Origin of the sequence: Rhodococcus sp. NCIMB 12038, from assembly GCF_002165735.1 — a bacterium.
Taxonomy (GTDB): domain Bacteria; phylum Actinomycetota; class Actinomycetes; order Mycobacteriales; family Mycobacteriaceae; genus Rhodococcus_F.
In genome coordinates, this window is the sequence record NZ_NHML01000001.1 from 346,029 (window position 1) to 403,278 (window position 57,250).

52 protein-coding genes, 1 tRNA gene and 4 pseudogenes (2 of these 57 only partly in view) are annotated in these 57,250 nt (G+C 67.3%); 29 read left to right on the forward strand and 28 right to left on the reverse strand.

Features of this window, described 5'->3' with window-relative positions:
- Positions 1-262, forward strand: partial view of a YciI family protein gene (locus tag CA951_RS01505; RefSeq protein ID WP_087555332.1) — the 3' portion only. It extends 146 nt beyond the left edge of the window; only the last 262 of its 408 coding nucleotides appear in the window; the start codon falls outside the window, past its left edge; its stop codon occupies positions 260-262.
- A 71-nt stretch (positions 263-333) separates the two neighbouring features.
- Here CA951_RS01505 and hadA (CA951_RS01510) read toward each other — a convergent pair whose 3' ends face one another.
- Together hadA (CA951_RS01510) and CA951_RS01515 are read right to left on the reverse strand one after the other, a co-directional pair.
- A complete protein-coding gene (hadA, locus tag CA951_RS01510; RefSeq protein WP_087555146.1) occupies positions 334-810 on the reverse strand; it encodes a (3R)-hydroxyacyl-ACP dehydratase subunit HadA in 477 nt (158 codons plus the stop codon).
- A gap of 137 nt (positions 811-947) precedes the next feature.
- Positions 948-1,592 (reverse strand): PAS and ANTAR domain-containing protein, encoded by a 645-nt coding sequence (locus CA951_RS01515; protein WP_087555147.1) that lies wholly within the window; start codon positions 1,590-1,592, stop codon positions 948-950.
- A gap of 756 nt (positions 1,593-2,348) precedes the next feature.
- Between CA951_RS01515 and hadA (CA951_RS01525) the strand changes: the two genes are divergently transcribed.
- Positions 2,349-2,900, forward strand: coding sequence for a (3R)-hydroxyacyl-ACP dehydratase subunit HadA (hadA, locus tag CA951_RS01525; protein ID WP_087555148.1), 552 nt, complete (start codon positions 2,349-2,351; stop codon positions 2,898-2,900).
- Between the two features lie 258 nt (positions 2,901-3,158).
- Here the strand turns inward: hadA (CA951_RS01525) and CA951_RS01530 are convergent, their stop codons facing one another.
- From CA951_RS01530 to CA951_RS01575, 10 genes are read right to left on the reverse strand one after another with little or no spacing between them, the layout of a single operon-like run.
- Positions 3,159-3,599: a DUF1931 family protein gene (locus CA951_RS01530; protein WP_179220082.1), complete on the reverse strand. Its 441-nt coding sequence runs from the start codon at positions 3,597-3,599 to the stop codon at positions 3,159-3,161.
- Positions 3,600-3,612: 13 nt separating this feature from the next.
- Positions 3,613-5,343 carry an FAD-dependent oxidoreductase gene (locus tag CA951_RS01535; protein ID WP_087555150.1) on the reverse strand — a complete coding sequence of 577 codons (1,731 nt, stop codon included), beginning with the start codon at positions 5,341-5,343 and terminating at the stop codon, positions 3,613-3,615.
- Entirely contained in the window at positions 5,321-5,587 is a 267-nt protein-coding gene (locus tag CA951_RS01540; RefSeq protein WP_087555151.1) for a UBP-type zinc finger domain-containing protein, read from the reverse strand. Before CA951_RS01540 ends, CA951_RS01535 begins: the two co-directional genes overlap by 23 nt.
- The gene (gene trxA / locus CA951_RS01545; RefSeq protein WP_087555152.1) at positions 5,584-6,036 is read right to left on the reverse strand and encodes a thioredoxin; all 453 of its coding nucleotides are present in this window, start codon (positions 6,034-6,036) and stop codon (positions 5,584-5,586) included. Before trxA ends, CA951_RS01540 begins: the two co-directional genes overlap by 4 nt.
- 16 nt (positions 6,037-6,052) lie before the next feature.
- A complete protein-coding gene (gene clpB, locus CA951_RS01550) occupies positions 6,053-8,686 on the reverse strand; it encodes an ATP-dependent chaperone ClpB (protein ID WP_087555153.1) in 2,634 nt (877 codons plus the stop codon).
- A complete protein-coding gene (locus CA951_RS01555; protein WP_087555154.1) occupies positions 8,668-8,997 on the reverse strand; it encodes a chaperone modulator CbpM in 330 nt (109 codons plus the stop codon). The genes clpB and CA951_RS01555 overlap by 19 nt, the downstream gene beginning before the upstream one ends.
- Positions 8,994-9,923: a DnaJ C-terminal domain-containing protein gene (locus tag CA951_RS01560; protein ID WP_087555155.1), complete on the reverse strand. Its 930-nt coding sequence runs from the start codon at positions 9,921-9,923 to the stop codon at positions 8,994-8,996. Before CA951_RS01560 ends, CA951_RS01555 begins: the two co-directional genes overlap by 4 nt.
- Before the next feature lie 6 nt (positions 9,924-9,929).
- A complete protein-coding gene (locus tag CA951_RS01565; protein WP_087555156.1) occupies positions 9,930-10,454 on the reverse strand; it encodes a nucleotide exchange factor GrpE in 525 nt (174 codons plus the stop codon).
- Positions 10,455-10,462: 8 nt separating this feature from the next.
- The gene (gene dnaK / locus CA951_RS01570) at positions 10,463-12,343 is read right to left on the reverse strand and encodes a molecular chaperone DnaK (RefSeq protein ID WP_087555157.1); all 1,881 of its coding nucleotides are present in this window, start codon (positions 12,341-12,343) and stop codon (positions 10,463-10,465) included.
- 3 nt (positions 12,344-12,346) lie between these two features.
- Positions 12,347-12,850: a general stress protein gene (locus CA951_RS01575; protein WP_087555158.1), complete on the reverse strand. Its 504-nt coding sequence runs from the start codon at positions 12,848-12,850 to the stop codon at positions 12,347-12,349.
- A gap of 763 nt (positions 12,851-13,613) precedes the next feature.
- Between CA951_RS01575 and CA951_RS01580 the strand changes: the two genes are divergently transcribed.
- On the forward strand, positions 13,614-14,630 hold the full coding sequence (locus tag CA951_RS01580; RefSeq protein ID WP_087555159.1) for a S1C family serine protease: 1,017 nt from the start codon (positions 13,614-13,616) through the stop codon (positions 14,628-14,630).
- 216 nt (positions 14,631-14,846) lie between these two features.
- Positions 14,847-15,836, forward strand: coding sequence for a hypothetical protein (locus tag CA951_RS01585; RefSeq protein ID WP_087555160.1), 990 nt, complete (start codon positions 14,847-14,849; stop codon positions 15,834-15,836).
- A gap of 444 nt (positions 15,837-16,280) precedes the next feature.
- Here CA951_RS01585 and CA951_RS01590 read toward each other — a convergent pair whose 3' ends face one another.
- Entirely contained in the window at positions 16,281-16,577 is a 297-nt protein-coding gene (locus CA951_RS01590; RefSeq protein WP_087555161.1) for a putative quinol monooxygenase, read from the reverse strand.
- A gap of 473 nt (positions 16,578-17,050) precedes the next feature.
- Between CA951_RS01590 and CA951_RS01595 the strand changes: the two genes are divergently transcribed.
- The 6 genes and pseudogenes from CA951_RS01595 to CA951_RS43965 form a co-directional block, all read left to right on the forward strand.
- Positions 17,051-18,061, forward strand: a complete 1,011-nt coding sequence (locus CA951_RS01595) for a glutathione-independent formaldehyde dehydrogenase (protein WP_373413376.1) — start codon at positions 17,051-17,053, stop codon at positions 18,059-18,061.
- 28 nt (positions 18,062-18,089) lie between these two features.
- Positions 18,090-18,607: pseudogene (locus CA951_RS01600) on the forward strand (type 1 glutamine amidotransferase domain-containing protein).
- Positions 18,604-18,693 (forward strand): annotated as a pseudogene (locus tag CA951_RS43770) (heme-binding protein); the annotation flags it as partial. The pseudogenes CA951_RS01600 and CA951_RS43770, both read left to right, overlap by 4 nt.
- 162 nt (positions 18,694-18,855) lie before the next feature.
- Positions 18,856-19,284 carry a PPOX class F420-dependent oxidoreductase gene (locus tag CA951_RS43775; RefSeq protein ID WP_256973224.1) on the forward strand — a complete coding sequence of 143 codons (429 nt, stop codon included), beginning with the start codon at positions 18,856-18,858 and terminating at the stop codon, positions 19,282-19,284.
- Between the two features lie 32 nt (positions 19,285-19,316).
- Positions 19,317-20,516, forward strand: a complete 1,200-nt coding sequence (locus CA951_RS01610) for a low temperature requirement protein A (RefSeq protein WP_087555164.1) — start codon at positions 19,317-19,319, stop codon at positions 20,514-20,516.
- Between the two features lie 18 nt (positions 20,517-20,534).
- Positions 20,535-20,912: pseudogene (locus CA951_RS43965) on the forward strand (DUF309 domain-containing protein); the annotation flags it as partial.
- 319 nt (positions 20,913-21,231) lie between these two features.
- Here the strand turns inward: CA951_RS43965 and CA951_RS01620 are convergent.
- Positions 21,232-22,544 (reverse strand): annotated as a pseudogene (locus CA951_RS01620) (acetyl-CoA hydrolase/transferase C-terminal domain-containing protein).
- A gap of 99 nt (positions 22,545-22,643) precedes the next feature.
- Positions 22,644-23,825, reverse strand: coding sequence for a zinc-dependent alcohol dehydrogenase (locus CA951_RS01625; RefSeq protein WP_087555165.1), 1,182 nt, complete (start codon positions 23,823-23,825; stop codon positions 22,644-22,646).
- A gap of 267 nt (positions 23,826-24,092) precedes the next feature.
- Here CA951_RS01625 and CA951_RS01630 point away from each other — a divergent pair, with 267 nt between their 5' ends.
- A complete protein-coding gene (locus CA951_RS01630) occupies positions 24,093-25,184 on the forward strand; it encodes a hypothetical protein (RefSeq protein WP_087555166.1) in 1,092 nt (363 codons plus the stop codon).
- Positions 25,185-25,345: 161 nt separating this feature from the next.
- Here CA951_RS01630 and CA951_RS01635 read toward each other — a convergent pair.
- Together CA951_RS01635 and CA951_RS01640 are read right to left on the reverse strand one after the other, a co-directional pair.
- Positions 25,346-25,419: transfer RNA gene (locus CA951_RS01635), tRNA-Gly, on the reverse strand.
- A gap of 96 nt (positions 25,420-25,515) precedes the next feature.
- Positions 25,516-26,340, reverse strand: a complete 825-nt coding sequence (locus tag CA951_RS01640) for an oxygenase MpaB family protein (RefSeq protein WP_087555167.1) — start codon at positions 26,338-26,340, stop codon at positions 25,516-25,518.
- Positions 26,341-26,434: 94 nt separating this feature from the next.
- Between CA951_RS01640 and CA951_RS01645 the strand changes: the two genes are divergently transcribed.
- The 8 genes from CA951_RS01645 to CA951_RS01680 all read left to right on the forward strand — a co-directional run bounded on the left by CA951_RS01645 (position 26,435) and on the right by CA951_RS01680 (position 37,933).
- Entirely contained in the window at positions 26,435-27,058 is a 624-nt protein-coding gene (locus CA951_RS01645) for a TetR/AcrR family transcriptional regulator (RefSeq protein ID WP_087555168.1), read from the forward strand.
- 9 nt (positions 27,059-27,067) lie between these two features.
- Positions 27,068-27,637, forward strand: a complete 570-nt coding sequence (dcd, locus tag CA951_RS01650; RefSeq protein WP_087555169.1) for a dCTP deaminase — start codon at positions 27,068-27,070, stop codon at positions 27,635-27,637.
- A gap of 123 nt (positions 27,638-27,760) precedes the next feature.
- Entirely contained in the window at positions 27,761-29,161 is a 1,401-nt protein-coding gene (locus CA951_RS01655; protein ID WP_087555170.1) for a hypothetical protein, read from the forward strand.
- A gap of 12 nt (positions 29,162-29,173) precedes the next feature.
- A complete protein-coding gene (locus CA951_RS01660; RefSeq protein ID WP_087555171.1) occupies positions 29,174-32,131 on the forward strand; it encodes a CHAT domain-containing protein in 2,958 nt (985 codons plus the stop codon).
- An 83-nt stretch (positions 32,132-32,214) separates the two neighbouring features.
- On the forward strand, positions 32,215-34,110 hold the full coding sequence (locus CA951_RS01665) for a DNA/RNA non-specific endonuclease (RefSeq protein WP_087555172.1): 1,896 nt from the start codon (positions 32,215-32,217) through the stop codon (positions 34,108-34,110).
- 22 nt (positions 34,111-34,132) lie between these two features.
- Positions 34,133-35,401 (forward strand): zinc metalloprotease, encoded by a 1,269-nt coding sequence (locus tag CA951_RS01670; RefSeq protein WP_087555173.1) that lies wholly within the window; start codon positions 34,133-34,135, stop codon positions 35,399-35,401.
- A 265-nt stretch (positions 35,402-35,666) separates the two neighbouring features.
- Complete coding sequence (locus CA951_RS01675) at positions 35,667-36,800, forward strand: IS701 family transposase (protein ID WP_373413404.1); 1,134 nt, start codon at positions 35,667-35,669, stop codon at positions 36,798-36,800.
- 214 nt (positions 36,801-37,014) lie between these two features.
- Positions 37,015-37,933 (forward strand): IS5 family transposase gene (locus CA951_RS01680; RefSeq protein WP_256973187.1). Its coding sequence is split into 2 segments (ribosomal slippage): positions 37,015-37,374 and positions 37,376-37,933, totalling 918 coding nucleotides; the frame shifts between segments, so codons are not numbered across the junction.
- Positions 37,934-37,937: 4 nt separating this feature from the next.
- Here the strand turns inward: CA951_RS01680 and CA951_RS01685 are convergent.
- Positions 37,938-39,278: a TrkA family potassium uptake protein gene (locus CA951_RS01685; protein WP_087555174.1), complete on the reverse strand. Its 1,341-nt coding sequence runs from the start codon at positions 39,276-39,278 to the stop codon at positions 37,938-37,940.
- A 237-nt stretch (positions 39,279-39,515) separates the two neighbouring features.
- Here CA951_RS01685 and CA951_RS01690 point away from each other — a divergent pair, with 237 nt between their 5' ends.
- On the forward strand, positions 39,516-39,965 hold the full coding sequence (locus CA951_RS01690; RefSeq protein ID WP_087555175.1) for a PPOX class F420-dependent oxidoreductase: 450 nt from the start codon (positions 39,516-39,518) through the stop codon (positions 39,963-39,965).
- Between the two features lie 53 nt (positions 39,966-40,018).
- The gene (locus CA951_RS01695) at positions 40,019-40,501 is read left to right on the forward strand and encodes a hypothetical protein (RefSeq protein WP_087555176.1); all 483 of its coding nucleotides are present in this window, start codon (positions 40,019-40,021) and stop codon (positions 40,499-40,501) included.
- An 84-nt stretch (positions 40,502-40,585) separates the two neighbouring features.
- On the opposite strand, the gene CA951_RS01700 is transcribed toward CA951_RS01695, so the two are convergent.
- From CA951_RS01700 to CA951_RS01725, 6 genes are all read right to left on the reverse strand, one after another.
- Complete coding sequence (locus CA951_RS01700; protein WP_087555177.1) at positions 40,586-40,822, reverse strand: hypothetical protein; 237 nt, start codon at positions 40,820-40,822, stop codon at positions 40,586-40,588.
- 110 nt (positions 40,823-40,932) lie between these two features.
- Positions 40,933-41,688, reverse strand: coding sequence for an AIM24 family protein (locus CA951_RS01705; RefSeq protein WP_087555178.1), 756 nt, complete (start codon positions 41,686-41,688; stop codon positions 40,933-40,935).
- On the reverse strand, positions 41,685-42,380 hold the full coding sequence (locus CA951_RS01710; protein ID WP_087555179.1) for an AIM24 family protein: 696 nt from the start codon (positions 42,378-42,380) through the stop codon (positions 41,685-41,687). Before CA951_RS01710 ends, CA951_RS01705 begins: the two co-directional genes overlap by 4 nt.
- Positions 42,381-42,385: 5 nt before the next feature.
- Positions 42,386-43,009 carry an AIM24 family protein gene (locus CA951_RS01715; RefSeq protein WP_009475139.1) on the reverse strand — a complete coding sequence of 208 codons (624 nt, stop codon included), beginning with the start codon at positions 43,007-43,009 and terminating at the stop codon, positions 42,386-42,388.
- Positions 43,010-43,088: 79 nt separating this feature from the next.
- Complete coding sequence (locus CA951_RS01720) at positions 43,089-44,231, reverse strand: DUF475 domain-containing protein (protein WP_087555180.1); 1,143 nt, start codon at positions 44,229-44,231, stop codon at positions 43,089-43,091.
- A gap of 112 nt (positions 44,232-44,343) precedes the next feature.
- Positions 44,344-44,919, reverse strand: coding sequence for a TerD family protein (locus CA951_RS01725; protein WP_087555181.1), 576 nt, complete (start codon positions 44,917-44,919; stop codon positions 44,344-44,346).
- Between the two features lie 258 nt (positions 44,920-45,177).
- Here CA951_RS01725 and CA951_RS01730 point away from each other — a divergent pair, with 258 nt between their 5' ends.
- From CA951_RS01730 to CA951_RS01760, 7 genes are all read left to right on the forward strand, one after another.
- Positions 45,178-46,299 (forward strand): hypothetical protein, encoded by a 1,122-nt coding sequence (locus CA951_RS01730; protein ID WP_087555182.1) that lies wholly within the window; start codon positions 45,178-45,180, stop codon positions 46,297-46,299.
- A 12-nt stretch (positions 46,300-46,311) separates the two neighbouring features.
- The gene (locus CA951_RS01735; RefSeq protein WP_373413379.1) at positions 46,312-47,562 is read left to right on the forward strand and encodes an HpcH/HpaI aldolase/citrate lyase family protein; all 1,251 of its coding nucleotides are present in this window, start codon (positions 46,312-46,314) and stop codon (positions 47,560-47,562) included.
- On the forward strand, positions 47,559-48,842 hold the full coding sequence (locus tag CA951_RS01740) for a phosphoribosyltransferase family protein (RefSeq protein WP_087555183.1): 1,284 nt from the start codon (positions 47,559-47,561) through the stop codon (positions 48,840-48,842). The genes CA951_RS01735 and CA951_RS01740 overlap by 4 nt, the downstream gene beginning before the upstream one ends.
- Positions 48,839-49,948 (forward strand): cysteine protease StiP family protein, encoded by a 1,110-nt coding sequence (locus CA951_RS01745; protein ID WP_087555184.1) that lies wholly within the window; start codon positions 48,839-48,841, stop codon positions 49,946-49,948. The genes CA951_RS01740 and CA951_RS01745 overlap by 4 nt, the downstream gene beginning before the upstream one ends.
- A complete protein-coding gene (locus tag CA951_RS01750; RefSeq protein WP_087555185.1) occupies positions 49,945-50,823 on the forward strand; it encodes an HAD family hydrolase in 879 nt (292 codons plus the stop codon). Before CA951_RS01745 ends, CA951_RS01750 begins: the two co-directional genes overlap by 4 nt.
- A 62-nt stretch (positions 50,824-50,885) precedes the next feature.
- Positions 50,886-52,115 carry a TerD family protein gene (locus CA951_RS01755; protein ID WP_087555186.1) on the forward strand — a complete coding sequence of 410 codons (1,230 nt, stop codon included), beginning with the start codon at positions 50,886-50,888 and terminating at the stop codon, positions 52,113-52,115.
- Between the two features lie 9 nt (positions 52,116-52,124).
- A complete protein-coding gene (locus CA951_RS01760; RefSeq protein WP_087555335.1) occupies positions 52,125-53,693 on the forward strand; it encodes a TerD family protein in 1,569 nt (522 codons plus the stop codon).
- Between the two features lie 60 nt (positions 53,694-53,753).
- Here CA951_RS01760 and CA951_RS01765 read toward each other — a convergent pair whose 3' ends face one another.
- The 4 genes from CA951_RS01765 to CA951_RS01780 all read right to left on the reverse strand — a co-directional run bounded on the left by CA951_RS01765 (position 53,754) and on the right by CA951_RS01780 (position 57,019).
- Entirely contained in the window at positions 53,754-55,160 is a 1,407-nt protein-coding gene (locus CA951_RS01765; protein ID WP_087555187.1) for an AarF/ABC1/UbiB kinase family protein, read from the reverse strand.
- Positions 55,161-55,277: 117 nt separating this feature from the next.
- A complete protein-coding gene (locus CA951_RS01770) occupies positions 55,278-56,132 on the reverse strand; it encodes an LLM class F420-dependent oxidoreductase (RefSeq protein ID WP_087555188.1) in 855 nt (284 codons plus the stop codon).
- Positions 56,133-56,173: 41 nt separating this feature from the next.
- The gene (locus CA951_RS01775; RefSeq protein ID WP_179220074.1) at positions 56,174-56,653 is read right to left on the reverse strand and encodes a sensor domain-containing protein; all 480 of its coding nucleotides are present in this window, start codon (positions 56,651-56,653) and stop codon (positions 56,174-56,176) included.
- Between the two features lie 45 nt (positions 56,654-56,698).
- Positions 56,699-57,019, reverse strand: a complete 321-nt coding sequence (locus tag CA951_RS01780; protein WP_087555190.1) for a GYD domain-containing protein — start codon at positions 57,017-57,019, stop codon at positions 56,699-56,701.
- Between the two features lie 84 nt (positions 57,020-57,103).
- On the opposite strand from CA951_RS01780, the gene CA951_RS01785 reads away from it, so the two are divergent.
- Positions 57,104-57,250: the start of a DUF72 domain-containing protein gene (locus CA951_RS01785; RefSeq protein WP_087555191.1), read on the forward strand. 669 nt of this gene lie beyond the right edge of the window; the window shows 147 of its 816 coding nt (coding positions 1-147); the start codon lies at positions 57,104-57,106; its stop codon lies beyond the right edge, outside the window.

Genomic DNA, 57,250 nt, shown 5'->3' on the forward strand with positions numbered 1-57,250 from the left:
GTTCGTCGACGGTCAGGCGCTTGCTCCGGAGGGGACGTTCGTCCGTTATGACGGCGAGGGGCGGCCGCCGGTCACGGACGGTCCGTTCGCGGAGACCAAGGACCTGATCGCCGGCTGGATGGTGATCGACGTCGAGACCTACGAGCGGGCGCTCGAACTGGCCGGCGAGCTGTCCGCGGCGCCGGGTGCGGGTGGGAAGCCGATCCACGAATGGCTCGAGCTGCGCCCGTTCCTGACCAAGCCGCCCACGATCACTTACTGATGAACCCCGGAACAGGCCCCGCGCCGGACTCGCCCTGAATTGGGCCCGGGCCGGATCCAGGGGTGTTGGGTTCAGCGGGCGTAGGCGACTAGCGTCGTCCACATGGTCTGCACCGGGGCGTCGTTCTGGTCGAGCATGATCGTTTTCGTCACCAGGATGTCGTTGCCCGCGGCCTGCCGGTAGGAGTCGAGGTAGACATCGCAGATCAGCCGGTCGCCGACGGTGATGGGGCGGTGGAAGATTAGGCGCTGGTCGGTGTGCAGGATCTCGCGGGGGTCGTAGCCGGTGACGATCTCGTCGAACAGGTGCTGTTGGGCGATCATGGCGATGACGGAGCCGAAGGTCAGCGGGGCGATCAGGCCGTCGTAGCCGTGCCCCTTCGCGGCGTCTTCGCTCCAGTGCGCCGGATGCCGGTCCTGCAGCGATCTGGCGAACTCGCGGACCTTTTCGCGGCCGACCTCGTAGAAGTCGGTGACCCGGTAGTGGTGACCGACCAGGCTCGCTGTGCGCTCGGCTCTGCTGCTGGTCTGCTCGACGATGCGGGTCACGTCGGGTGAAGTTACCCGGTACCGAGGTGCATGGCACCGCACCGTCGTGTCGGGCCTGGGTGGGTGGCGTGTCGCTATGATGCCAGGCCGACAACGAATTACACCGCACTGAGGGACCAAACCCCCAGCGCGGCCGCCTACTGCGGGGACAGGGCGCCCTCGTGGGCGGTGAGCAACAGATGATCGAACTGGGTGCGCAGACTCGCGCCGGAGTCGCACTGCCCGAATCCGGCGACGAGCAGTTCCGCGAGGATGCGGAGCCGGGTGTTGGTCTCCTGGGAGCGCCAGATAAGGATGTCGAACGCCCGTTCGGCGGAGATGCCGTAGACCAGCATCAGTGCGCCCTTGGCCTGCTCGATCACCGCCCGCGACTCCGCGATTTCGGCGACAGCCTCGTCGACGGAGTCCTGCACATCGCTGGTGTGCGCATCGGTGATGTCGATGTAGAACCCGGTGGTGCCGATCACGGCGCCGGTGTCGTCGTGCAGACGGTCCCCGACGACCACCACGTGGTGGACTGTTCCGGCGGTGTCGATGATGCGGTGTTTGCTGCTGAACGGTTCGGCGTCGCTGATCATCCGGTCCAGGACCCGCGCGACACGCGGGTGGTCCTCGGGATGCTTGTGGGAGAGCAGCAAAGCGGTGGTCGGGGTGATCTCACCGGGTTGGTAGCCGTGGATCCGGGCGACCGCGTCCGACCATTCCCACCGCTGCCCGTCCAGGAAGAACCGGAAACTGCCCACCCGTTGCGCCTCGTCGCCAAACACCTGCTCTGGATCCACGCCCTATTTTCTAGCGCATAGATAGCCGGGGAGTTGCACCGGCCGTTCGGTCGTGACCGGGGCCACGTGACCGTGCACGTTGGAGCCGGCCCTGCGGGTCTCCCTCGCGGCCTTGTGCGATGGCGCCCGTTCGGGGGTGCGGCGACGCTCGCGGGCGGGCGCTCAGCGTATGGACAACGGGGGAGGGTTTGTACACGAACAGCTTCCTCAGTAATGTTCTGGCAACGCACCGGATCGTCCGGCGCACGCACACCTGCAGGGAGGGCGGGCACAGATGAAGTTCCGAGAGCACCTTGCCAGTGGTGTCGGTGTCCTACGGTTGGCTGTCGACGCGTGTATCGCTGTGACGTCGATGGTGATCGCAGTTCCGGTCGCCTTCATTGTCGGCAGGACCGGCCAGCATCGGGCGGAGGGTGCGTGGACGAGTCCGTCCACTGTGCCGCCGGGGTCGACGACGCACGATCTCGGGACGTCCGTCACATACCGGGAACGGACCGGAGGCGGCTGCTTGCGTTCGGCAGAGGCTCAGGGGGAGTTGGAAAGAGATGAGCGACGCCGACCTGACCACCCTCGATAGCCTGGTCCAGATCATCGCCGCGCAGGTCCGCGAGGATTGCTCACGGTGACCATGATCCGGGAGATGCGTCGAAGTCGTTTCCGCGGCGACTGTGTCGACGGGGCGTGCGGGCCTTTCCACCGCGAACGCTACGACCACCGCCCAGGCCGGTGGGCGATCCGCCGCTACCGCTACAAGAGATGCGAGACACCGTGACAGGGGCAACCGAAGTCGCGGCCCTGATGGCGGGTCTGGTCGGCCGCCGTCATCGGGTCACCGACTACGAGGTCGGGCGGGAGAACATCCGCGAGTATGCCCGGGCCGTACTGGATCCGCATCCGGCCCATCACCGCGACGGCGCCGCCCACGAGCTCGGATACGACGGACTGATCGCACCGATCACGTTCGTCAGCATCCTCGGAGCGTTCGCGATCGAGGAACTGTTCGTGCGGGTCCTGGTCGGCTACGACCTGAGCCAGATGATGCACACCGACCAGCAGCTGATTCTGCATCGGCCGGTGCAGGTCGGGGACCGATTGGACTGTGACGTTTGCCTGGAGTCGTTCCGGCAGATGGGCGGTACCGACATCATCGTCATCAAGAACCTGATGACCGACCAGCACGAGGATCCGGTGGCCACCACCCGCACCACACTGGTCGCCCCCACCGGCGGGGTGGCCGACCCGGAACTGGCTCGGGCGGTCGCAGCGGTGATGATGCACCAGGCGCCCCTGCCGGCCCCCGCTCGATAGGACCACAGCATGCGCTTGACGTGCAGGGGAAGACCACACCACCGGCGCAGTGTCCATCCCGCCGGATCGCCCGGTCGATCATTGTGCGAACTCCCCCTGCGGGGACGCGGCGATCACGGAGACAACTTGCTGCCGATTCGAATCCGATCGTCCGTCTACGACAGCATCAATCTGCGCAAATGACGGACCGCGTCACTCATGCTTGATGAGTTTTCGCGTCCCGGGGATCTACTGGCTTGCAGGGGACGCGGGTGGTGGTCAGAGCAGTAGGTGGAAGATGTCGAAGGCGACGTTCCATTCTGCGGTCCCGGGGTTCTTACGGTCCGGCTCGACCGTGACGAAGGTATGCGCCAGCGCCACGCTCAGGCCTCCGGCGATCAGCGGCAGTCGCTGCTCGGTCTGCTCGGAGAGGGCCATGTCCAACGGTGGCCGGGCCGTCAGTTGATCGAGCAGAGGTTGTAGTTCGATCTCCTCGTCCAGTTTCTCGAACCGGTGAATGCTCTCCTGCAGTCCTTTGGTGATCGGCAGGTCCCACGGTTCGATCACGTCCCGCAGGTTTGCCTTTGCCGAGGCCTTGCCGATGAGGATCAAGTCGTAGATCTTGTCGTCGATGAAATCGGTATAGCGCTTGAGATCGTTCCGGTCGACCTGCAGGCCGGCCGCTGCCCGGAAGAACCGCTGGAATTTCACGGTGCCCATCACTGGCATGTCGTCAGCTCCTATCGAAGTATTCATGGATTTGGCGGACCGCCATCGCTCCTTCACCGACAGCGGATGCGACCCGTTTCACCGAGCCGCTGCGGACGTCGCCCGCCGCGAACAGACCCGGCCGGCTGGTTTCGAGCGTCCTCGACACCTGGGCGCCGATCCGCCGCCGGTTGCCGTCCCCTCGGGCGTGGACCGCGTCCACGCCCGTGAGGACGAAGCCGTGGTCGTCGAGCGCGATCGCGTCGGCCAGCCACCCCGTGTGCGGCATCGCCCCGATGAAGACGAACAGGGCGTGCACCCGGATCGTGTCCTGCTCCCCCGTGTGATTGTCCTCGACCACAATCTCTTCGAGGTACTTCTCACCGTGAACTTCGCGGATCTCGGTATGCCGGTGCACGGTCACCCGGGGATGACGCTCGATCTGGTCGACGAGGTACCGGGACATGCTCTTTCCGAGGTCACCGCCGCGGATGAGCAGGTGAACGTGGGAAACGTGGTCCGCGAGAAAAACGGTGGCCTGTCCGGCGGAGTTTCCGCCACCGACGATTGCCACCGGGTCGGTGCCGCACATCCGCGCTTCCTGATGGGTCGCGGCGTAGTACACGCTCGTCCCCTCCAGTGCCTCGATCCCCGGAACCGTCAACTTGCGATACCGCGCCCCGGTGGCGAGCACGACGGCCCGGCCGTGGACCGCGCCGCCATCCGCCAGTCGGAGCACATGGTTCCCGTCCTCGGATCCCAGACCGGTCACCTCCGCCGACACCAGGATGCGGGCGCCGAACTTCCCGGCCTGGAGCACGGCCCGCTCGGCCAATTCGGAGCCGGAGATCCCGGCCGGAAAGCCCAGGTAGTTCTCGATCCGGGAGGAGGTACTCGCCTGGCCGCCGGAGGCGATCGACTCCAGCGTCACCGTGTTCAACCCGTCCGAGGCGCCGTACACGGACGCGGCCAGACCGGCCGGTCCCGCACCTACCACGACGAGATCGCATACGTCCTGGGCTGCGTCGGGGACCGAGTCCGGGACCGGAAGCCCGACGATGCGGGCGAGTTCGGCATTCGTCGGATTGCGCAGCACCTTCTCGCCGTGCCAGATCACGACGGGAGTGTCCTCGGGGGCGACGTCCAGGCTGCGCAGCAGCTGCTCCGCCCGTTCATCCTGCTCCAGATCGATCCATCTGTGGGGCAGTCGGTTTCGCATCGCGAACTCGCGAAGCCGCAACGTGTCCGGGGAATAGCAGGAGCCGATGATCCGGAACCCCGAACCGAGCCCGATCAGCAGGTGCCGGCGCACCAGGTAGGCGCGCAGGATCAGATCGCTGAGCACGGGATCGTGGGCAACGAGTTCGCGCACCCGCTCGGCTGGGACGACGAGCACCTCGCCGTCTTCGATCGCCTCGGCGGTGAAGAACGCGACCTGGCCTTCCAGCAGTCCGAGCTCGCCCAGGAAGCGGCCGGGACCGTGCAGGCGCAGTATCCGGCGTTCGCCGTCCCCGGTGCCCTCGTCGACGACCGCGACCTTGCCGGAAAGGATGACGAAGAAGTCGTGGCTGGGCGCGCCCTCACGGATCAGAACCTCGCCGGCGTGAACCGATCGACGCGTGCCACCGGTCTCGAGCGTTGCGACCTGGTCGTCCGTCAGCCGAGGGAATGCTCCGACCGCATCCGGAGTCTCGTCGTCGACCGACGGAACGTCGCCGACGGGTGTGGCGTCCTCAGACGAAGTTCTGGTCGACATAACACCAGCGCCAATCTTCACCGGGCTCCATCGACTGGACGATCGGATGGCCGATGGTGTGAGCGTGCGCGCTCGCGTGCTTGCCCGGCGAGGAGTCGCAGCAACCGACGTGTCCGCACGTCAGGCAGAGCCTCAGATGCACCCACGGGGTGCCGAGGCGAAGACATTCCTCGCAACCCTGCGGGGTCCGGGGCACCACGGCCCGGATCGCGGTCACGTGCGGATCCGCATGGACAAAGGTCATGACTTCGCCTCCTTGCCTGCATTTTCCGAGAGTGCCTGATCGAGCCACGTGCGCAGCTGGGGTACCGGAGCTGCGCCCGCCTGCCGAGCGAGGACCTCACCCCGGTCCATCACCAGCAGAGTCGGCACGGCGCGGACGGTGAACCGTTCGGCCGTCTGGGGAGCAACATCTACGTCGACCTTGACCAGCTTGATCTGACCTGCGCGTTCTGTGGCGAGCTGCTCGAGCGCCGGGCTGACCATGCGGCACGGGCCGCACCACGTCGCCCAGAGGTCGACGAGCACAGGCACCGAGGACTTCTCGGCGACCTCTGCGAAGTCGTCGTCCCCTGCCGAGGCGATCCACGGCAGCGGCTCGTGGCAGTTCCCGCAGCGCGGTCGTCCTTCCCCGGCCGCCGGCACCTTGTTGACCTTGCCGCAGTTCGGGCACTTCACCTTGTCGGATCCCATGACCAGACACCTCTTCTCAGGCCGCCGCGACGGCGGGTTCGGCGTACGCGACGGCGAGCTCGCCGCCGTCCACCGTGACAGCGATGGTGCCACCTGGTTCGATCTCGCCGCGCAACAGCGCGCGACCGATCTTCGTTTCGACCTCGTGGGCGATGTACCGCCGCAGCGGCCGCGCACCGTAGACCGGGTCGAAACCGTGTTCGGCGATGAGCCGGCGTGCTTCCGGCGTGATATCCAGGTGTATCTGGCGCTCCGACAACCTGTTCCGAAGATCGGTGAGCTGCAGCTCGACGATGTGCTCGATCTGGGGCAGCGTGAGCGGAGTGAACAACACGATGTCGTCGACCCGGTTGAGGAACTCGGGACGGAAGTGCCCGCGCAGCTCCGCCAGCACCCGCTCCCGGGCGTCCGGCTTGATCTCGCCGTCGGCTGTGACTCCGTCGAGGAGATGCTGGGATCCGATGTTGGAGGTCATGATGATCACCGTGTTCCGGAAATCGACCTGCCTGCCTTGAGAATCGGTGATCCGGCCGTCATCGAGCACCTGCAACAGGGTATTGAAGACGTCGGCGTGGGCCTTCTCGATCTCGTCGAAGAGCACCACGGAGTACGGCTTGCGGCGCACCGCCTCGGTGAGCTGGCCGCCCTCGTCGTACCCGACGTACCCGGGGGGCGCACCGATGAGCCTGCTCACCGTGTGCCGCTCCTGGTATTCGCTCATGTCCAGGCGCACCATGTTGTCTTCGCTGTCGAAGAGGGCACTGGCCAGCGTCTTTGCGAGCTCGGTCTTTCCCACGCCCGTCGGGCCCAGGAAGATGAACGAACCGATCGGCCGGCGCGGATCACGGATACCGGACCTCGCCCGGATCACCGCGTCTGCGACCAGTTGCACGGCCTCGTCCTGACCGACGACCCTCTCGTGCAGAATCTCGTCGAGCTTCAACAGCTTCTCCCGCTCGCCTTCCTGCAGCCGGGCGACCGGGATACCCGTCCATGCGGCCACGATCTCTGCGATCTCGTCCTCGGTGACCACTTCACGCAGCAACGGATTCTGTCCCTGCCTGGTGGACAGTTGCTCCTCCGCCGCCGCGAGCCTGCGTTCCAACTCGGTGATCTCGCCGTATCGCAACTCGGCGGCCCGATTGAGGTCGTAGTTACGCTCCGCCTCCTCGGCCTCGTGGCGCAATCGTTCCAGCTCTCCCCGCAGCTCCTGCACCCGCCGGATCGCCTGCCGCTCCGCCTCCCACTGAGCGTGCCGGGCGTCGGCCTCGGCCCGTAGATCGGCCAGCTCCTTACGCAGCTCGTCGAGGCGCGTCTTGCTGGCCGCGTCCGTTTCCTTGGACAGCGCGGCCTCTTCGATCTCCAGCCGGGTCACCTTCCGGGTGAGCTCGTCGAGTTCGGCGGGCATCGAATCGATTTCGGTGCGTAGCCGGGCACACGCCTCGTCCACCAGATCGATCGCCTTGTCCGGAAGGAAGCGGTCGGTGATGTACCGGTGCGAGAGGGTCACGGCGGCCACCAGTGCGCCGTCCTGAATCTTCACGCCGTGAAACACCTCGAGGCGTTCTCGAAGTCCGCGCAGAATCGAGATCGCATCCTCGGCGCTGGGCTCGTCGACGAGAACGGTCTGGAAGCGACGCTCCAGTGCGGCATCGGATTCGATGTGCTTGCGATACTCGTCGAGGGTGGTGGCACCGATCATGTGCAGTTCGCCGCGGGCGAGCATCGGCTTGAGCATGTTGCCGGCGTCGAGAGATCCCTCGCCGCCGACTGATCCCGCACCGACCACTGTGTGTAACTCGTCGACGAACAACAGGATGTGCCCCTCGGCCGCCTTTACCTCGGACAGCACCGCCTGCAGTCGCTCCTCGAACTCGCCGCGGTACTTCGCGCCGGCCACCAGAGAACCCATGTCGAGCGAGAAGATCGTCTTGTCGCGCAGGCCCTCGGGCACGTCGCCGCGGACGATCCGCTGGGCGAGACCCTCGACGATCGCGGTCTTGCCGACGCCGGGGTCGCCGATCAGCACCGGATTGTTCTTCGTCTTCCGGCTCAGGATCTGCGTCACCCTGCGGATCTCGGAATCTCGGCCGATGACCGGATCGAGTTTTCCTGCCCGGCCCTCGGAGACGAGATCGCGTCCGTACTTCTCGAGCGCCTCGTACGCGCCCTCCGGGGTCGCCGAGGTGACGCGCTGATTGCCGCGCACCTTTGTCAGCGCTGTGAGGAAGGCGTCTCGTGTGACCCCATGACTGGCGAGGACGCGTCCCGCCGCACTGGCCGACCCCTCCTCGGAGAGGGCCATCACGAGATGTTCCACCGACACGTAGGAATCCTTGAGTCGCTTCGCCTCCCGTTCCGCGGCGTCGAGCAGCTTGGCCAGGCGCTGGGTGATCATCACCTGACCGGGCGTCGCGCCGGGGCCGCTGACCTTCGGCCTACGCGAGAGTTCCCGTTCCAGATCGGACCGCAGGGCATCGACGTTCGCGCCGGCCTGCTCGAGCAGTCGGGGTACCAGCCCGTCCTGCTGATCGACCAACGCGAGCAGCAGATGCTCTCCGTCGACCTCGGTGTGACCCATTCTGGTCGCGACGTTCTGGGCTTCCTGCAGGGCTTCTCGAGACTTTTCAGTCAGGCTGCCGGTGTCCATGGGGGTGTCCTCCTTCTGCGGGAAGCTGCTTCGAGTTTCTCGATTCGATCCAGCAGATCGAGCACGAGCCCGATTGCCGAGTAGTTCAGGCCCAGACCGGTCCGCAGCCGTTGGATACGGGCGGCGTGGGCCACTTCGGATGGTTCGAACGACATCTCGCCGCCGGCGTCGCGGCGTGCGTCGAGCAGGCCGAGAGCCACAAGCTTTCGTGCCAGATCCGGGTGCAGACCGGTACGTTGTGCGAAGGCATCGGGCGACAACCCGGTACGGCGAACCAATACGTACTGGGTGACCGGGGTCGGGGTGCTCATTTCTCTTTCCTCGGATCGAAGTTCGATTCGGCGGCCAACTGCTCGAACAGCTCGCGTTCGCGTGCTGTCGGTTTCGACGGCACCATCACCTTGATCTCGGCGTAGAGGTTGCCGTTGGCGCCCCGCGGATTGGGCATTCCCTCCCCGCGCAGTCGCAGCTTCCTTCCCGTCGACGAGCCTGGTACCACTTTGACTTTCGCCTCGCCACCCGGGGTGGGAACGACGACGCTCGCCCCCAGTGCCGCCTCCCACGGCGATACGGGCAGATCGACGTAGATGTCCCGGCCTCGTACCCGGAACCGGGAATGCGGCTTGATCCGCACCACGAGGTACAGATCCCCGTGCGGCGCGTCGCCGTTGCTCCGGCCACCTTGCCCGGCCAGCCGGATTCTCTGGCCGTCCAGGACACCGGCCGGAATGTCGACGTCGTACTGGCGTCCGTCCAATCGGAGAGTGCGTTTGCCACCCCGATACGCCTCTTCCAGGGTCAACTCCAGTTCCGCTTCCTGATCGGCGCCGGGAATCGGCCCGTACCCGCCACCGCCGCCGAACATCTGCCCGAAGAGGTCCTCGAAGTCGACGGCGCCCTCGCCACCGAATCCTTGACCGAAGTGCACCCTTCTGCCCCCGCCACCGCCGCCGTACCCACCGCCGCCGCCGTACCCACCGGCGCTTGCCCGGACCCGTTCGTCGTAGTCCTCGGGCACACGCCGGAAGTCGTCACCGAATCGGTCGTAGCGTTTCCGGGTGTCCGGGTCGGACAACACCTGGTAGGCCTCGTTGGCCTCCTTGAACTTGTCCTCCGCAGTGGGGTCCTTGTTCACGTCGGGGTGGTACTTGCGGGCCAGCTTGCGGTAGGCCTGCTGGATTTCGTCGGTGCCGGCGCCCCGCGGGACCCCGAGCACTTCGTAGTAGTCACGCGCCATCGGTGCTCACCCCTCGGGGCGGCTGACTACCACCGCGGCGGGACGCAACTGCCGCCCGTCCTCTCCATAGCCCGGGCGCAAGACCTCGATCACGGTCCCGGAGGGAACGTCGGGTTGGGCCACCACACTGACCACTTCGTGGAGCTCCGGGGAGAACGGCACACCGACCTCGTCGTGGCGCTCGAAGCCGAACCGTGAGAGCACCTGCACCGCCTGATCCCGGATCGCCTTCACACCCTCGACGACGGTCTGAGGATCGCTGCCCGCGTGGGCCAGCGCAAGCTCCAAATTGTCCAGTACCGGCAGCCACGCCGCGGAAACCTTCGCCACCTCCGCGGCGCGTTCACGGTCCAGATCCTTGGCATACCGCTTGCGCAGGTTGTCCAGATCTGCGAGGGCCCTGCGCCAGCGGTCCTCGAGTTGAGCCAACTCGGCCCCCGTGTCGGTGCGATCGGGCGCCGTCTCGGTCTGATCCCTGTCGGTACCGTCGGTAGCCGGCTCGGTCGTCGAATGATCTGCAGACCTTTCCATCGTGTGCCTCAGCTTCGATCGAATTCGGCGTCGATCACATCGTCGTCATCCGACGACGCAGCCTCTGCGTCGCCGGCCTGGTGTCCGTCGCCGCCGTCCTGGACCGGCGCGAGCCCGTAGAGCAACTGCTGGAGCTCCGAGGTGAGCGGCTCGACCTCCGCGGGTGAAGCACCGTCTTTCACGGCCTTCCTGGCGTCGGCGATCAGCATCTCGGCCCGCGCCTTGTCGTGCGGTGGCGCACTGTCACCGAGTTCGGCGAGTCGCCGTTCCACTTGATATGCAACCGAATCGAGCGCGTTGCGTGCGTCGACCGCCTTGCGCAGCGCCTCGTCCTCACCCCGGTTCCGTTCGGCCTCGGCGAGCATGCGCTCGACCTCACTCTGGTCCAGGTTGCCCTGCTCACTGATCGTGATGCTCTGCTCCTTGCCGGTGTCCTTGTCGCGGGCGGTGACGTTGAGGATGCCGTTGGCGTCGATATCGAACGTGACTTCGACTTGGGCCTCACCGCGTGGCGCGGGACGGATGTCTTCCAGCCGGAACCGGCCGAGCACCCGGTTGTCGGCGGCCCGTTCGCGTTCGCCCTGCAGCACCACCACGTCCACGGCGGACTGATTGTCTTCCGCCGTGGAGAACACTTCGCTGCGCCGGGCCGGGATCGTCGTGTTGCGCTCGATAATCTTGGTCATCACCCCGCCCTGCGTCTCGACGCCGAGGGACAGCGGTGTGACATCGAGTAACAGCACATCGGAGACCTCGCCCTTGAGCACGCCCGCCTGGACCGCGGCACCGAGCGCCACGACCTCGTCCGGGTTGACGCCCATGTGCGGGTCCTTACCGCCGGTGAGCCGGCGAACCAGCGCCTGCACCGCCGGAATACGTGTCGAACCACCGACCAGGATCACCTCGTCGATGTCGTTGGCGGTGACCTTGGCGTCACTCATCGCCTGCTTCACGGGGTCGAGGCAGCGTTCCACCAGATCCGCCGTCAGATCCTCGAACTTCGATCGCATGATCGTGGTGGTGAGGTGCTTGGGACCGTTCGCGTCTGCGGTGACGAAGGGCAAGTTGACCTGAGCCTGGGTGACCGAGGACAACTCGACCTTGGCTTTCTCCGCGGCCTCGAAGAGGCGCTGCAATGCCTGCGCATCCTTGCGCAGATCGATATTCTCCGCACGCTGGAATTCGTCGGCGAGGTAGTCCACCAGGCGTCGGTCGAAGTCGTCGCCGCCGAGGTGGGAGTCGCCGGCCGTGGAACGAACCTCGACCACTCCCTCGCCGACGTCGAGCAGGCTCACATCGAAGGTGCCGCCGCCGAGGTCGAAGACCAGTACGGTTTCGTGGGTCTGCTTGTCCATGCCGTACGCCAGTGCCGCAGCGGTCGGCTCGTTGATGATCCGCAAAACCTCCAGGCCTGCGATCCGGCCGGCGTCTTTGGTGGCGTTGCGCTGCGCGTCGTTGAAGTAGGCGGGAACGGTGATGACCGCTTCCTTGACCTTCTCGCCGAGGAACTTACTCGCGTCGTCGACGAGCTTGCGCAGCACGAGGGCACTGATCTCCTCCGGCGCGTATTTCTTGCCCCGCACGTCGAATCGCGCCTCACCGTTGTCACCCGGTACGACGTCGAAGCTGACCGCTTTGGCCTCCTCGGAGATCTCGTCGTAATGACGTCCGATGAAGCGTTTCGCCGAGTAGATCGTGCCCTTCGGATTCAGGATCGCCTGCCGTCGGGCGAGCTGACCCACCAGACGCTCGCCGCTCTCGGTGAACGCCACCACCGACGGCGTCGTCCGCGCACCCTCGACGTTGGAGATCACCACCGGCTCGCCACCTTGCCAGCTTGCGATGACCGAGTTGGTGGTGCCCAGGTCGATGCCTACAGCGGTTGCCATGACTCATTCCTTTCGATCGGTCCGGCCGGTGAGCAGGCGGACGGCTTCGTCCGCGACCTCGACGTCGGCGAGGACTTCGTAGTGACGTGGTTGTAATGACTGGATTGAGGTGAAGTCGCGCCGGCCGCCCTGCAGCGCATACATGAGCAGGCCGAGCAGAGCGCCGACAACGGCACCGAACACCAACCCGTAGAAGGCGAGCGCGAGGCCCGTGAGCAGCGGCTGGACCCAATCGAGTAATCCGAAGATCCAGCCGAACAGTGCACCCGTCAACGCGCCCGCGGCGGCGCCCCGCAGCGCGGCCCAGCCGTAGTTCAGCCGGCCGACGACCTGCTCGACCAGCTCGAGATCGCGTCCGACGATGGTCAGTTTGTCCACCGTGAATTTCTGGTCGGAGAGGTAGTCGACGGCGCTTTCAGCGTCGGTGTAGTTGTCGAACGTTGCTATTACCTGGCGGGCAGGTTGGTTCGGACGTACCGCGGAGGTCCCGCCACTGGACTCGGACATCACGCCCCCTAGGCGTCGATGATGTGTGCTACGTCGAGCCCGCGCGTACCGGTTCGGCGTCCTGCCGGTCGGTCAATCGGTTGAGCTCCGGACGGCTCAACCGCGTGAGAGTTCTTCATTCGCCGGATGGGCGTCGACAGAATTGGGGAACGGTGGTGTTCACACCCCGCCCTCGGCAGAGATATCCGCCGGAACCCGCTCGAGGCGACCGGTACACGCACTCCGGGCATCAGCCACTATTCCGGTGCTTCCACGAGTAGAACTCCCGATGCAATCAATCTTCGCAGCCGAACCGGTCGGGTGGCAAGGGTCCGGTAAGTCGAAAGTAGGAAGCCGATTCCGCCATGGCAATACAGTCGCGGGAGCGCTGAGAAAGAAGCTCCTTCACCCTCACGTATAGGGTCAGGCCCTCGGTGGTGGGCCCTAATCCCCTGGTGCAGAATCGAACCAGTGACGAAATCCACTTTCCAGCTGTTGGATCAGCCCATCCTGTGGAGTCACTACAGTCTGATTTCGCTGTACGGCAACCGAATCGGGCGGAAGCCGGGCAGCTGGTCTGAAAGCAAAAGTAGTACAACAATATACGACTCGTCGCCGCAGCAGTTGAGCACGCGCACTGTAATCGTCGATGTAGGTTTTCCATGGGTATGTGACGTGGGTCGGGAGTCGCCGACCACGGGAGCAGGGCGGGGTATGTTGATCGGGTGGGCCCGCTCGCGGTAGGTGCAAGTAGGAGACCGATTTCTCACAAAGGCGGTCGCTGATGCGCGCGCCGTCGACCGTACGTTCCTCGATCTGGGTGCCGCTGGTCGCGATCGTGGTCCTCCTCCTCGCAGGATGCGGCGCCTCGGCTCCCACCACCTCGACGCCCTCAGCGGGGCCTGCCGTAGACCTGCCGGCACTGGTCCGGCAGGTGGAGGCCTCGGTCGTCACCGTGCTCACCGAGTCCGGCGTAGGCAGCGGCATCGTCTACAAGACCGACGGCACCATCGTCACCAACGCCCACGTGGTCGAGGGTGCCCGGCAGGTGAGTGTGGCCTTCGCGGACGGGCAACAAGTGTCCGCGAACGTGCGTGCCGTCGATCGTGTGACCGACGTCGCGGTCCTTCAAGCGGACCGCACGGATCTGACTGCGGCGACGTTCGAGACAGCGCTGCCAGAGGTCGGCGCGCTTGCCGTAGTCGTGGGCAGTCCGCTGGGGTTCGAGGCCACGGTCACCTCGGGCATCATCTCAGGACTGCACCGTCAGATCCCCGGGTCGGCTTCCACCGGGGCGCCGCTGGTCGACCTGATCCAGACCGACGCCGCGATCTCGCCGGGTAACTCCGGGGGTGCCCTGATCGACGGACAAGGGCGGGTCGTGGGGATGAGCCAGGCCTACATTCCCCCGTCGGCGGGTGCGGTCGCTCTGGGTTTCGCCATCCCCGCGGCGAATGTCGTCGACGTCGCGGACCAGCTGCTGGCCTCGGGAACCGCCCAGCATGCGTACGTCGGCATTCAGCCCGGCACGCTGACCCCGCAGATCGCCGAACAATTGGCAGTCGACCGCACCAGCGGTGTCGTCGTCCTCGAGGTCGTCCCGCTCGGTCCGGCTGCGACCGCGGGTATCCGGCCGGGTGATGTCATCACCGCGGTCAACGGCCACGACACCGAGTCGGCGGAGGACTTCATCGCGGCGATCCGTGCCGTCGACCCCGGCGATCGAGTCGAACTGACCGTGCTCCGCGGCGGCGAGACCCAGCAGATTTCGGTTACCGTGACAGACCGCCCCGCCAGCTGACGACGATTCCAAGAGCGACCAACACGGGCGTGGACAGGATCTGTGTTGCGGCCCGGCACGTTGCGTTGGCTAGCCGGTTGTAGTCGTGTCGACGGTGCGTCCTCGGCCGCTCGTGGTGTTTACGGGACAGAGGCGGCGGAGATCCGCGGCGGCGCCGTGATCGACTCGCAGCCACTGCCTGGAGTTTGGGGGCAGACCGGGCGGGTATGCGAAGGCGTGAACGAGCATCTGCAGGGAGGGCAATTCAGTGCGGCCGGTGAGCAGGTCTCGGTGCTGTTCATCGCGGATCCGGGCACGTCTGCGGCTCTCGCGGAACGTATCGCGGAGTACCTGCCGCAACGCTTGCGAAGCCGTGATCGCCCCGAGCGTCGGTGGACGACGTGCGTGCGCCGAAAACCGTACCTCCCCGACGAGCAAGCAGACTTCGCAGATGTGATCGACACAGTCGATCCGTCCTCCGAAGCGGAGGACATCGTCGTGTACCTCACCGATCTACCACGCCGCGAGGACACCCTGCCCGTGGTGGGCGAAGTCAGCGCCGACTACCTCTTCGCGCTCATCGCGGTCGCCGGGGTGGGCGGCGTCCACATCGAGCGCCGCGTCCGCACTGTCACCGAACTCGCGATCGCCCGCATCCTCCGGGAACCGGAACTGACGCCGCCGGGCGCGGCGCGACGGTTTCCGTGTGTGCAGATGGAGGACGGTATCCGGTATTTCGCGCCCTCGGGGCTGCGGCGGCTGCGGCTGCTGTCGGGGATGGTGCGAGCGAACCGGCCGTGGCGGCTGGTCACCGGACTGTCGAAGGTGCTCGTCGGCGCGTTCGCCACGGGGGCGATCGCACTGGCCACCGACACGATCTGGTTGTTCGCCGACACGATGGGTCCATGGCGTATGAGTGCGGCGACGGTCCTGTCGATCGTGGCCACCCTGGTTCTCGGCGTCGTCATCCTCCACGTGGCCCTGTTCTGTCTGCTGCTGTTCACCGCGTACCTCGCTCTTCCCCCGGAACTGCTGTCCCGTGTTCTCGGGCGAGGGGTGAACTTCTCCGACTACCTCACGCTCACCTGGCTGCTGGCGTCCATCGCCACCATCGGTGGGGCGCTCGGGTCGGGTCTCGAGGACGACGCCGCCGTCAAGGAGGCGGCGTACGGGGTCCGGCAGCGGCAGCGCATCGAGGAGACCCAGAGTCAGTCGAACGAGGCGTGATGATCGCGGCCTACGAACCCGCGACCCAACTCGCGAACGCTGACGAAGTTTGCGATATACCGTCGACCGATCCGTCACCGGAATCGATCGCCTTTTAAACTCAATCGGCGAGGGCGCCCGACGGCCGGCCTTGGCGCGTCCGGTGACCGATCGCCTTACGGGATAGCGACCGGGATGCGGATTCCGGCAAGTTCGTGAGAATCATGCACTTACACGACGTTGAGAACACCGAGCGTTCTTTGACCCAGGTGAGCATGGTGGTCGCGGAGGATGTCCCGAGTTCCGTGGAGTTTGGTGGGGCCCGGTGACGGATCAGGCTGCGCTCGCCTCGTCGTTGTGCACCAAGATTCGACAGGTTGGGCGGACTCGCGTGTCTCGGTTCGGGTCCGCGTGGGTGATGTCGGTTCTGTCGAGCTTGCGGGCGGGCTGTTTCCAGTCGGTGGTTCAGAGCTTGTCGGCGAGCACGTCGAGGTTGCTGATTTCGGGCGGCGCAGCGAAGAGTTCGTCGGCGCGTTCACCGAGGGCCTTGCCGACCTGCCCATTGAGATGTGTTTCACGGGCGGCCTCGTCGGGGAATGCGTCGATGATGCCGAACGTCGAGGGACCGAAACGTACCGCCAACCAAGGCTTCGTGCCGGGCTCCTGCTCGACGAGCGGCAGCGCGGATCGGAGGAATTCCTCGACCGCGTTTTCCTTGCCGGGTTTGGCTTCGAGTCGGACCAGCAGCGCCTTGGTGGCCATGTCGGGTCTCCTGTTCGAGGTGGTGGACATGGTCCAGCATCACACCATCGACCGGTAAAGGGAAGAAGCCCGCGAGCCCACACATCAAGGAAACCGATCTCACCCCTAGTAATCGTGGAGCCGGAAGAGGAGACTCCATGGTGGACGGAATGCGACGCCTGGAATGCACCCGCTGTTGTCGGATGTGACGCGAAACATGTTGGCGAGCAAAAGTTTTAGATTTGCTTTCAGTTCCGTTCGTTGTCGCGTCTGCCCCAGCAGCACGATTCATTCGGTCGCTCACACGTAACCGCCTGTGGCCGCCGGGCCGGCATCAACCCGAAACGCAGCATCAGGGAGTCGAGATGAAAGCGCTTGTGTACGACGGGCCACATGAGGTTCATGTGAAGGATGTGCCCGATGCAAGGATTGAGCAGCCGACCGATGTGCTGGTAAAGATCACCAGCACCAACATTTGCGGGTCGGATCTCCACATGTATGAGGGCCGCACCGATCTGGAGCCCGGGATGGTCCTCGGTCACGAAAACTTGGGGATCGTCGCCGAGGTGGGCAATGCGGTGGTCAAGGTCTCCCCGGGGGATCGGGTGTGCCTGCCGTTCAACATCGGCTGCGGTTTCTGCCGAAACTGCGAGGAAGGGTTGACCGCGTTCTGCCTGACGGTGCACCCGGATCCGAAGATGGCCGGCGCCGCATACGGGTTCGCCGGGATGGGCCCGTTCTGGGGCGGGCAGGCGGAATATCTGCGGGTGCCGTTCGGCGACTTCAACTGTCTGCGGCTGCCCGAGGATGCCCAGGACAAGGAAACCGACTACGTGATGCTCTCCGACATCTTTCCCACCGGCTGGCACTGCACCCGCCTGGCCGACATGCAGCCCGGCGATTCGATGGTGGTGTACGGGGCCGGGCCGGTCGGGTTGATGGCGGCGTATTCGGCGATGATCCAGGGCGCGAGCAAGGTGATGATCGTCGACCGGCATCCGGACCGGCTCAAGCTCGCCGAGGAGATCGGCGTCATTCCGATCGACGATTCGAAGGGCGACCCGGTCGAGCAGGTCCTGGAACAGACCCGCGGGCAGGGTGCCGACAAGGGTTGTGAGTGCGTCGGGTATCAGGCGCACGACCCGCAGGGTCACGAGGACGCCGCGATGACGATGAACCGGCTCGTCGACTCGGTGCGCTTCACCGGCCACATCGGGGTGGTCGGCATCTTCCTGCCCCAGGACCGAAACGGCCCCGACGAACTCGAACGCCACGGCAAGATCGCCTTCGACATGGGCAAATTCTGGTTCAAGGGGCAGAAGGTCGGAACCGGGCAGGCCAACGTCAAGCACTACAACCGGCAGCTGCGCGACCTGATCCACCAGGGCCGTGCCAAGCCGTCCTGGATCGTCTCCCACGAACTGCCACTGGCGGAGGCCGAGTCCGGCTACCAGCATTTCGATGCCCGCGACGACGGATGGACCAAGGTCGTAATGCATCCGTGAGGCGGCCCGGACCGAGAGGAGCACAACGATGGCAATGACACTGCAGGGCAAGCGGATCGCGATACTTGCTGCCGACGGGGTCGAAAGAGTCGAACTCGAGCGACCCCGCGACGCGGTGCACCAAGCCGGCGGGCACACGGAGCTGCTGTCGCCGAAGACCGGCGAAATCCAGGCACGCAACAACGACCTCGACGCGGCCGGCACGTTCACCGTAGATCGGGCTGTGTCCGATGTTGCGGTCGACGACTACGATGCCCTGCTGCTGCCGGGCGGCACGGTGAACCCGGACAAGCTGCGAATCGAGGAGCCGGCGGTGTCGTTCGTGCGCGACTTCGTCGGCTCGGGAAAGCCGGTGTGGCCAAAGGCAGAACGCTCACCTCATACCCGAGTCTGCGGACCGACCTGCGCAACGCCGGGGCCGACGTCGTCGACGAAGAGGTCGCGATCGACGGGAACCTGATCTCGAGCCGCTCGCCCGACGACCTCCCCGCGTTCTGTCAGGCCATCGTCGCGCAGTTCGCGAAGCCCCGGACGGGTGCGTCATGACAGTGAACCAGACTTCGGTGTCCCTCGACGATGCGCAGCGGGTGATCGCCGCCGGGCAGGCCAAAGCTGACGAGATCGAGTCGCCGTCGAACATTGCGGTGGTCGATGCCGGCGGCAACCTCGTAGCCCCACGTGCGACAACGGATGGACCAAAGTCGTCCTCCACACATAGAGCGACGCGCCAACCGGCTCCGCTGCGACCCGTGGCGGTGCCGACACCGAACTCGCGATCTCACCGCGGAGTTGTCATGCCAGCAATGTCGGATGCCGAGTGTCGCGGTTTCGTCACCGCCGGAACCCGAACGGCCAAGTGGGCCACCACTCGCCGCGACGGTCGCCCGCACGTCGTGCCGGTGTGGTTCGTTCTCGAAGGCGACGATCTGCTGATCACCACCGGGTCCAAGTCCGTCAAGGGCCGGGCGGTGCTTCGCGATCCACGGGTCGGGTTGTGCATCGATGACGATCGCCCGCCGTACGCGTTCGTCCTTATCGAGGGCCGCGCCAGCGTCAGCACCGATCCGGATGAGGTGTTGCGCGCCTCCACTCTCAACGCCCGCCGCTACGTCGGGGCGGAGCGGGCGCAGGAGTACGGCCGGCTCAATGCGGGCGAGGGGATGCTGCTGGTGCGGATCACCCCCGAGAAGGTGATATCGGAGAACAACACTACTGGTGAATAGCAACGGGCGATGATCATGGCCACTGGTCGACGATGACGGTCAACGACGGCAACGCCGCCGGGGGATCCGCCGGCCGCGAGCCCGACACCGACGGATCGCAGGAGTCTGATAGGCGGTCGGTGGGCAACCTGGAGTTGTTCTTCGACCTCACCTTCGTGTACGCGATGTCGCAGGTCACACACCTGATGCTCAGTGACATCTCCTGGCAGGGTTTCGGCCGGGGTGTGGTCGCGTTGCTCGCCCTGTGGTGGGCGTGGGTGTGCTACGCCTGGCTGACCAACACATTCGAAACGGCGCGGGTGACGCACACGACTTTGATCATCGTCGCGATGGCGGCGATGCTCATCGCTGCGATCGCACTGCCGACCGCATTCACCACCGGGGCCCTCGTTTTCGGGCTCGCATTGCTCGCCGTCCGACTCATCAACGTCGGTATGTTCCTCGCTTCGTCATCCCGAGACGAGGATGGATTGGCGTCAGCGATCCGCCGACTGGCGCCGGGCCTGCTCGTCGGGCCGGCATTGATCGTTGCCGCCGCTTTTGTGGCCTCCCCCTACCGTGAGTTGCTGTGGGTCGCGGCCGCTGCGGTAGACTTCGGCAGTCCCCTGATAGCGGGAATCAGCGGACTTCGTGTCGTACCTTCGTATTTCATCGAGCGCCACGGTTTGGTCATCATCATCGCGCTGGGCGAGACGATCATCGCGCTGGGGACGGGGGCAACCGAAAACCTGCGCCATCCCGCGGTTCTCGGCGCTGTGGTTCTCGGGGTGCTGATCTCGGCCACCCTGTGGTGGACCTACTTCGGCCTCGCTGCCGGCGCCGAAGAACGGATGCGGCGAACACCCAGTGTCGATCGGGTACGGTTGGCGCGCGACGCCTACAGCTACCTGCACCTGCCGCTCGTCGCGGGGGTCGTCTTCTTCGCCCTTGGGGCAAGGGTTTCGGTGGAACACATCGACGAGCCGCTGGCGCCGCTGGCCGCCCTCGCCCTCACCGGTGGGGTGGCACTGTTCTACGCCGCCGAGGTGGCCTACCGATGGCGTGACCACCATCAGCTCACCGTCGATCGGCTCCTCACCGCCGTCGCGGCCCTCCTGGTTTTTCCGGTGGCGATTTCCGTCCCCGCCGTCTTGTCGCTGACCGTTCTTACCGCGATCGGGGTCCTGCGACTCGCATGGGAGCTGTGGCGGCGCCCGCAGATAGGCACCGGCATAGCGGGAGCCGTACGGTGAGAACGACTCCGCTGACGTAGTACGGGCATTCCGCGTATCCCGGATGATCTCGAGCTCGCGCCGGCCGAACCTCTCGTCTGGCATTCGACGCGCACGAGGTGCTCGAGGCCGCGGGGAAGACCGGTCCGGACGACGAGCGGATGCTGTGGCAAGGCAAGGCCTGGCCCAGCTCATGGTCGGCATCACCCACGTCCGGCGCGGCAATGTGGAGGGCGCGATCGCCCTGCTTCGCCGTGCGTCGGCCCGTCCTGCCCACTACGAACTGGCCGCGCCGTACGCCATCGACGTCGCAGGTTTGGTCGATACGCCGCCGCGCGCTGATTTGCGACGTCGCTGCGGCCGTCGAGATCCCGCCGACGACTTCGCCCCCGTCTGGTTGTCGTCCGCCCCCAGTAGTCGCGGCGTTGGGACGAACTGCCGCTACGGCCTTCTATTGTGTCCGCGGCTCAGTCCCATGTCTGGTAGATCCGCTAGTTCGAGTCCGACAGACGGATTGACTCTCGGGCAAGCGTGGGGCACCTCAGATCTCTCTGCCTGGGTGCAGGGTGGACGGGCCGCCCGTAGACCCGGGTCAACGGGCGCCACATGCCCTGCGCCGGTGCGCTATTCGAACCATCGGCCATCGGTCCCTCCAGGTCCCAGATCGCGTCGCTTTGCCTTCGCGGACGAGCCCCGGAAGATCAACCCCCGACGGGAGAGCGGGAAGGTGACCGTCCTAGAGTCGCATTGAGCCGGACTCCAGGTACCGCTGGTGGAACGAGAACGCCTCCCCGAGCAGGTGCGGCGTCTGGCCGGCTCCCGCAGTTGCCGTCGCCCGCTCGACGTAGTCGGTGAGCAGCGGCCGGAATTCCGGATGCGCGCAGCGCTCGATGATCACCCGTGCTCGGCGACGCGGCGACAACCCCCGCAAGTCGGCCAGGCCCTGCTCGGTCACCACAACCTGGGTGTTGTGCTCGGTGTGATCGACGTGCGGGGTCATCGGGACGATCGACGAGATCGCCCCGTTCTTCGCCGTGGACGGGCTGAGGAACATCGACAGGTACCCGTTGCGCGCGAAGTCCCCGGATCCGCCGATGCCGTTCATGATCTTGGTGCCCATCACATGCGTCGAATTGACGTTCCCGTAGACGTCGGCCTCCAGCATCCCGTTCATCGCGATGATCCCCAGCCGGCGGACCACCTCGGGGTGGTTGCTGATTTCTTGCGGACGGAGCCGGATGTGCTGCCGGTAGAAGTCGATGTTGGACGTCAACTCGGCGATCCCCGCCTCTGAGAGTGCCAACGCGGTAGCCGACGCGAACCGGACGGTGCCGTGCTTGATCAGGTGCAGCATCCCGTCCTGGATGACCTCGGAATAGCAGGTCAAACCTCGATAACCACCTTGGCCGGGTCCACCCGGTAATGCGGTTGCCCGATGCGGTCCTCGACGTTGGTGAGTTCGATCGGCCGGCGGTGCGGGGGCAGTGCGGTGCCGTAGTAGATGTCGTGAATGCCGTCCATCGCATCCGGGACCCAGGAGTTGACTTCGAGAATGACCTTCTCCGCGACATCGAGCCAGGTCTTGTTGTTTCCGACAGACGCGGACGGAATCAATTCGCCGGTCTCGGTGATGCCGGCGACCTCGACGACGGCGACATTCACCGGACCGTAATAGCCCTCCCATACCTGCTGCGCCACGTGCGACAGATGAATGTCGACGTANTCCATCCGCCCCGCGTTGATCTTCTGCCGAGCCGTGGATTCCGCTTGGTAGGGCATCCGCAGCGCGATTCCGTCGACCTCGGCNAGCATTCGCTCGGTCTCGGGCGAGACGGACGCCCCGGTCAGCAGGTCGATGGTGAAGTTCGCGCCGGCCGCGCGGGCGGCGTGAATCCGGTCAGCCAAGGCCGGGATGACCGCCTTGGGTGTCCCGGCGCTGGCGAAACCGCTGACAGCGACGGTGTCACCCGGACCGATGACCTTCACCGCTTCCTCCGCCGACGTCACCTTCTGCTGGAACGCCGAGTGTCGAATCCGGTTCGACTGCACCGGGGATGCACCGAAGGGAACAGGGCCTGATGGGGGAGCTGGCCGCGGTGAGCAAGGCGGCTGTGAAGTGTCGTACTGGTGGAGCCACGGCGACGTTGTTCAGGGTTTGAGCTGAATCTTCACCGCACCGTCCTGTTTCTTCTGGAAGATTTCGTACGCGTGGGGTGCCTGTTCGAGGGGGAGTTCGTGGGTGGCGAAGGTGTCGACGCCGAGTGGGTCGCCGTCGCCGAGGAGCGGCATGATGTCGTCGACCCACTTCTTGATGTTGGCTTGGCCCATGCGCAGCTGAATCTGCTTGTCGAACAGGGTGAGCATGGGAATCGGGTCGGCCATGCCGCCGTAGACGCCGATGATGGAAATGGTTCCCCCGCGGCGGACGATGTCGATCGCCGAATACAGGGCGCCGAGTCGGTCGACACCGGCCTTCTGCATGAGCGGCGCCGCCACCGCGTCGGGCAGGTACCCGACGATCTGCTGGGCGAGTTTGCCGATCGGTGAACCGTGCGCCTCCATGCCGACCGCGTCGATCACCGAGTCGGTGCCGCGACCGTCGGTCGCATCGCGGATGACGTCGGCGAGATCGCCGCCGTGCTCGTCCAGGTTCAGGGTTTCGATGCCCCGGGCCTTGGCGCGGGCAAGACGTTCGGGGACGTTGTCGACCGCGATGACCCGTGCACCCTTGTGGTGGGCGATGCGCGCCGCCATGTCTCCGATCGGGCCGAGGCCGAGCACGGTGACCGACCCGCCCTCGGGGATGGCGGCGTACTCGACCGACTGCCACGCCGTCGGCAGCACATCGGACAGGTAGACGAATCGGGAATCCGGCGGGCCCTCGGGGACTTTGATGTGGGTGAACTGGGCTTGGGGGACGCGCAGGTACTCGGCTTGTCCTCCCGGTACCTCGCCGTAGAGCTTGGAGAATCCGAACAACGCCGCTCCCATGCCCTGCTCGCGGACCTGCGTCGTCTCGCACTGCGTGTACAGCTGCAGGTTGCACATGAAGCAGTCGCCGCACGAGATCTGGAACGGGATCACGACGCGGTCGCCGACCTTCAGGTCGCCGGCCGCCGTGCCGACTTCTTCGACGATCCCCATCGGTTCGTGGCCGAGGATGTTCCCTTCTCCCATGAACGGGCCGAGAGTTTCGTACAGGTGCAGATCGGAACCGCAGATGTTCGTCGTCGTGACCTTGATGATGGCGTCGGTCGGGTGTTCGATCTTCGGATCGGGGACGGTGTCGACGCTGACCTTTCGTTTGCCTTGCCACGTGACTGCTCGCACTGGGAACCACACCTCTCGTCGGTCGATGTCCGTGTTCGGGTGCCCGACGGGTGATCAAGGTAAACCGCGCTCGGCATGGTCTTCCTCCGCTATGCCGTGAGGGAGTGAGTCCGGAGGCCAGCATGAAGATCCCACCGATTCCCGCTCTTGTCGACGATGCCTCCGCGGACCAGGCGGACGTGTCTACCGGACGGACAGCGGGCGCCACAATCGACTCACACCCACTGCCTGGAGTTTGGGGGCAGACCGAGCGGGTACGCGAAGGCGGTGAAGGCGAACGAGCAACTCCAAGGGCAATCCGGTGCCGCGGGTGAGCGGGTCTCGGTGCTATTGATCGCGGATCCGGGCGAACCAGCGGCACTCGCGCAATCCGTCGCGGAGCGCCTGCCGGAACGCCTGCGTAGCCCCGACGGGCTGGAGCGCCGGTGGACGACGTGCGTGCGCCGGAAGCCCTATCTCCCCGACGAGCAAGCGGATTTCGCCGATGTCATCGACACGGTTGATCCGTCAGCCGAAGAGGAAGACATCGTCGTGTATCTCACCGATCTGCCGCGCCGCGAGGACACCCTGCCGGTGGTTGCCGAAGTCAGCGCCGACCACAAATTCGCGCTCATCTCCGTCGCCGGGGTGGGTGGCGTCCACATCGAGCGCCGCGTCCGCAGCGTCACCGAACTCGCGATCGCCCGCATTCTCGATGAACCGGAACTCACGCCCCCCGGCGCGGCGCGACGATTCCCGTCTGCGCAGATTGGCGACGGCATCCGGTATTTCGCGCCCCCGGGACTGCGGCGACTGCGACTGCTGTCGGGAATGGTGCGGGCCAACCGGCCGTGGCGGCTGGTCACTGGACTGTCGAAGGTGCTCGTCGGCGCCTTCGCCACCGGTGCGATCGCGCTGGCCACCAACACGATCTGGTTGTTCGCCGACACGATGGGTCCGTGGCGGATGAGTGCGGCGACGGTCCTGTCGATCGTGGCGATGATTCTCTGGCTGATCCTCGACCACGAACTCTGGGAGCGGCCGAAGTCGCCGGAGGAACGCGACCGTTCGGTGCTGTACAACACCGCGACCGTGGTCACCCTGGTCATCGGCGTGGTCGTCCTCCATGTGGCCCTGTTCTGTCTGCTGCTGTTCACCGCGACGCTCACTCTTCCCCCGGAATTGCTGTCCCGCATTCTCGGGCACGGGGTGAGCTTCACCGACTACCTGACGCTCACCTGGCTGCTGGCGTCCATCGCGACCATCGGTGGGGCACTCGGGTCGGGTCTCGAGGACGATGCCGCCGTCAGGGAGGCGGCGTACGGGGTCCGGCAACGGCAGCGCATCGAGGAGACGCGTCAGTCGAACGAGACAGGATGATCGCGGCCTGCCAGGGGTGGGACCCCACTCGGGAGCCTCGACGAGGTGCGATCCGAACCGGGTGCGCTGCCCGAATCATCCCGTGTCGATGCGCGCGCCGCACAGCGGGCCGACGACGTCGTGCACACGGAGGCTTATTGGGTGAACACCCCATGGATGGATGGAGCCGATGACGGGAATCGAACCCGCGTATTCAGCTTGGGAAGCTGATGTTCTGCCATTGAACTACATCGGCGCGCACGATATTGGGCGCCCGTAGGCAGGCCCAACACCTTGCGGCGGCAACATTATCAGATGGTGATCCGGACTACGCGCGCACACGCGTGGAGTGTCATACGAGGGGTTTGCCGGTCCGCATTCTGCGTCGGAGATCCCGCATGAGCAAGATGTAGGGGAGTTCGCGGATGGTGACGGGGACGCGCCGGCTGACGGCGCCGATGGTGCTCATGGTCCGGTCGAAGCGCCGCTGATCCTTGGGGGTCCAGGTGAGGTGCATCTGGTCGCGGAAGAGGGGCGGGAGGAAGCCGGTGGTGAAGAACAGGTTGAGTCGGCCGAACAGCCGGGACACGACGGCGGGCATGAATTCGACCTTGGCGACGGACACCAGGTATTCGCGGATGGTGTCGTCGATCGACACGTTGGCGAGCGCTTTCTCCCAGTAGTCGTCGAATGCGGCCCGGTTGTCGGGCCACATCTCCTTCGGCACCTGGAGGGTGGTGCCGAAGGTGGCGCCCTGCTGGTAGAAGTATTCGCTCTCGGTGGCGGTGAGTTCGCCGTGCATGGAGCGGTGAACGTCCTCGAATCCGCGGTAGATGCAGGCGGCAACCCACAGCTGCAGTTCGGGGTCGAACGCGTTGTACTGCACGGGGCTGTCGGGCCCCGACCGCACCTTGGCGTGGGCGCGGTTGACGCCCTTGCGGAACTGGGCCTTCTCTTCCTCGGTGCCGCGCGCGGCGACGACGAGGTAGGTGAGGGTGGTCCGGGTGCGTTTGATCGGGTGCCGGAAGATCTGTCCGCTTTCGACGCGGCTTTCCACGACGCCGTATCCGACGGCGGGGTGGGAGAGCTGCATGATCACGTTCGCTGCGCCGGCGAGTAGGCCGGCTCCGTCCATGACCAGTTCGAGTCGGTCCGGCACCTCGAGAGATGTCGACATGTGCACTCCTGTCGCAAGCGGTGAATTCCCTATCTGAATACGACCGTACTCACATATATGTGGCGAGTCCAGAGGCAAGTGCGAAGATGTTTCCATGGCAATCGCGTCGGACAGGGTGTACGGCGGCCAAGAGGGTGACCAGCGTCGATCGGAACGACGTGGCCAGCTCATCGAGGCCGGACTCGACCTGCTCGGCAGCCCGGACGGCGACCACGCCCTGACCGTGCGCGGAGTCTGCAAGCAGGCCGGACTCGCCACCCGCTACTTCTACGAGAGTTTCCCCGACCGCGAGGCGCTGACCGTCGCCGTCTACGACCACGTCGTGGAGCGCATCGCGACCAGCACCCTGGACGCCGTGACGAACGCCGGGCCGGGGGAGCGCGAGATCGTCCGCGCCGGGGTCCGCAACATCGTGCGGGAGGTCGCCGAGGATCCGCGGCACGGCCGGCTGATGTTCTCGGTGGCGCAGTCGAGCGCGGTGCTGGCGCAGCGTCGCCTCGACAGCTCGCGACTGTTCGCGGGCCTGGTCACGAAGCAGACGGTCGGGTACTACGAGGTGGCCGAGAGCCCGCGCCTCGACCTCGCCGCGCACTTCATGGTCGGTGGCCTCGCCCAGACCCTGACGGCATGGCTGAACGGGACCGTGACGCTCCCCGAAGAGGAGCTGGTGGATACCTGCACCGAACTGCTGCTCTCGATGGCCATCCACACCCGTTAACCTCTACCTGTGCTCCTCTCCGATCGCGATCTCCGTGCCGCAATTTCCACTGGACGTCTGGGCATCGACCCGTTCGACGATTCGATGGTCCAGCCCTCGAGCGTGGATGTGCGCCTCGACAGCCTGTTCCGGGTGTTCAACAACACCCGCTACACCCACATCGACCCAGCTCAGCGGCAGGACGAGCTGACCACGCTGGTCGAGCCGGCGGAGGGGGAGCCGTTCGTCCTGCACCCAGGCGAGTTCGTCCTCGGGTCCACGCTGGAAGTGTGCTCGCTGCCCGACGACCTGGCGGGACGCCTCGAGGGCAAGTCCTCGCTCGGCCGCCTCGGACTGCTCACGCACTCCACGGCAGGGTTCATCGACCCGGGTTTCAACGGGCACATCACGCTGGAACTCTCCAACGTCGCGAACCTGCCCATCACCCTGTGGCCGGGGATGAAGATCGGCCAGCTGTGCCTGCTGCGGCTGTCCAGCGCGGCGGAGCACCCGTACGGCAGCTCGGCCGTCGGCTCCAAGTACCAGGGCCAGCGCGGCCCGACACCGTCGAAGGCCTACCTCAACTTCGCGCAGCGCTGAGCGTCGGCGGTCCGCCGAAAAGTTGCAAACCGAGTGGTCCGCTACTCGTGTGTATTGCGGCGAGTAAGAGAAGACTGGGATTCGAAGCCGCCCTCTCCTGGGCGTTCGATCCCGGAGGCCGTGATGAAAGACGTCGTCGTGTTGTTGCCCGGCATCGGCGGGTCGGTCCTCGCACGTGACGGCAAGGACGTGTGGGCACCGACACCGGGAGTCGCGCTGGCGAGCGTGCTGTCGCTGGGCAGGAACATCAAACGCCTGACACTCGACGGCGACGACCCGGACGTCGACGACCTCGGTGACGGCGTCGTGGCCACCCGGCTGGTGCCGGACTTCCATTTCGTTCCCGGGCTGGACTGGAAGATCGACGGCTACACGAAGTTCCGCGACGACCTGGTCCGCCGATTCGGGGCCGTTCCCGGCGACAACTATTTCGAACTGCCCTACGACTGGCGGCGCGACAACCGGGTGGCGGCCCGCACGCTGGCCCGGCGATCCCACGACTGGCTGGCGCGGTGGCGCGAGAAGTCGGGCAACGCGGACGCCAAACTCGTGCTGGTGTGCCACTCCATGGGCGGAATCGTCGCCCGACTGTTCCTCGAACTGCTGGACGGCTGGCGCGACACCCGCACCCTCGTCACGTTCGGCACCCCGTACTCGGGTTCGGTCAATGCGCTCGACTTCCTCGTCAACGGATTCCGCAAGGGCTGGGGTCCGTTCACCGTCGACCTCGGTGCGCTGATCGGGTCATTCACGTCCGCCTACCAGTTGCTGCCGTCGTATCGGTGCATGGCAGGTGACGACGGGTCGTGGCGCGCACTCGACGACGACACGCTCGACTGGTCGGGGACGGGTCTCGACGCCGGCCGGATGGGGGCGGCGGTGCGCCTGCACCGGGACCTGCGCGACACCGTCGATGCGCGGCTGAAGGCGGGACCCGAGGGCTACGACATCCGTCCGGTGATCGGCGACTTCCAGCCCACCAAGTGGGCCGCCCGGCTCGCCGGGACGAAGGTCGAGACGCTGACCGTCCGCGGGCCCGGCGAGAGCGGCGGGGACGGCACCGTGCCGAAGCTGTCGGCCACCCCGCACGAGCTCATGACGGGATGGAAGAACGCGGCGTTCTTCAGCCAGCGGCACGGATCCCTGCAGAACGACGACCCGGTGCTCGACCACGTGGGCGGGATCCTGACCACCGCAGTTCTCGCGCCCCCGAACGTGTTTCCTGCGGTGAACGAATCGGTCGCGCTGGAGGTCGACGACGTTACCACCGCCGAGCCGCTGGTGATCCGCGCGCGCACCGATGCCGGGGGCGCTCGGCTGGTCGCGTCGGTCGAGCCCGTCGCAGGCGGACCGGGCAGGCAGCACCCGTTGTCGCCGGCCGTCGACGGCTGGCAGCAGGCCATCCTCGACGGGCTGCCCGCCCAGGACTACCGGATCACTGTGCGCGCGCCCGGGGTGCACCCGGTCACCGACGTCGCGAGTGTGGTCGACCTCGACGAGATCGCCCGGTCCGTGGACGCCTAGGAGCGCGGAAACATGAAGCCCGCAACCGATTTCGAGGAACTGGAGATCAGCGTCCTCCGGGCGGGCGATCACGTCTGGCTGTCGGCGCAGTCCTGGATGGGCTCGGTGTTCGCGGTGCGGCGAGAGATCCCGGAATGGAAACTGCCGAACGACGTCACGGGAAAGACGATCGACGCGCCGTCCGGATGGCTGACCGACACTGTCCGGCATGCGCGCACCGATGCCGCGGCCCACGCGCTCGACGTCGGGAAAGTGCTGACGGACCTGGTGTTCGGGATCCCCGAGATCGAAACACTACTGCAGCAGAGCCGGGGGATCGCCGGGCGGTCGGGAAGTCAGCTCCTCGTGCGGATCCTCGCCGCGCCGCAGGAAGTGTGCGCCTGGCCGTGGGAGTTGTTGCTGGATCCGCAACGCCCTGACCAGTTCCTCGCCATGGCCCACGACGTCCACGTGGCGCGGTCCGGGCGTTCGCGTACCTACCCGATTCGGCAGACGCCGATCGCGCCGCCGCTCAATCTCCTTCTGGTGATGTCGAGTCCGCTGCGGGAGGGCCCGGAGGATTCCGAGGCCCCGTTCGACCTGTATGCGGAGAAACGCAGCCTGCTGGCGGAACTGCGGCCGCTCGTCGATCGTGGTCTGCTCCGGGTGGTGGTCGAGGACCGGCCGTCCGTCGAACGTCTCCGCAGTCGAATGGGTATGCAGAGACGCGGGTTTCACCTCTTCCACTATCTCGGTCACGCCAATCCGGACGGGCTGAAGGTGGAGCGGCGCAACGGGCGCGGGATGTTGCTGCCGAGCCAGGAGTTCGCGTTGCTGTTGCAGCAGCTGCCGAACCTCCGGCTGGCGGTGTTCGCGGGCTGCGAGACGGCCCGGGCGCCGGAGGGGGCCACCGACGACGACCCGTGGCCGGGGCCGCTGTCGTCGGCCGACATCTGCGTGCGTGATGCGTGCCCCATGGTGATCGGCATGCAGGCGGTGCTGCCGTTCCGGACGGAGCGACTGCTGACGCGCTTCTTCTACGAGGCACTGACCGCCGGACAGCCCGTCGCGGAGGCGTTGCGGCTGGCGCGGCTCGCCATCAACGGCGACGAGAACAGCGGCGACCCCCTGCTCGACTGGGCGGTGCCCTGCCTGTTCGTCGGGGGGAGCGAGCCCGGCGCGATCATCGACCCCGACGCGAAGGCGCGGCCGGAACCGTCGCCGCGGCGGATCTCGCGGCGGATCGGGATCCGGCAGGGCGAACTCCGCTTCATCTCCCGCCTCGCGGAGTTGCGGGAGGGGGTGGACGTGCTGTCCGGGCGGACGTCCGCCCGGTTGCTGCACGTGGTCGGGATGCCCTCCACCGGAAAGACCGCCCTCCTGGACCGCGTGCTCGAAGAGCTCGAACCGCAGATCGCGAACCTGTTCGTCAGCACGAAACGGCTGCTCGCGAAACCCGACCCGCTCCACGAACTGTGCCGCCTCGTCGCCGAGTTGATGGACGACGCCGGGGTGCGCCCCGCGCGGCAGGGCAGGCTCAGCGCCGGTGACTGGTGGGAGCGGCTACTCGACGACCTCACCGGAGTCCCCACCGCGATCGTCGTCGACGACGGCGACCTGCTTGTCGGCGACGCCCCCGGCGCCTCGGACCTCCTCACCGCCCTGGTCCTGCTGACGCAGCGGCGGGGCGACGCGCGGCTCGCCGTGGCGACCACCGGGGAACTCGCTGGACTGACCGAGTCGCTCCGCGCCGCGGAAGTGCGCACGATCCGCCTCGACGCCCTGTCCTGGCCCGAAGTGTGGCAATGGATCCGGCGCAACCTGCCCACGCTGACGCGCTACCCGGAGCAGGATCTCTCCCGGCTCTACACCGACGTGCGGCACCTGGAACTGTGGGAGCAGCTGGCCGATCTCGCCGCCCAGAACGGCACCTTCGAACCGCGGGACCTGCCGCTGCTCGTCCGGCAACTCGGCGTCGGCGCCGCGCAGCAGGCACCGCCGGTGTCGAACGGGTCCGACTTCTTCGGCGCCGGCTCCGGGGCACCAGAGGCCGAGGCGGCCGCCGCGGCGCCGGTGCGGCGCGCATTGCGGTTGGCGGTGGCGGGACCGTTCACCGCCGGCCGCCGCGAGGAGATCGCCGTGGCCGTCACGCAGTGCGCCATCCGGCACGACGTTCCGGGCAGGGTGGTGGCCGGCGAGACGGGACAGGGCGAATCGGCGCTGGCCGAACTCCTGCCCCAGGAGCTGGCGTTCGCGCACGGCGTCCCGTCCGAGCGCGACGTCTGCCGGTGGATGGAGGACGCGGCCCTCGCCGACGCGGACATCCTGGTGTTCGACTACGGCAACGCGGTCCCGTCCGACGCGCAGAACGCGGTCATCGCGCGCCTGGTCGGGGACGGTCGACTCGTGATCGTGTCGGGTGACCACTCCGACGAGCCGGCGTATCCCGCGTGGAGTGCGGACGCGTTCGCCGTCGGTGCCGTCGAGGACGACGGCACCCTCACCCACGAAACCCCGTACTTCCCCGACGCGGGCAAACCCGACGTCTACGCGCCGCGGACGATCACCGGGACGACGTGCGAGCGGCTCGTCGACCGGCCGGAGATGGAGGGCACGACCTTCGCCGCGCTGTACGTGGCCGTCGCGGCGATGCTGGTGTGGGCGACCGACCGCGACCTGGCCGCGCGGGACGTCCGGACGCTGCTGGTCGAGACGGCGACACCGATAGCGACGGCGCAGGGTGACACCGCGAAGCAACTCGACGTCGAGGCGGCACTGGACAGCGCGCGGCGGAAGGTCATCGTCGGCGCCCTCGGATCGGACGCACTCGAACTCGGGCAGCTGCTCGCGGAAATCCCGATCCGCCCGGAACTGGCGGTTCCGCTGCTCGACGCCCTGGTGGCCGACGGCGCCCGCATCCGGCGGGTCGTCCGCAACGGCGTCGAACAGTACGAACGCGCCGGCGCCGCGGCCGGACCGAGAAACGAGTAGCCGGCTACGCATGACCGGTCCGCCCGCGGCGCGAAGGCTGGCAACCACAGCACCGAGCCGCCCGCCTACGTGAGGACCGAGCCATGACCACCATCGATACGCCCGCGGGAACGTTCGAGGCGGAACGGCAGCGACAACACGATGCGGCAGAACTGCGTGCGCGGGAACGGGCACCCCAGCGCGGCGAGCACGTGGACGCACTCAACGGTCCCGGTGGGGTCGCCGCGGCGGATACGCCCGAACGGATCGCGAAGCGAGTGGACCGGCTCGGTCGCTACTACGGCGAGAGTGACTGGGAAGCGGACACCCTTCCGGACCGCGTGCTCGAGAAGATCCTGGGCACAGCCGATTTCGTCGGCGCCCGCTACCTCGATGCCGGCGTCGCCGCCGCCCGGTCCATCGGACGGGTGAACATCCGCGACGCACGGGGAACCCTGCAGGGCTACGGCACCGGTTTCCTCGTCTCACCTGCCCTGCTGCTCACCAACCACCACGTGCTGCCGGACGCCGACACCGCCCGCAGCAGCGTGGTCGAATTCGACTACCAGGACGGCGTCGACGGCAAACCGCGGCCCGTGCAGATGTTTCCGCTCGATCCGGGACGGTTCTACCTCGCCGACCGGGAACGCGACTTCGCGCTGGTCGCGGTCGGGGCCGAGCCCGGGACGCTCGCACAGTTCGGTTTCAGCCCGCTGATCCAGGCGGAGGGCAAGGCCGTCATCGGTGAGTTCGTGACCATCGTGCAGCATCCCCGCGGCGAGAAGAAGCAGATCGCGCTGCGGGAGAACCGCATCGTCGACATTCCCGAACGGTTCCTGCACTACTCCGCCGACACCGAACCCGGATCCTCGGGTTCACCGGTGTTCAACGACCAGTGGGAGGTGGTCGCCCTGCACCACGCGAGTGTGCGGGCGCCGCAGCACACCGAGTTCGGTGGAGTCCTCAACGAGGGGGTGCGGATCAGCCGCATACTCGAATACGTGCGTGCGCAGAACCTGACCCCGCAGTCGCGGGACCTCGTCGACGAGGTCGTCGGCGCCGAGCGAACGGCGCCGGTGGTGCGCCCGGTGCTCGACCACGAACGGGAAGTGACCGTCCGGGTTCCCCTCGAGATCACGGTGCGTCTCGGATCCGTCGACTCACCGGCGGCCGCGCCCGAAGCGATCTCGATCGATCCGAACTACGCCACCCGGGGTGGGTACGACGAGAACTTCCTGCGGGTGCCGCTACCACTGCCGCGGCCCGTGGTGCCTGCGGTGGCGTCACCGGAATTGAAGTATCACCATTTCAGCGTCGTGATGCACCGCGAGCGGGCGCTGGCACTGTTCACCGCCGTGAACATCGACGGGCGACAGTCGCAGAGCCTCCGGCGCGACAGCGACAGATGGATTCTCGACCCCCGGCTTCCCGCCGATCAGCAGACGGGGGAGGACGTGTACCGCGACAATCCGCTCGACCGGGGGCACCTCGTGCGGCGTCTCGACCCGGCCTGGGGACCGCTGGCGAAGGCGGCGAACGACGACACGTTCCACTTCACCAATTGCACTCCGCAACACCACAGTTTCAACGCGGGGCAGACGCTGTGGCTGGGCCTCGAGGATTACGTCCTGAAGAACGCGGACAACGCCGATCTGTCCGTCACCGTCGTGACCGGACCCGTCCTCGCTCCGGACGACCCGAAGTATCGCGGCGTCGCGCTCCCGCGTCAGTTCTGGAAGACGGTGGCCATGGTGAAGCAGGACGGCAGCCTCTCGGTCACCGGATACCTGCTCAGCCAGGCCGCCCTGCTCGACGAGTTCGCCGAGGGGGAGGAGGCGTTCTCCTACGGCGCGTACCGCACGTTCCAGGTGCCCGTCCGGCGGATCGCTCAGTTGACCGGTCTGGGCCTGGACCCCTACATCGCGGCCGACCCGCTCGAACGGATCGAGGTCAGCAGCCTGCCCCGCGAACTGATCCGCCCCCAGGACCTGATCCTCTGAAACCGGAAGGGAACCCGACGTCATGAGCACCAACGAATCAGCGGTCGATCCGCCGACCCGCCGCACGTGCGGGGCGATGGACGTGCACCGCCGGCTGTTGACCGAGTCGGAGGCGTACCGCATCGCCCGATCGGAGATCGAGAACCAGAGCATCGAACTGGAGCGGTTGCAGTCGATCGCCGCCCGCGGACCCGTACGGATTCCGGTGGTCGTGCACGTGGTGTCGAAGACCGCGGAGCAGAACATTTCCGACGCGCAGATCGAGAGCCAGATCACGGTGCTCAACAAGGACTTCCGGGCCACCAACGACGACATCGACACCGTTCCGCCCGTGTTCGAGCCTCTGATCGGCGACGCCGGAATCGAGTTCTTTCTCGCCGACACCGACCCGGACGGACGGTCGTCGAACGGAATCACCCGCACCGCAACCGAAGTCGACTCGTTCGATCAGAACGACGGCGTGAAATCCGCGGAGACCGGCGGCGCCGACCCGTGGCCGACGCACAGATACCTCAACATCTGGGTTTGCGCGCTCGGCGGTGGTTTGCTCGGCTACGCGCAGTTCCCCGGCGGCCCCGTCGCCACCGACGGCGTCGTGATCACCTACACCGCGTTCGGCACGACGGGCACCGCGCGGGCCCCGTTCAACCTCGGGCGCACCGCGACCCACGAGATCGGGCACTACCTCAACCTCTTCCACATCTGGGGCGACGACGGCACCGGGTGCCGGGGCTCCGACGAGGTCGCCGACACCCCCAATCAGGGCGGGCAGAACGTCGGGATGCCGCGATTCCCGCACATCAGTTGCGGGAACGGCCCGCACGGCGACCTGTTCATGGATTACATGGACTACACGGACGACGCGGGGATGGTGATGTTCACCAAGGGGCAGGGCGCCCGGATGGGGGCGTGCCTGGACGGCGTCCGGAAGGCGCTGTGGACCGGGCGGGCAGCGGGTCAGGCCGTCTCCGCGCGGGTCGCCCGGGGCGCCGCGGGACGCTGGCGGCATTCCTTCGAAGAGGACCACGACGGCGTCCGGGTGTACCGGCCCGCCGGATTCGACTTCCCGCGGGCGCGGGGGCGTGGCGGTATCGAATTCCGGCCGGACGGATCGTTCGTCGACTGGGTGATCGGCCGGGGCGACGCCGACGAACCACGGGAAGGAACGTGGGTGGCCGCGGACGACGACGGGCGGCTCGAGGTGACCACGACTGCGGGCGGCACGCGCACCGTTCGGGTGGTCCGGTTCGACGAGGACCGCCTCGAATTGGACGTGGGTGACGCCTCCTGACCCTGGGGCATGTCTCCCAATTCCTTTGTCGGCGCTCCTGGCGCCCAATCGCCGCCCTGCTGCGTTGTCGTCGGCGCCGATACAACAGCGGTATCGGCTTCTCCTCCGCCTTGCCGGACGACGATCGTTTCGCCAGGTGCATCCGAGAGGAATTGAGAGACACGCCCTAGTACTACAGTCGCGTTTATTTTGATCTTGTCGGCGTGTTGGTGCCGGTTCCGATGAGTTGAGGGGTCATCGTCTGCGTGTGGACGATGATGTGTGCGTGGCCGAGGTGCGGGTGTGGGCGGAGGGGCTCGCGGAGATCGATGCGTTGATCGGACATCGTTTCGCCAGGTCCGAACCCCGCAAGCATGCGGTGGAATACGTGCAGGGGTTGCTCTCGGGCGAGGAACGGAAGAATTCGTGGACCCTGTCCGAACGCGCGGGTGATCGGTTGCCGGACGGGATGCAGCGACTGCTCTCGACGGCGGACTGGGATCCCGACGCGGTCCGCGACGACGTCCGCGATTACGCGGTCGAGCACCTCGCGGATCCGTCCGGTGTCTTGATTCTCGATGAGACCGGGTTCCTGAAGAAGGGCACCCGCTCGGCCGGGGTGGCCCGCCAATACTCGGGGACCGCGGGCCGGATCGAGAACTGCCAGATCGGGGTGTTCTTGACCTATGCCACTCCGGCGGGTCGGACGCTGATCGACCGGGAGTTGTACCTGCCCAAAGCCTGGACCGATGACCGTGACCGGTGCGCGCAGGCCGGGATCCCCGCCGAACGCGGGTTCGCGACCAAACCCGAGCTTGCGATCGCGATGCTCGAACGTGCCGTCGCCGCCGGCGTGCCGGCACGATGGGTCACCGGAGATGCCGTATACGGGCAGGTGCACCGGCTCCGTGCCCGGTCCGAGGAACTCGGATTGTCCTACGTGCTGGCCACTTCGGTGAACCAACACGTCATCACCGTCGACGGCGCCGAGCTCCGGGCCGACGAGGCGATCGCGGCGTTGCCTGCCCAGGCGTGGCGGACCCGGTCGGCCGGTGACGGCGCGAAAGGTGCCCGGCTCTATGACTGGGTGCGCACACCGGTGCGCGGGCTGAACTGGCCGACGACCGTGTACTGGCTTCTGGCCCGGCGCAGTCGCACCGACCCGGAGGATCTGGCGTATTACCTGTGCCATTGCCCGGCGCGCACCACCTTGACCGAATTGGTCACCGTCGCCGGAACACGGTGGGCGATAGAGGAAACCTTCCAGACCGCGAAGGGCCAGACGGGCCTTGATCACTACCAGGTCCGGCAGTACGCGGGCTGGTACCGGCACATCACCCTCTCGATGCTCGCGCACACCTTCCTCACCGTCACCCGCTCTAAAAGGGGGCCCGAGAGCAGGGCGACGACAGCGAGTTGATCGCACTGAGCGTGCCCGAGATCCGACGGCTGCTCTGCCACTTGATCTGGACGTATCTACCCGACCCGCGTCACGTCCTCGCACGCTCCCACTGGCGTCGCCGCCATCAACACCGAGCCCGACAATCCCACTACCGAGCCCGAGGACACCTCCCCTAAACGCGACTGTAGTACTAGGGCGTGTCTCCCAATGATTTGGGATGTTGTGCGGCAGCATGTTTGCTGTGACAGAGGTGACGGATCGATATCAAGTGTTGACCGAGAAGCAGTGGGCGTTGCTTGCGATGCTGTTACCCAGTTCGGATGGGCTGCGGGGGCGGAAGTTCCAGAATAACCGGCTCGTGGTGGAGGGGATGCTCTACCGGCTGCGTACCGGGCTCCCGTGGCGGGATCTACCTGCGCATTTCGGCCCCTGGAAGACGGTGTGGAAGCGGCATCGACGCTACGCCGGGGATGGAACATGGGATCGGGTACTCATGGCCCTGGCCGCGATGGCCGATGCCGGTGGCGACCTGGATTGGGCGGTGTCGGTGGATTCCACCGTGGTGCGGGTGCACCAGCACGGCGCCAACGCCGCGCGTGACACAGGGGGATCTGCCGAATTACACAAATCTGCTTGACGAACCGGTCGATCACGGCATCGGCCGGTCCCGCGGCGGGTTGACCTGCAAAGTTCACCTGGCGTGCGATGGCGACGGACGTCCGTTGTCGGTGCTGGTGGGTCCTGGCCAGGCCGGCGACAGCCCGATGTTCGGCCCACTCCTCGACGGCATCTGCGTGCCGCGCATCGGTGGCGGCGCACCCCGCACGCGCCCGGACGAGGTCCGTGCCGACAAGGCGTACACATCCAAGGCCAATCGAGAACTGCTACGCAGCAAGGGCATCAAGGCGGTCATTCCCGAGAAGTCCGATCAGGTGGCCAACCGCAAGAACAAGGGCAGCGCGGGCGGGCGGCCACCGAACTTCGATGCCGAGTCGTACAAGGGCCGCAACGTGGTGGAAAGGGCCTTCAACAAGGTAAAACAGTGGCGAGCGGTGGCAACCCGGTACGACAAGCTTGCCCTGACTTACCGGGCAGGATTCCTCCTCGCCGGCATCGTCGAATGGCTCAAACTATTGGGAGACATGTCCTAGGTCGCTACGCGGTGACGAGGTGGCGGCAGCTCATCCGCGGCGACACGGGCAGTTCCGTGAAGACGGGCTCGGACGTGTCCGCGGTCGCCACCTCCAGGTAGAGGTGGCTGCCGTCCGCCACGACGCCCTGCGGGTGCAGGCCGATCAGCTCGGCCACCACGTACGTGGCGCTGAGGCTGGTGACGTCGCGGATGATCCCGAGCCGCAGCAGCGACCTCGTCTCCGCGATGGCCTCCTGCTCACCGGCCCGCAGGACCAGGCGCAGTCCGGGGGAGAGGGCTTGCGCTGCCACGGACACGGCGATGTTGTCGAGGTCGTCGGAGCCGACGGCGGCCAGCGCCAGCGCGCGGCGCACACCCAGTCGTTCGAGGAGTTCGCGGTCGCCACCGTGGCCAACGACCGTCGGGATGTTCATCGCCCGGACGAGTCGCAGGTTTTTGGCGTGGGGGTCGCGCTCGACGCCCACCACCGCGACCCCGAGCGCCTGCAGTTCCCGGCACAGCCGGAGTCCGACCTGACCGAGACCCACGACGATGACATGCCCCGACCGGGGCAGGACCCGGCTGCCCACCAGGCCGACCAGCCGGGGGCCGAGCAGGCGCTCGATGATGCCGGCGGTGAACATGGCGGTGAACACCACGGTGAAGAGCATCGCCACCGACGCGAACACGGCGTAGGCGGGGCTGCCGTGGGTGTCGGCTCCCGGCCCCACCGTGGTCACCACGCGGACCGCTTCGTTGAACGCCTCGAGCGGCGCCACGTGCTGACCGAGGATCAGCCACAGCCAGTCGGCGAACAGGACGGCGAGGAGTCCGGCGAGCCCACCGAGCAGGATGCGCGTACCGATGTCGTGCGACCGCAGCAGACCCGTCGCACCGGTCGCCACCGTGTGCCACCAGTTCCGCCGGGGCAGGTCGACGTGCGCGCCCTCGAGGTGGCCGTCGATCATCCGGACCGTCAGCATGTGCTCACCAGCGTGCCGGGCCGCGACGAGTTCGGGGTCCAGGCACGGGCCGGCGAGCGTGGGCGCGGCGAGGTCTGCCGGTGACGTCACCGTGCATTGCGGGAGCAGGTGGGACAGCTGGTCCGCGACGGTGCGGTCGAAGATCGTCACCACCAACGGGATCGACGCCGAGATGTGCGCGGCGGCCAGCGCGTACCGCAGCGCGACGACGTCGTCGCGCACCAGGACCGCCATCCCGCGCGGTTCGTCCGCCATCGCCAGGCGCAGCTCGTCGTCGTCGGGGGCGACGAGATGGCGGACGTCGAAGTCCCTTTCGCGAAGGGATGCACAGACCCGTCGGGCCACGGTGGTTTCGCCGATGACGAGATATGAGTCGTTCACGTGTGGTCCTTCCGGCTCGGGATCACGAGAGCGTACCCGAGAAAAACGGCGGATCCCACCCGAGAATGCGTACCGGTGAGTAGCCAGGAACGTCCTGGAACACGTTACCGGCCAATGTTTTCCGAAGCAGCCCCCCTACTCGTCGGTAGGAGCGCCGCGGATCGCCAGGGGGAGTCCGATCACACCGATCCGGGGAAGAACGGGAACACCTCTTCGCCGTCCGTGGTTGGGTGAGGCATGAGTCTCGATGCGAAAGACGACCGGCGTCCACTTCTCGACCTCGTCGCCACACACAACCGGGCCGTCCTCGCGACGGTCAAACGCGACGGACGCCCGCAATTGTCGAACGTGATCTACGCCTGGGACCCCGACACACAGACGGCGCGGGTGTCGGTGACGGCGGATCGGGCCAAGACCCGCAACGCCGCGCGGGACCCCCGGGTGTCGCTGCACGTCAGCGCGACCGACTTCTGGAGTTACGCGGTGGTGGAGGGCGACGCGGAACTGAGCGCGGTGGTGGCGGACCCGCACGACGCGGCGGCGGACGAACTCGTCGAGGTGTTCCGGCAGGCGGCGGGGAAAGAGCACGACGACTGGGAGGATTTCCGCCGCGCGATGGTGTCCGAGCGCAGGCAGGTGCTCCGAGTCCGGGCGACGAACGTGTACGGCATGGCCCAGCTGCCCTGAGTGCGCGGAACGTAGCTGTGGCAGCCGATCGGAGCCGGTGGGACGATTGAGTCATGCGCAAGAGGCGGTGGCCGGCGGCACCACCGCCTGCCACGGAGGGAATCGTGGTGCACGGGCCGGTCGAGCTCGTGACGAGCCGCGATGTGACCCTGCGCCTGTCGGAGGTCGTCGCCCACCCGAAGGGCATGCTGCTGCGCATCGAGTTGACGGCGCGAGGCAGATCCGCTGATCTGGCGCGTCACGAGACGCGTCCGCTCGACGATCCCGACGATCCCTCGGCGCGGTGGTCGTATCTCGCGGTGAACGTCCGGGTCGACGACATGGAGGGCGTCGCCGACGCCCGTCACCCGCATTCGACGTCGACTACCGCGGCCGCCGACGCGTCCGAATATCACTCCGCGCCGCACTACTGGATCAGCGACTACCCGGAATCGGGGACGATCACGCTGACCGCGGGGTGGAAGGAGATCGGACTGCTGCCGAGAACCCGGACGATCACGCTCGGCCCCAATCCGAGTATGCGGCCCACCCGGTAGCACCACGCGCGGTAGAAATACGAAGGTGCCCTTCGGCGCCGTGGGAGCGTCGAAGGGCACCTTCGTCCTGTGAGGGGACGCAGATCAGGGCAGGGGAACCCAGGTGCCGAAGAACCAGAATCCGTGCGGGCTCGGCGCCTGCTGGTGCTCCTGCTGCTGCGGAGCGTGCTGCTGCTGTGGCTGGGGCTGCGGTGCCTGCTGCTGCTGGGCGGGGACGGGGTTGTGGCCCACCGGGTCGGCGCTGGCAACGCCGGCTCCGATGCCGAGTGCTGCGAGGGCGATACCACCGGTTGCGACGGCCTTGGTCACGACAGACTTCATGCGGTTCCTCCTGGAACGAATCGGATGCGGCGTCAGGACTTCCTGACACAGATCAGATTGCTCCCCGTCCCTGCCACAACTCTCCGCTCAGCCTGGCAATCTCCTGCACGTCAGCGAGGCTGCTCCGCCAGCTTGGCGGAGATCACCCCGTTGAGTCGCTGCAGACCGCTCGGCGTGATCCCGTGGATCTGGCCCTCGATGCTGCGCACGACATGGGTGTCGCTGAGGACCTTCTCGCTGGACTGGATCAGAACCGTTCCGGCGCCGGTGAAGTCGAACTGCCGCTCCTCCCCGGAGTTGATGCCCATCATGTGGGCGCCCGCCGCGAGGAAGTTACTGATCCACCCCTGGTCGTAATGGTGGCTGGGGGACGGGCAGTCGGCCCATCCGACGAGGGCCTCGGGGTCGATCCGCAGCGGCGGTTCGGCGAACATCACCGGGCCGTTGGACGACGCCAGGAACTTTCCGGTCCCGATGAGTGTCAGGAATCCCGGCACGATGGACTGGTTCAGCGACAGACCCGGTTCGAACGCAAGGAGATTCGATGCCCGGATCGTGAGGTTGCCGTCGTCGAGGTCGTACGAGTTGATGTCGTACCCGCGGTCGCCGATGATCAGTTTCCCGAATCCTTCGGCCACCGCGTAGTCGCCCATGTACAGCGGCGCCGAGAACTGGTTGGCGACCATGTGCAGTGCGGCGCCGTGCAATCCGTGGGTCAGCGCCTGGAACTGCATCTGGCCGTAGTAGGCGATCATCGCACCCTTGCGGATGAACCAGGGTGCGGTGAGGTCGATGCAGAACGCGTAGCTGTTGTCGGGAATGTTGTCGCTGGCGCCGAGCGTCGACGGATTGTGGATGGCGGTCACAGTTTCTCCTCCGAGGCCTGAACGTAGACGATTCCCTGACCGGTGCACTGCAGTTGCATCGCTTCCCCGACGCCGCGGCCCATGGCCTCGCGCCAGCCGACGGCGGATTTCAGTTCCACCTGGACGCTCCCATATGTGCCGACGAACGCGTCGGGGTCGACGAACACCGGATTCGGTCCGCCGACCGGGAGTTCGATGAAGCCGCCGTGCGCGAGCAGGACCGCCGACCCGTACCCGGACAGCTGCGTCGTGAACATGCCGGTGCCGGACAGGGCGCCTGCCGCCGCACCGCGCAGCGCGCCGAGCATGCCGCGCCCGCCGCCGCCCTGACTCACCACCGAGACCACCGAACTCTGCAGTCCCGCATTGTGAGCGAGCAGCCGGGACGCCTCGACGCACAGGGCGCCGCCCTGCGACATGTCGACGACGTGCACCTCGAGCCCGGCGTGGCCGTAGTGCACCTCGCCATGCCCCTGCGCCAGCATCGTGCGTTCGTGTTCGCCCTGCATCATGCGTCCGGCCATCCGGGTGAATCCGCCCATGCCCGCCATCGACTGGGAACCGGGCACCTGGTGCGGCGAGAACTGGACCTGACCGGTGTAGAACAGCATCGCGCCGGTGCGGGCCACCACTCCGCCTGCGGCGCCGACGTCGACCTTGACGACCTTCGAGTTCACTTTCGAGAAGACCATGGGGCTCACCGCTCTGCCGGTTGGATGGAGACGACGCCGTGACCGTCCCACTTGAGGGAGAAGGCCTCACCGTTGCCCTGGCCGACGGCGTTGCGCCACGACACGTCGGTCACGAACGACTGCGTCACCTGCCCGCGCGCCGAGACGAACGCGTCGGGGTCGACCACGAGGGGGTACTGCGGCGACACCTCGAGGTGGATGAGCGGTCCGCCCGCGGACAGGAGGGCCACCTGACCCTGACCGGAGACGGTCGTGGTGAACAGGCCCTGGCCACCGACTCCGCCGCGCAGTCCGGTGAACGTGACGTTGGTGTTCAGGTTGCCGCTCAGCGCGAGAAGCTGCTGCGACTCCACCTGCAGGGTCTCGTTCGCCAGGTCGACGACCGAGACGTACTGCCCGCCCACCGCGAGGTACACGACACCGTGGCCGGAGCATTCCATCAGCGACAGCGCCTCGCCCGTGGCACGCCGCTTCATTCCGGCGAGGACACCGTCGCCGCCACCGAAGCCCGCCGACTTGAAACTGACATTGCCCTCGTAGGCGATCATCGAACCCTGAATCGCCCGGATGGTGGTTCCGGCGAGCTGCGCCTCCACCACCTTCTTCGACTTGTCGAGCAGCCGCCCCATGGTGCCCTTTCCAGTGTCGAGCGGCAGTGCCCGTGACCGAGTCACGCGCACTGCCGCTGGATGTGAGTACAGGCAGAACCTAGCCGACGGACACCGACTTCTGCTCGTCCACGTCGCCTGCCGCTTCGCCGACCGCCGCGGCGGCCTTGCGGTTGCGGACGATGCTGGAGATGAACGCGGCACCGATGAGGGCGACACCGACGAGGCCGGTGACGTTCTCGTTGACGTGGTAGCCGATGGACACCAGCAGGATCACGGCCAGTGCGCCGATGGCCCAGTGGGCGCCGTGCTCGAGGTACACGTAGTCCGAGAGCGTGCCCTTGCGGACCAGGAACACGGTGATGGAACGGACGAACATCGCGCCGACGAAGCCGAGGCCGAGGGCGATGATGATCGGGTCGGACGTGATCGCGAAGGCGCCGATGACACCGTCGAAGGAGAACGACGCGTCGAGGACCTCGAGGTACAGGAACAGGAAGAACCCGGCCTTGCCGGTGGCCTTGGCCAGCGCGCTCGGCCCGCCGGTGGATCCTTCGACGGGGACGCCGTCCTCGTCTTCCTCGGGGGTGTTGAACAATTCACCGAGACCGTTGACGGCGATGTAGGTGACCATGCCGAGGACGCCGGCGATCATCACCGTGGACACCGTGTCCTCGGGGGCGATGTAGGCGGCGGTGATCAGCAGCAGCACGCCGGCGAGGATGACGGCCAGCTGGTCGAGCTTGCCTGCGCGGGCGAGGGGCTTCTCCAGCCAGGACAGCCAGGTGATCTCGCGTTCTTCGAGGATGAAGCCGAGGAACAGCATCAGCAGGAACATGCCGCCGAACGCCGCGATCTGCGGGTGCGCGTCGGTGAGCAGGGTTTCGTAGCTGGCGCTGCCGTCGGGGAAGTACGCGGCGCCGTCGGCGGGCGGGTTGAGGGCCAGGTCGAGTGCGGCGACGGGGCCGAGGCCGGAGGCCAGCCACACGATGACGAGGGGGAAGACCAGGCGCATGCCGAACACGGCGATGACGATGCCGACGGTGAGGAAGATCTTCTGCCAGAAGTCGCTCATGCGGCGCAGGACGGTGGCGTTGATGACGGCGTTGTCGAAGGACAGCGAGATCTCGAGGATCGAGAGGATCAGCACGAGGAGGACGGCCTGGGGGCCTCCGTAGATCGCGGCGACGATGAGGGAGATCACCGTCACGGCGAAGGAGAGACCGAATATTCGCAGAACCACGAAGCGTGGCCTTTCTCTAGTGGGCATGCAGGGTGGTTACTGCAGGGGACGAACACCGGGGGAGGGTGTCACGGCCGTGACACCCTCCCCCGGCTGGGGAACTGGACGACCGTCAGACGTTGACGCCGTAGTCGCGGGCGATACCGGCCAGCCCGGACGCGTAGCCCTGGCCGATGGCACGGAACTTCCACTCCGCGCCGTGGCGGTACAGCTCGCCGAAAACCATAGCGGTTTCGGTCGACGCGTCCTCGGACAGGTCGTAGCGGGCGAGCTCGTTGCCGTTGGCCTGGTCGACGACGCGGATGTACGCGTTGCGGACCTGACCGAACGACTGCGAACGCGTCTCGGCGTCGTAGATCGAGACGGGGAACAGGATGCTCTCGATGTTCGCGGGGACCGCCGCCAGGTTGACGTTGATCACCTCGTCGTCGCCCTCGCCCTCACCGGTGGTGTTGTCACCGATGTGCTCGATCGAGCCGTCGGGCGAGCGCAGGTTGTTGAAGAACACGAAGTGCTGGTCCGACACGACCTTCTTGTCGGCACCCGCACCGATGGCGCTGGCGTCGAGGTCGAAGTCGGTGCCGGTGGTCGAGCGGGCATCCCATCCGAGTCCGACAGCCACCGCGGTCAGGTTCGGCGCCTCCTTCGTGAGAGAAACATTGCCGCCCTTGGTCAAGCTGACGCCCATTCAGGGGTCCTTTCGAGAGGAGGTGGGTGGACCCTCGACAGCTGTCGAAGTTCCGAGTTCGTCGTGCGACACCACGATAATGAATTTGTCCGACTTGTCCCATCCGTCGACCTGTCCACAGGTTTGTGCACAGCCAGTTCCGGTCCACTCGGAGTTGTCGCCCCGACCAGTACGATTCAGGGCGTGACGAGCGGATGGGCGGGACGCTTCCGAGGAAGAGCCCGGGGCGACGACTCGGCTCGTCTTGCCCACGACACGATGGTCGCAGCGTTTCTCGATATGGACAACCGGCAGAGCATCGCCGCCGCGGCCGTGGACGCCTCCGCGGAGCTGACTCCGGAACGCGGAATCCGCCGGGCGTGGGAACCGGTTCGCGACGGGTGCTACCAGGCCGCGACGGCGTACCTGGCGGCGGAAGACCGGTTCGAGAACGTGCAGACGCCCGCGGCCACCGCCGCGTACGAGCAGGTGACGCGGCAGCTGGTGGCGGCGACGCAGAGCCTCGACGAGTTCTATCGCACACATCGCGGCCATCTCGAGGAGTCGACCGCGATGCTGGCGGCCGTTCCTCAGCTCGCGCAGCAGGCGCTGCAGGTCGCGTCCGCGGCGCAGCACCGGGTGCAGACCGAGGGCGCCGCCTACGCCGGCTACCCGTCGGTGCGCGACCGGGGAGCCGCACTCGACGCCGCGGTCGTGGCGCTGCAGGGCGCCCGCGGCGCCAACCCGGTCCGCGCCGCGGCAGCGCGGGTGCGAGAGGAGTCGGCAGCGCTGGAGAAGGCGCTGGACGCGGCTCCGTCCAAGGAGCGGGATGCCGAGCACGCCGTGTCGTCGGTGACGACGAGGATCGCCGCGGTGCAGACCCGGGCCGAACGGCTCGCGCCCGCCTACTCGGCCCTGCTCCGCGAATTCAACGCGGCCAGTTCGGCGGATCTCGTCCACAACGACCGCAAGAGCCGAACGCACATCGAGCAGGCGCAGACCGATCTGCAGCAGGCGCAGAAGGCTCTGACCGCGGGTAACCCCGAGGGGGCGCTGGATCTGACGGCCGCGGCGCGGACCCATCTCGTCGACGCGGAGGCGAACGTCGACGGCGTCACCGATCGTCTGCTGTTGCTGCGGGAGGTGCGGGAGAACCCGCGGTCCAAGGAGAACGAGATCAGATTTCGCCTCCGCGACGCCCAGATGTTGGCTGTCAATCGTGGGCTCGTGCGGGAATGGGGGTCGGTCCTGGACGCTCAGCTCGAGCGAATTGACCGAATTGCAGGGACACTGACCGGGCGGCATCCCGACTACTGGGCGTACGTCACCCAGCTCGACGCCGTGTCGGTGTTCATTGCCGAGGTGGTTCAGAAGATGAGAGGACACACAGCGCAGCGATGACACGGGGGGACGATGAGCATTAGCGAAGAGGTCGTGACGACGGCGGTGCCGTCCGGTGTGACGACGGCGGTGCCGTCCGGTGTGACAACGGCGGTGCGGCACGTGCGGCACTTTCACCACCTCGATCACGAGACGCACGACCGGCTGTTCCTGCACGCTCCGCAGGCACTCGGGCCGGACGAGGATCGAACGGTGCTGGCCGTTGCGCTGGGCGCGACGCTGTACGTGCCTGCGACGAGGTCCGACCTGGCGGACACCATCCTGCGCCGGTCGGCTGACGGTGTCTGCTCGATGGTCCTGGACCTCGAGGACGCCGTGGCGGACGACCAGGTGGAATCGGCGTTGCTCAACGCCGTCGACGCGCTGGATCTGCTGGCGACCCGTGGTGGCGCGCGGATGCAACTGTTCGTGCGGGTACGGGCCGCCGGGGACCTGCGGCGGATCGCCGGCCTGCTGACGACCGGCGTCGAGGTGTTGTCCGGGTTCGTGTTTCCCAAGTTCGGTAGCGAGACGGGCGGCGCGTTCCTCGACGAACTGGCCGCGGCGTCGGAGCGGCTCGGCAAGCAGTTGTATGCGATGCCGGTGCTCGAATCGCCTGCTCTGGTGCACCGCGAGTCCCGCGACGACGAACTCGCGAAGATCGGCGCACTGCTCGTCGAGCACCGCGAGCGAATCCTCGCCGTGCGCATCGGCGCCACCGACATGTGTGCCACGTTCGGCATCCGCCGCGACCGCGACCTGACGATCTACGACGTGCGGGTGGTCGCGGACGCGATCGCCGGCATCGTGAACTTCCTGGGCCGCGCCGACGAGACCGGGCACGTCATCACCGGTCCGGTGTGGGAGTACTTCGCCGATCACGAGCGGATGTTCCGGCCGACTCTGCGCGCTACACCGTTCGAGGAACACGACGAGGTGCGGTTCCGTCAGCAGCTGGTCAGCCGCGACCTGGACGGTCTGCTCCGGGAGATCGCCCTCGACCGCGCCAACGGCATCCAGGGCAAGACGGTCATCCATCCGACGCACGTCGCGGCCGTGCACGCCCTGTCCGCTGTGACGCACGAGGAGTACCACGACGCGCTCGACATTCTCGGCGCCGAGGGCGTCGGCGGCGTCCAGGCATCGGGGTACCGCAACAAGATGAACGAAATGCGCCCGCACCGCAGCTGGGCCGAGAAGACACTCGTCCGGGCGAAGGTGTTCGGCGTGACCAACGAAGGAATCACGTTCGTGGATCTACTGACCGCACTGGCCGTCCGATGAGTTCACCCACCGCGGTCCGCGCGGTGCCCTGGGCCACGGAGCATCTGGGGTTGACGCTCGCCCACGTCGATTCGAGCTCGGGACTGACGATCCCCGAACTCGTCGAGCCGGGTCTGCGGCGCAACCCGCGGCGCGCCCACCTGCTCGTCTCGACGGTCCTCGGCAAGCACGTGCCCACCGACCCCGGCGCGGTGATCGGCGCAGGGGACCGCCTGGGTGATCTGGTCGCCGATGTCCTCGGACCGGATGCGGATCCAGTCGTGCTCGGGTTCGCGGAGACCGCAACAGGTCTGGGCCATTGCGTCGCCGCGCGACTGCGCGCCCGGTGCTACCTGCACTCCACGCGGCGGGACGTCCCCGAGATCGGGACGTCCGCCGGTTTCGAGGAGGGACACTCGCACGCGACCAGCCATCAGCTGCAGCCGACGTCCGTCGAGTTGTTCGCCGGCGATCGCCCCCTCGTCCTCGTGGACGACGAGATCTCCACCGGCGCCACCGCGGTCGATGCGATCCGCGCGCTGCACCGGCAGAACCCGCGCAGCCGGTACGTCGTGGCGTCGCTCGTCGACATGCGCGACGAGGGTCACCGGGACGCCGTCGACGCCGCGGCCGCCGAACTCGGTGTGCAGATCGACAGCGTGAGTCTGGCGTTGGGGCGCACCGAGCTTCCCGACGGACTGACCGACGCCGTCGGTGCGCTTCCGGATCCCGTGCTCAACCCCGTCGGCGCGCGGACCGGGACCGTGGAGCGGGCCGACCTGGCCTGGCCCGCGGCAGTTCCGGAGGGTGGGCGTCACGGCTTCCTGCAGGAAGACACCGAGGACTTCGATGCGGCCGTCGCTTCGGCGGCCGCGGCGCTGCGCGATCGGCTCGACCCGGAGCGTCCGGTGATCGTCGTCGGGCACGAAGAGTTGATGTACCTTCCGTTGCGGATCGCGGACACGCTCGCCGCATCCGGTTTCCGGGTCCGATTCCAGACGACGTCCCGGTCGCCCGCCTACGTGCTCGACCAGCCGGGATACCCGCTGCGCCGCGGGTTTCGCTTCACCGCCCCCGAGGCCGGGGAGGAGCAGCCGCGGTTCGTCTACAACGCGCAGTGGCCGGACGAGGACGCCGTCGTGGTCGCGGTGCTCGACGCCGCCGCCGACACCGACCGGCTCACCGCTGGCGGCGGACTCCTCGACGTCCTCACCGCGGCGGGAACGGACGTGCTGCTGGCCGTCGTGTCCGGCGCCGACCCGCGGTCGCTGCGGGCCGCACGCGCGGGAGCGTCGTCGTGACGGCGCCGCTGACCGGCCCGGCGTTCGGTTCGTACGCCGCCGACGAGGTGGGCTGGCTGCTCAAAGACTTGTCGCACGTCGACCTCGAGGCCGACGTCGCGGAGCGGGAGCGCCGCATCCAGTCGGGTGCAGCCCACTACGCGGAGACGCTGCCCATCGAGTACCAGCCCGATGCGGAGTACCGCGAACTGTTCGAGAAGGTGCTGCAGGACAGCTCCATCCGGCTCGCGCGCGCAGTGGGGACGGTCACCGACCTCGTGCTGGCCGAGCGGGGCCCCGACGTCACGCTCGTGTCGCTGGCGCGCGCCGGAACCCCGGTGGGCGTGCTCATGCGACGCTGGGCGCGGGACGTCCACGGCCTGACGCTGCCGCACTACGCGGTCTCGATCGTCCGGGACCGCGGGATCGACGCCGTCGCGCTCGACTACCTCGCGCGGCACCACGACCCGAAGAACGTGGTCTTCGTCGACGGCTGGACGGGCAAGGGCGCCATCGCCCGCGAGTTGTCGCAGGCACTCGTGGAGTACCGCGAGGCCGGGGGCGCCGAGTTCGACGACGACCTCGCCGTCCTCGCGGATCCCGGGCACTGCGTCCGCACGTTCGGCACCCGCGACGACTTCCTGATCGCGTCGGCATGCCTGAACTCCACCGTGTCGGGTCTGGTGTCGAGGACCGTCCTCAACGACACGCTGATCGGCCCCGGCGACTTCCACGGCGCCAAGTTCTACGCGCACCTCGCGGGCGAGGACGTGTCCAATCACCTCCTCGACTCCGTCAGCGCGTCCTTCGCGGACGTGCGTGAGCACGTACCTGGGGACGTCGAGGAACTGCTGCGGTCGGACCGGACACCCACGTGGGACGGCTGGAGGTCCGTCGAGGCGGTCCGGGAGCAGTACGGAATCTCGACGGTGAACTTCGTGAAGCCCGGCGTCGGCGAAACCACCCGGGTGCTGCTGCGCCGGGTGCCGTGGCGGGTGCTCGTCCGCGACCTCGAGGCCCCCGAGCACGCGCACATCCGGCTGCTCGCCGCCGCGCGCTCGGTTCCCGTCGAAGAGGTTCCCGGTCTGGCGTATTCGTGCATGGGCCTGATCAAGGATGTGACATGACCGCGTTGATCGCGACGGACCTCGACCGGACCATGATCTACTCGCGCGCGGCGATGGAACTCGCCGTCACCGAGAGCGACGTGACGTCCGCGGCCGGCGACGACGATCTTCTGTGCGTCGAGGTGTACGACGGCAAACCGCTGTCCTACGTCACGTCGGCCGCCGAGGCCATGCTGCGCACGCTCACCGCGTCCGCCGTGGTCGTGCCCACCACCACTCGCACCGTCGCGCAGTTCGAGCGCATCGACCTGCCGGGGGCGCCGTGGCGGTACGCGATCACGACCAACGGCGGGAACATCCTCGTCGACGGCGTCCCCGATGCGGGCTGGCGGTCGGGCGTCGACCTCGCGATCGCCGACGGTGGCGCGTCGCTGGTGGAGATCGGGGCCGAGTTGAGCCGCCGGATCGACGACAGCTGGGTCCGGTCGTCCCGGGTGGCCGACGAGTTGTTCTCCTACCTGGTCGTGGACCTCGACGCGATGCCCGAAGGCTTCGTCGAGGAGTGGAACGTCTGGTGCGTGGATCGGGGCTGGGGTGCGTCCCGCCAGGGCCGCAAGATCTACACGATGCCCGACGCGGTGTGCAAGAGCCGTGCAGTCGCCGAGGTCCGTTCCCGGCTCGTCGACGACGGTGTGCTCGCGCCGGAGGCGCCCGTGCTCGCGGCGGGGGACGGGGCGCTCGACGCCCACATGCTCAGTGCCGCCGACGCCGCCATCCGCCCCCGGCACGGCGAACTCGAAACGCTCGACTGGCAGCATCCGACCCTGTCCGTGACCGGAAGCAGCGGGATCGCCGCCGGTGAGGAGATCCTGCGCTGGTTCGCGGACCGCGTCGAGCGGGGTGCGGGGACGACGGCCGTGGGCGCTCTTTTGTAGGTTGTAGGAGAACAGGCCAAACGGGACAAACCCGACGCTCCCACAGTGAAGGAACCACCGCAGTGTCCACTCCGCTTGCCAAGGGTCAGAACGGCCCACTGAGCGTCGACGACGTCATCGTCTCCCTCGAGCTGACCGCCGCCGCCGACCTGTCCGCGCTGCTCGTCACGGATTCGGGGAAGGTCCGCTCGGACGCCGACTTCGTCTTCTTCAACCAGCCGTCCGGTCCCGGTGTGCAACTCGTGCCCGGGGCCCCCGGACAGGCGGCGTCGCTGAAGGTGTCGCTCGGCGCGGTGCCGGCCGACATCGCCCAGGTGCGCGCGGTCATCACTCTCGACGACGCCACCAGCAACTTCGGCCGTTCCGCCCCGCCGACGGCCCGGGTCGCCGACGGTGCCGGAAACGCGCTGTACGAGTACCGGATCGAAGGGCTGAACTCCGAGTCGATCGTCATCGCGCTCGAGCTGTACCGCCGCCAGGGCGCCTGGAAGGTGCGGGCCGTCGGGCAGGGCTACGCCGGTGGTTTCGCCGCACTCGTCACCGATCACGGTGTGTCCGTCGACGACGCACCCGCCCCCGCGGCCGCCCCGGTCCAGCAGCCACCGGCACCGCAGGCCACCCCCGCTCCGGCCTACCCGCCGCCGGCCGCCCCGGTGCCGCCCCCGGCTCCTGCTGCCCCTGCGGCTCCGGCCGGGGTCAGTCTCACCAAGTCGCGGCCGGTCAGCCTGAGCAAGGGCCAGAAGGTTACGCTCCGCAAGGACGGTGGCGTCGCGCTGACGTACATCCAGATGGGACTCGGCTGGGATCCGATCGAGAAGCGCGGCATGTTCGGAAACCGTTCCGCCAACGTCGACCTCGACGCGTCGGCGGTCCTGTTCGCGGACAACAACATGGTCGACGTCGCCTACTACGGCCAGCTGACGTCGAAGGACGGGTCGATCCGGCACCAGGGCGACAACCTCACCGGCGAGGGCGCGGGCGACGACGAGGTGATCCTCGTGGATCTCACCCGCATTCCGCCGCACGTCTCGACCATCGTGTTCATCGTGACGTCGTACCGCGGGCACACGTTCGAGCAGGTGAAGAACGCGTTCTGCCGACTGGTGGACACCACGTCGAACGCCGAACTCGCACGGTTCACGCTGCAGGGCGGGATGCCGTTCACCGGAATGGTGATGGCGAAGGTGTACCGGGTGGGCGGCGAATGGAAGCTGCAGGCCATCGGTGAGGGCATCCAGGCCAAGCACGCCGGTGAGGCCGCGCCTCAACTCGCCCGGTTCCTCGGCGTCTAGGGGCGGGTGGTGACGGTCCACCTCGTTCCGGGGCAGAACGCCCCGCTGCCGTCGCGCGTACTGCGTTTCCGCGCAGTCGACGCGACGCCGGTCGACGTCTCGGCGTTGATCGTCGACGGCGATCTCCGCGCGCTGTCCTCGGACCATTTCGTGTTCTACAACCAGCGGCGCGCCGCCGGGGTGGAACTCGACGCGGACGGAACGGTCCGGCTGCACTTGGACGAGGTGGACGCCGCCGCGGCGGGCGTCCTCTGCGTGGTCAGTGTCGATCCGGCATCCCCGAGCGGTCCGGCGACGCTGGCCCGCTCGGGTCTGTCGGCCACGCTCGCCGATGAAAGCGGCGGTACCGTGGTCGTTTTCGACGTCCCGCTGGTCGGTTCCGAGGCGGCCGCCATCTGCCTGGAGATCTACCGCCGCGGCACCGACTGGAAGGTCCGCGCCGTCGGGCAGGGATACGACGGCGGCCTCGCCGAACTCCTCACCAGGCACGGCGTCGACGTGGACGAACCCACGCACCCTGTCGCCGAAGAGGTTCCGGCGACGCCCGGTCCGGCGGGTATCCCGCTCGACCCGGCCCACTCGTTCGAGAGGGCGTGGATGATCTTCGAGGACGCCGCCCGGTCGGCGGCCTCGTTCCGATCCTCCCGCGACTACGCGCAGGCACGGTTGGACGACGAACTGTCCGCGTCGGTGGCCGACCCGTCCACCCGCAACAGTCCGGCGGTCGCCCAGTCGCAGGCCAGGGCACAGGAGCGTTCCGACGCCCTCGTCGCCGAGGCGCAACGCAAATTCGACGGCGAGACTTCGCAACTGGCCGAGGAACTCCGCGCCATCGACCCGCTGTTGCCGCGGTCGCTGGCGACCTTCGAATCCGCCGCGTGGACGAACCCGGTCACCCACACCGCCGTGACGGACGGCCTGAGGCTCGGCGAGTTGTCCGCACGGGACCTCGGTGAGCTGCGGGTCCCGTTCTGCGTCCACTACCCGCTGGGGCGTCCCCTCTGGATCGTCGGCGAACCGGCCGAGGCCGCTCCGGTGGTCGCGGCGCTGGCCGCGCGCATGCTGGTGGCGACGCCCGCGGCGGCGGGGCGGCTGGAGGTCGTCGACCTCAGCGGCTCGCTGCGCGAGTTCACCGAACCCCTCGGTGCGCTCCTGGCCTCGCCCGTGGTGTCCGCGGCCTCCGACGTCACCGCCCGGCTCACCGCGCTCTCCGAGAGCGTCGACCTCGCAGAGATGGCGGCCCGCAGCGGGATCCGGGACACCCTGCCGGAACCGCGGCTGGTGATCCTCGGCGACTTCCCGCACGGGTACGGCACCGAGGACGCCGCGCGCATAGTGCACCTCGCCGACCACGGTCCCGCGGTCGGGACGTCGCTGATCATCGTCGGCGACAGCGCCGGTGCCGCTTCGGATCCGGGAGTCGCGGTGCTCGAACGCATCGCGCAACAGGTTCCGACGTCGGGGGTTCTCACCGTCTCCGACCCGTGGACGCACAACGACTGGATCCTGACCCCCGACCGGCTCCCGGACCACCCCCTGCACCGAGCCTCGGTGCTGGATTCTCTGACCGGGCACTAGAGAACGATCTGGGCGACGCGTACCTGACGCTCGCCGCGAAGGACGCTCCACGAGCGCGCGTCACTCGTCGGGTAGTTCCACCCCGAGTTCGCGGGCCTTCGCGGCGACGGCGTCGGGGAAGACGTTGCGGAACAGGAACAGGTCCTGTCCGATCACCCAGCCGGGCGCGAGTTCGGTGGCATAGCGCTCGAAGTAGCCGAGTTGCTTCCCGAACAGGACGAGTTCCTCGGGGCTGGCGACGCCCCAATTCTTGCCGATGCCGATGAGGGCCATGATGAGTTCGCTGAGCCGCAGCTCACCGAGGTCCCGGCCTAGCAGGGGTGCGAGGGCGGCCGCCACCTGGAGGCCGATCTCATCGTCCGTGGCGTCGTTGTCCTGCGCGTAGCCGAGGCTGCGGATTCCGCGGGCCATGCGGGAGAAGTCGCCGTCGATCAGTGTCGCGTAGAACATGTCGCGCAGGATCTGCCGCCACGATTCGGGTAGCTCGCCGACGATGCCGAAGTCGAGCATCGCGATGCGCCCGTCGTCGAGGACCCACAGGTTGCCGGCATGCACATCGCCGTGGAACGGGCCGTGCAGGATGACCGACTCGATCCACACCTTGACGCCGCGGCGGATCAGCATGCGGGTGTCCATGTGGACGAGGTCGGGGAACCGGTCGAGCGGCAGCCCGTACATGCGTTCCATGCAGATGACGTGCGGACCGCAGTAGTCCCAGTACACCTCCGGGGTGGTGACGCCCTTGTTGTCGCCGAAGGCGCCGATGTTCGTCCTGAACCGGGCCTGCCGGTCGGCCTCCACCGCGCTGTTGAGTTCGGTCATCGTGGCCGCGTGGAGATCGCGGATGATGGCGGTGGCGTTCGCGATGCGGAAGAACTCGAAGAGCTTCTCGAGGATCCGCGCACCCCAGTACGCGGTGCGCAGGTCCACCACCATGCGGCGGAAGATGTCGGGGCGTTGCACCTTGATGACGGCTTCCCGGCCGTCGGGGAGCACGCAGCCGTGCACCTGCGCGACGGAGGCGGCGGCGAGGGGGACGTCGTCGAACGATGCGAACAACGCGTCGACGGGGTGTCCCAGGTCTGCCTCGATCACCCGGCGGGCCTCCTGCGCGGGTACCGGCGGCACGTCGTCGAGACATCGCAGGCAGGCGTTGGCCAGCGGGGCGGGGAATACGCCGGACGACGACGCCATCAGCTGCCCGACCTTGACGAACGTCGGGCCGAGCACCTCGAATCCGTTGACCAGGCCCTCCGACGCCGCGTCCGCGAGGGTGCGGCCGCGACGCCGGACGGGCCAGGTGACGAGCGAGAGCAGTGTGTAGGCGACGACGACTACGCCGATGACCAGCGCCCGCCACAACTCGGCCGCGCGGAACCGGTCGAGTCTCGCCGAATGCACGGTCAGGGCTGCAGGTGGCGGCCCCGAAGCGTATGGGCCGACCGGACGTGGCGTTGGCTCGTGCACAGTTCCTACCTTGCGTTCAGTCCTGCCTGCCGTTCAGAAGGGGACCATACCCCGACCGTTTCGGCGAACGCCTTTCAGTATGCGGTACCCGCCATCACACTATTTCGTTAGCGGAACTCAGAGTCCCAGTGCGCCCGCGAGTTCCCGCAGGGCAGGGAGGGGATCGTCGCCGGCGGGCAGCACCTGGATCGCGACGTGATCGGCGCCCGCGTCCAGATGTTCGCGGAGGCGGCCCGCGATGTAGGGGGCGTCGCCGTGGGCGGCGAGGGCGTCGATCAGCTCGTCGCTGCCGCCGTTCGCGATCTGCTCGTCGGTATACCCGAGCCGCTTCAGGTTGTTGACGTAATTGCGCAGGTGCAGGTATGGATTCTCGACCGCTTCACGTCCGACGGGGCGAGCCCGTTCCGGATCGGTGTCCAGCACGACCTTCTGCTCCGGTGCGATCACCGGACCGGGGCCGAGCAGCTCACGCGCTTCCCGGGCGTGCTGCGGAGTGGTCAGGTACGGGTGGGCGCCTGCGGCGCGGGCCGCCGACAGCTCGAGCACCTTCGGGCCGAGCGCGGCGAGGACGCGTCGTCCGGCCGGGACCCCGGCGGCGTCGAGGACGTCGAGGTACTCCACGAGCGCGGCGTACGGCTTGTTGTAGTTCAGGCCGGGTTGTTCGGGATGGCCGACGCCGATGCCGAGGAGGAAGCGCCCCGGATGACGGGCCTCGAGTCGGTGGAAGGAGGTCGCGATCTCGTCGGCGGGTGCGGTCCAGATGTTCACGATGCCGGTCGCGACGGTGATGGTGGACGTCGCGTCGAGCAGGCGTTCGGCGACGTCGAGGTCGGCAGGCGGCGAACCGCCGATCCAGATCGCGCCGTAACCTGCCGATTCGATCGCGGCACCCACCTCGGGTGCCAATCCGCCGGCGTGACGCCAGACGCCGAACTGTCCGAGCTGCGGGGTTTCTCCTGTGGTCTCCGTCATGTGGCGTGCAACCTTCCCTCACCGGCATTCATTCCGGTATCTCAGATCTGATGGAGCCACGACCGGAACAGCAGCGCGCCGGCGACGGCGAGGATCAGCGCGACCGGCACGACCCACACGGGACCACCGTCGCCGAGCAGGCGCCGGGTGAGCCCGGTCTGCAGCACCGCAATGCCCCGCAGGATCCACACGGCGACCGGCACGAGCAGCAGACCGAGCACGAGATGCACCAGCCAGGCGCCGGCGAGCGTCGGACCACCCCAGCTGTACGCGTAGGAGTCGTCGGTGATCAGCCCGTAGAACAGCCCGCGGAACGCGGCGATCACGCTCAGTGCCACAACGAACCATGCGACCGTTCCGACCAGGAGCGACAGCACGGAGTGCGCGACGACGCGCAGGGGTGCGCCCTCAGTGCGAACAGGGCATGGCGAGCGGAGCCGGTGGTGAACGGATTCACCGTGGTCGAGTAGGTCTGGTCGGCAGACATGGCTCGACGGTATCGGCCGACTCCGCGGCCGCACATCATCCTGCAGAACGATATTCGCCGCCGCAGGCAGAGGGGTCGATCAGCTGCCGGGCGCCCGGTATTCGGCGTCGCGGCGGACCGCGTCGTCCACCTGCTCCGGTGTCAGCAGCACCACCGATTCCGACCGTGCCGCCCCGGAGGCGGCGGTGCGGATGCCGAGCGCGGCGGCGGCCACGTCGTCGGGCACGTCACCGATCACGAACAGATCCCGGCCACCCAGTGCGAAGTAGCAGGATTCGACTGTGCCCCCGACGCTTTCGACCATCTGGGTGATCGCGTCGCGTCGTGCTGTGCCGCCTTCGCTGAGCAGTCCTTTCGCGCCTTCGGGTGAGTACGTGACCTGCCAGAGGTATCTCGGCATCGGTGCCTCCTCGATTGTGGGGTCTTCTCATGGTTCTCCCTGGGACGGGCCACACGCAATAGGTTCCGGCGCTAGGGTCGGAAGATGGCGCAGGCCCGCGTAGGTATTTCCGGCTGGACGTATCCCGGGTGGCGCGGCGACTTCTACCCGGAAGGACTGGCGCATCGCAGGGAGTTGGCCTACGCCGCGGGGCGTTTGACGTCCATCGAGATCAACGGTTCCTTCTATGCG

Bases quoted from the DNA above. Each gene is read 5' to 3' on its own strand.
- CA951_RS01695 (WP_087555176.1), top strand. From the start codon at position 40,019: ATGCGCAAGAGGCGGTGGCCGGCGGCACCACCGCCTGCCACGGAGGGA.
- CA951_RS01730 (WP_087555182.1), top strand. From the start codon at position 45,178: ATGGTCGCAGCGTTTCTCGATATGGACAACCGGCAGAGCATCGCCGCC.
- CA951_RS01535 (WP_087555150.1), bottom strand. From the start codon at position 5,343: ATGTCGACCAGAACTTCGTCTGAGGACGCCACACCCGTCGGCGACGTT.
- trxA (WP_087555152.1), bottom strand. From the start codon at position 6,036: ATGGGATCCGACAAGGTGAAGTGCCCGAACTGCGGCAAGGTCAACAAG.
- CA951_RS01595 (WP_373413376.1), top strand. From the start codon at position 17,051: ATGTATGAGGGCCGCACCGATCTGGAGCCCGGGATGGTCCTCGGTCAC.
- CA951_RS01560 (WP_087555155.1), bottom strand. From the start codon at position 9,923: ATGGCGCGTGACTACTACGAAGTGCTCGGGGTCCCGCGGGGCGCCGGC.
- CA951_RS01610 (WP_087555164.1), top strand. From the start codon at position 19,317: ATGACGGTCAACGACGGCAACGCCGCCGGGGGATCCGCCGGCCGCGAG.
- CA951_RS01770 (WP_087555188.1), bottom strand. From the start codon at position 56,132: ATGACGGAGACCACAGGAGAAACCCCGCAGCTCGGACAGTTCGGCGTC.
- CA951_RS01530 (WP_179220082.1), bottom strand. From the start codon at position 3,599: ATGGGCACCGTGAAATTCCAGCGGTTCTTCCGGGCAGCGGCCGGCCTG.
- CA951_RS43775 (WP_256973224.1), top strand. From the start codon at position 18,856: ATGCCAGCAATGTCGGATGCCGAGTGTCGCGGTTTCGTCACCGCCGGA.
- CA951_RS01780 (WP_087555190.1), bottom strand. From the start codon at position 57,019: ATGCCGAGATACCTCTGGCAGGTCACGTACTCACCCGAAGGCGCGAAA.
- CA951_RS01670 (WP_087555173.1), top strand. From the start codon at position 34,133: ATGAGCACCAACGAATCAGCGGTCGATCCGCCGACCCGCCGCACGTGC.
- CA951_RS01690 (WP_087555175.1), top strand. From the start codon at position 39,516: ATGAGTCTCGATGCGAAAGACGACCGGCGTCCACTTCTCGACCTCGTC.
- CA951_RS01710 (WP_087555179.1), bottom strand. From the start codon at position 42,380: ATGGTCTTCTCGAAAGTGAACTCGAAGGTCGTCAAGGTCGACGTCGGC.
- CA951_RS01640 (WP_087555167.1), bottom strand. From the start codon at position 26,340: ATGTCGACATCTCTCGAGGTGCCGGACCGACTCGAACTGGTCATGGAC.
- CA951_RS01580 (WP_087555159.1), top strand. From the start codon at position 13,614: ATGCGCGCGCCGTCGACCGTACGTTCCTCGATCTGGGTGCCGCTGGTC.
- CA951_RS01575 (WP_087555158.1), bottom strand. From the start codon at position 12,850: ATGTCCGAGTCCAGTGGCGGGACCTCCGCGGTACGTCCGAACCAACCT.
- CA951_RS01725 (WP_087555181.1), bottom strand. From the start codon at position 44,919: ATGGGCGTCAGCTTGACCAAGGGCGGCAATGTTTCTCTCACGAAGGAG.
- CA951_RS01540 (WP_087555151.1), bottom strand. From the start codon at position 5,587: ATGACCTTTGTCCATGCGGATCCGCACGTGACCGCGATCCGGGCCGTG.
- CA951_RS01660 (WP_087555171.1), top strand. From the start codon at position 29,174: ATGAAGCCCGCAACCGATTTCGAGGAACTGGAGATCAGCGTCCTCCGG.
- CA951_RS01655 (WP_087555170.1), top strand. From the start codon at position 27,761: ATGAAAGACGTCGTCGTGTTGTTGCCCGGCATCGGCGGGTCGGTCCTC.
- CA951_RS01735 (WP_373413379.1), top strand. From the start codon at position 46,312: ATGAGCATTAGCGAAGAGGTCGTGACGACGGCGGTGCCGTCCGGTGTG.
- CA951_RS01565 (WP_087555156.1), bottom strand. From the start codon at position 10,454: ATGGAAAGGTCTGCAGATCATTCGACGACCGAGCCGGCTACCGACGGT.
- dnaK (WP_087555157.1), bottom strand. From the start codon at position 12,343: ATGGCAACCGCTGTAGGCATCGACCTGGGCACCACCAACTCGGTCATC.
- CA951_RS01750 (WP_087555185.1), top strand. From the start codon at position 49,945: ATGACCGCGTTGATCGCGACGGACCTCGACCGGACCATGATCTACTCG.
- CA951_RS01590 (WP_087555161.1), bottom strand. From the start codon at position 16,577: ATGGCCACCAAGGCGCTGCTGGTCCGACTCGAAGCCAAACCCGGCAAG.
- CA951_RS01555 (WP_087555154.1), bottom strand. From the start codon at position 8,997: ATGAGCACCCCGACCCCGGTCACCCAGTACGTATTGGTTCGCCGTACC.
- CA951_RS01665 (WP_087555172.1), top strand. From the start codon at position 32,215: ATGACCACCATCGATACGCCCGCGGGAACGTTCGAGGCGGAACGGCAG.
- CA951_RS01740 (WP_087555183.1), top strand. From the start codon at position 47,559: ATGAGTTCACCCACCGCGGTCCGCGCGGTGCCCTGGGCCACGGAGCAT.
- CA951_RS01715 (WP_009475139.1), bottom strand. From the start codon at position 43,009: ATGGGGCGGCTGCTCGACAAGTCGAAGAAGGTGGTGGAGGCGCAGCTC.
- CA951_RS01645 (WP_087555168.1), top strand. From the start codon at position 26,435: ATGGCAATCGCGTCGGACAGGGTGTACGGCGGCCAAGAGGGTGACCAG.
- hadA (WP_087555148.1), top strand. From the start codon at position 2,349: ATGCGAGACACCGTGACAGGGGCAACCGAAGTCGCGGCCCTGATGGCG.
- clpB (WP_087555153.1), bottom strand. From the start codon at position 8,686: ATGGACACCGGCAGCCTGACTGAAAAGTCTCGAGAAGCCCTGCAGGAA.
- CA951_RS01700 (WP_087555177.1), bottom strand. From the start codon at position 40,822: ATGAAGTCTGTCGTGACCAAGGCCGTCGCAACCGGTGGTATCGCCCTC.